The 57,671-nt window shown below is 46.1% G+C and carries 51 protein-coding genes and 1 tRNA gene (2 of these 52 only partly in view); 21 read left to right on the top strand and 31 right to left on the bottom strand.

Going from position 1 to position 57,671, the window contains the following annotated elements:
* Nucleotides 1–2 carry a 2-nt sliver of a Co2+/Mg2+ efflux protein ApaG gene (gene apaG, locus EMM73_RS12165; protein WP_127686707.1) on the bottom strand. Its footprint begins 376 nt before the window's first position, so only 2 of the gene's 378 nt are visible here; the start codon is cut by the window's left edge — 2 of its three bases fall inside, at nucleotides 1–2; its stop codon lies off the left edge, out of view.
* Nucleotides 1–814, bottom strand: the 5' portion of a protein-coding gene (rsmA, locus tag EMM73_RS12160) for a 16S rRNA (adenine(1518)-N(6)/adenine(1519)-N(6))-dimethyltransferase RsmA (protein ID WP_127686706.1). Its footprint begins 2 nt before the window's first position; 814 of the gene's 816 nt are visible here — the first part of the coding sequence; its start codon is at nucleotides 812–814; its stop codon straddles the left edge of the window (only 1 of its three bases is visible, at nucleotide 1). Before rsmA ends, apaG begins: the two co-directional genes overlap by 4 nt.
* The gene (gene pdxA / locus EMM73_RS12155) at nucleotides 804–1,802 is read right to left on the bottom strand and encodes a 4-hydroxythreonine-4-phosphate dehydrogenase PdxA (protein ID WP_127686705.1); all 999 of its coding nucleotides are present in this window, start codon (nucleotides 1,800–1,802) and stop codon (nucleotides 804–806) included. The genes rsmA and pdxA overlap by 11 nt, the downstream gene beginning before the upstream one ends.
* Entirely contained in the window at nucleotides 1,799–3,091 is a 1,293-nt protein-coding gene (surA, locus tag EMM73_RS12150) for a peptidylprolyl isomerase SurA (protein WP_127686704.1), read from the bottom strand. Before surA ends, pdxA begins: the two co-directional genes overlap by 4 nt.
* A gap of 11 nt (nucleotides 3,092–3,102) precedes the next feature.
* Nucleotides 3,103–5,376 (bottom strand): LPS-assembly protein LptD, encoded by a 2,274-nt coding sequence (locus tag EMM73_RS12145; protein ID WP_127686703.1) that lies wholly within the window; start codon nucleotides 5,374–5,376, stop codon nucleotides 3,103–3,105.
* 142 nt (nucleotides 5,377–5,518) lie between these two features.
* On the opposite strand from EMM73_RS12145, the gene EMM73_RS12140 reads away from it, so the two are divergent.
* From EMM73_RS12140 to djlA, 3 genes are read left to right on the top strand one after another with little or no spacing between them, the layout of a single operon-like run.
* Nucleotides 5,519–6,508, top strand: coding sequence for an aminoglycoside phosphotransferase family protein (locus EMM73_RS12140; RefSeq protein WP_127686702.1), 990 nt, complete (start codon nucleotides 5,519–5,521; stop codon nucleotides 6,506–6,508).
* A gap of 1 nt (nucleotide 6,509) precedes the next feature.
* Nucleotides 6,510–7,193: an N-acetylmuramate alpha-1-phosphate uridylyltransferase MurU gene (gene murU, locus EMM73_RS12135; RefSeq protein WP_127686701.1), complete on the top strand. Its 684-nt coding sequence runs from the start codon at nucleotides 6,510–6,512 to the stop codon at nucleotides 7,191–7,193.
* A complete protein-coding gene (gene djlA, locus EMM73_RS12130) occupies nucleotides 7,183–7,983 on the top strand; it encodes a co-chaperone DjlA (RefSeq protein ID WP_127686700.1) in 801 nt (266 codons plus the stop codon). Before murU ends, djlA begins: the two co-directional genes overlap by 11 nt.
* Here the strand turns inward: djlA and EMM73_RS12125 are convergent.
* The 5 genes from EMM73_RS12125 to rapA form a co-directional block, all read right to left on the bottom strand.
* Nucleotides 7,980–8,324, bottom strand: coding sequence for a DMT family protein (locus EMM73_RS12125; RefSeq protein WP_127686699.1), 345 nt, complete (start codon nucleotides 8,322–8,324; stop codon nucleotides 7,980–7,982). The two genes, djlA and EMM73_RS12125, sit on opposite strands and share 4 nt — an antisense overlap.
* 85 nt (nucleotides 8,325–8,409) lie before the next feature.
* The gene (locus EMM73_RS12120; protein ID WP_127686698.1) at nucleotides 8,410–9,177 is read right to left on the bottom strand and encodes a DUF3530 family protein; all 768 of its coding nucleotides are present in this window, start codon (nucleotides 9,175–9,177) and stop codon (nucleotides 8,410–8,412) included.
* Nucleotides 9,178–9,321: 144 nt separating this feature from the next.
* A complete protein-coding gene (locus tag EMM73_RS12115; RefSeq protein ID WP_127686697.1) occupies nucleotides 9,322–10,386 on the bottom strand; it encodes an OmpA family protein in 1,065 nt (354 codons plus the stop codon).
* 186 nt (nucleotides 10,387–10,572) lie between these two features.
* Entirely contained in the window at nucleotides 10,573–11,226 is a 654-nt protein-coding gene (locus EMM73_RS12110) for an RluA family pseudouridine synthase (protein WP_186435205.1), read from the bottom strand.
* 11 nt (nucleotides 11,227–11,237) lie between these two features.
* Nucleotides 11,238–14,153 carry an RNA polymerase-associated protein RapA gene (gene rapA, locus EMM73_RS12105; protein WP_222422656.1) on the bottom strand — a complete coding sequence of 972 codons (2,916 nt, stop codon included), beginning with the start codon at nucleotides 14,151–14,153 and terminating at the stop codon, nucleotides 11,238–11,240.
* Nucleotides 14,154–14,425: 272 nt separating this feature from the next.
* Here rapA and EMM73_RS12100 point away from each other — a divergent pair, with 272 nt between their 5' ends.
* The gene (locus EMM73_RS12100) at nucleotides 14,426–15,817 is read left to right on the top strand and encodes a PhoH family protein (RefSeq protein ID WP_127686696.1); all 1,392 of its coding nucleotides are present in this window, start codon (nucleotides 14,426–14,428) and stop codon (nucleotides 15,815–15,817) included.
* Between the two features lie 41 nt (nucleotides 15,818–15,858).
* Here EMM73_RS12100 and EMM73_RS12095 read toward each other — a convergent pair whose 3' ends face one another.
* Entirely contained in the window at nucleotides 15,859–16,515 is a 657-nt protein-coding gene (locus tag EMM73_RS12095; protein ID WP_127686695.1) for a choice-of-anchor H family protein, read from the bottom strand.
* An 84-nt stretch (nucleotides 16,516–16,599) separates the two neighbouring features.
* Between EMM73_RS12095 and EMM73_RS12090 the strand changes: the two genes are divergently transcribed.
* The gene (locus EMM73_RS12090; RefSeq protein WP_186435204.1) at nucleotides 16,600–17,433 is read left to right on the top strand and encodes an RluA family pseudouridine synthase; all 834 of its coding nucleotides are present in this window, start codon (nucleotides 16,600–16,602) and stop codon (nucleotides 17,431–17,433) included.
* On the opposite strand, the gene EMM73_RS12085 is transcribed toward EMM73_RS12090, so the two are convergent.
* A complete protein-coding gene (locus EMM73_RS12085; protein WP_127686694.1) occupies nucleotides 17,430–19,409 on the bottom strand; it encodes a tetratricopeptide repeat protein in 1,980 nt (659 codons plus the stop codon). The two genes, EMM73_RS12090 and EMM73_RS12085, sit on opposite strands and share 4 nt — an antisense overlap.
* An 80-nt stretch (nucleotides 19,410–19,489) precedes the next feature.
* On the opposite strand from EMM73_RS12085, the gene EMM73_RS12080 reads away from it, so the two are divergent.
* The gene (locus EMM73_RS12080) at nucleotides 19,490–20,338 is read left to right on the top strand and encodes a kinase (protein WP_261373395.1); all 849 of its coding nucleotides are present in this window, start codon (nucleotides 19,490–19,492) and stop codon (nucleotides 20,336–20,338) included.
* Here the strand turns inward: EMM73_RS12080 and EMM73_RS12075 are convergent.
* Genes EMM73_RS12075 through EMM73_RS12060 form a run of 4 tightly spaced genes read right to left on the bottom strand, consistent with a single transcriptional unit; the run spans nucleotide 20,322 to nucleotide 24,863 of the window.
* Nucleotides 20,322–21,275, bottom strand: coding sequence for a D-2-hydroxyacid dehydrogenase (locus EMM73_RS12075; RefSeq protein ID WP_127686693.1), 954 nt, complete (start codon nucleotides 21,273–21,275; stop codon nucleotides 20,322–20,324). The two genes, EMM73_RS12080 and EMM73_RS12075, sit on opposite strands and share 17 nt — an antisense overlap.
* Nucleotides 21,275–21,691, bottom strand: coding sequence for a group I truncated hemoglobin (locus EMM73_RS12070; protein ID WP_127686692.1), 417 nt, complete (start codon nucleotides 21,689–21,691; stop codon nucleotides 21,275–21,277). The genes EMM73_RS12075 and EMM73_RS12070 overlap by 1 nt, the downstream gene beginning before the upstream one ends.
* On the bottom strand, nucleotides 21,685–22,515 hold the full coding sequence (locus EMM73_RS12065) for a DUF3034 family protein (protein WP_127686691.1): 831 nt from the start codon (nucleotides 22,513–22,515) through the stop codon (nucleotides 21,685–21,687). Before EMM73_RS12065 ends, EMM73_RS12070 begins: the two co-directional genes overlap by 7 nt.
* Entirely contained in the window at nucleotides 22,512–24,863 is a 2,352-nt protein-coding gene (locus EMM73_RS12060) for a bifunctional diguanylate cyclase/phosphodiesterase (RefSeq protein ID WP_261373394.1), read from the bottom strand. The genes EMM73_RS12065 and EMM73_RS12060 overlap by 4 nt, the downstream gene beginning before the upstream one ends.
* 230 nt (nucleotides 24,864–25,093) lie before the next feature.
* Between EMM73_RS12060 and EMM73_RS12055 the strand changes: the two genes are divergently transcribed.
* Entirely contained in the window at nucleotides 25,094–27,382 is a 2,289-nt protein-coding gene (locus tag EMM73_RS12055) for a patatin-like phospholipase family protein (protein WP_127686690.1), read from the top strand.
* 230 nt (nucleotides 27,383–27,612) lie between these two features.
* Here EMM73_RS12055 and EMM73_RS12050 read toward each other — a convergent pair whose 3' ends face one another.
* Nucleotides 27,613–28,563, bottom strand: coding sequence for a helix-turn-helix domain-containing protein (locus EMM73_RS12050; protein WP_127686689.1), 951 nt, complete (start codon nucleotides 28,561–28,563; stop codon nucleotides 27,613–27,615).
* 141 nt (nucleotides 28,564–28,704) lie between these two features.
* Between EMM73_RS12050 and EMM73_RS12045 the strand changes: the two genes are divergently transcribed.
* Nucleotides 28,705–29,121 (top strand): rhodanese-like domain-containing protein, encoded by a 417-nt coding sequence (locus EMM73_RS12045; protein ID WP_127686688.1) that lies wholly within the window; start codon nucleotides 28,705–28,707, stop codon nucleotides 29,119–29,121.
* Here EMM73_RS12045 and EMM73_RS12040 read toward each other — a convergent pair.
* The gene (locus tag EMM73_RS12040) at nucleotides 29,094–29,504 is read right to left on the bottom strand and encodes a DUF3429 domain-containing protein (protein ID WP_127686687.1); all 411 of its coding nucleotides are present in this window, start codon (nucleotides 29,502–29,504) and stop codon (nucleotides 29,094–29,096) included. The two genes, EMM73_RS12045 and EMM73_RS12040, sit on opposite strands and share 28 nt — an antisense overlap.
* 298 nt (nucleotides 29,505–29,802) lie before the next feature.
* Here EMM73_RS12040 and EMM73_RS12035 point away from each other — a divergent pair, with 298 nt between their 5' ends.
* Complete coding sequence (locus EMM73_RS12035) at nucleotides 29,803–30,588, top strand: hypothetical protein (protein WP_127686686.1); 786 nt, start codon at nucleotides 29,803–29,805, stop codon at nucleotides 30,586–30,588.
* A gap of 133 nt (nucleotides 30,589–30,721) precedes the next feature.
* Nucleotides 30,722–31,732, top strand: a complete 1,011-nt coding sequence (locus EMM73_RS12030) for a Ca2+-dependent phosphoinositide-specific phospholipase C (protein WP_186435203.1) — start codon at nucleotides 30,722–30,724, stop codon at nucleotides 31,730–31,732.
* Between the two features lie 180 nt (nucleotides 31,733–31,912).
* On the opposite strand, the gene EMM73_RS12025 is transcribed toward EMM73_RS12030, so the two are convergent.
* Complete coding sequence (locus tag EMM73_RS12025; protein WP_127686684.1) at nucleotides 31,913–32,743, bottom strand: ion transporter; 831 nt, start codon at nucleotides 32,741–32,743, stop codon at nucleotides 31,913–31,915.
* Between the two features lie 172 nt (nucleotides 32,744–32,915).
* On the opposite strand from EMM73_RS12025, the gene EMM73_RS12020 reads away from it, so the two are divergent.
* Nucleotides 32,916–33,368: a hypothetical protein gene (locus EMM73_RS12020; RefSeq protein ID WP_127686683.1), complete on the top strand. Its 453-nt coding sequence runs from the start codon at nucleotides 32,916–32,918 to the stop codon at nucleotides 33,366–33,368.
* Between the two features lie 27 nt (nucleotides 33,369–33,395).
* Here the strand turns inward: EMM73_RS12020 and EMM73_RS12015 are convergent, their stop codons facing one another.
* From EMM73_RS12015 to EMM73_RS12000, 4 genes are read right to left on the bottom strand one after another with little or no spacing between them, the layout of a single operon-like run.
* On the bottom strand, nucleotides 33,396–34,013 hold the full coding sequence (locus tag EMM73_RS12015; protein ID WP_127686682.1) for a TetR/AcrR family transcriptional regulator: 618 nt from the start codon (nucleotides 34,011–34,013) through the stop codon (nucleotides 33,396–33,398).
* 42 nt (nucleotides 34,014–34,055) lie between these two features.
* Nucleotides 34,056–35,471 carry an efflux transporter outer membrane subunit gene (locus EMM73_RS12010; protein ID WP_127686681.1) on the bottom strand — a complete coding sequence of 472 codons (1,416 nt, stop codon included), beginning with the start codon at nucleotides 35,469–35,471 and terminating at the stop codon, nucleotides 34,056–34,058.
* Nucleotides 35,468–38,599, bottom strand: a complete 3,132-nt coding sequence (locus EMM73_RS12005) for an efflux RND transporter permease subunit (RefSeq protein WP_127686680.1) — start codon at nucleotides 38,597–38,599, stop codon at nucleotides 35,468–35,470. The genes EMM73_RS12010 and EMM73_RS12005 overlap by 4 nt, the downstream gene beginning before the upstream one ends.
* A gap of 18 nt (nucleotides 38,600–38,617) precedes the next feature.
* Complete coding sequence (locus EMM73_RS12000) at nucleotides 38,618–39,781, bottom strand: efflux RND transporter periplasmic adaptor subunit (RefSeq protein ID WP_127686679.1); 1,164 nt, start codon at nucleotides 39,779–39,781, stop codon at nucleotides 38,618–38,620.
* A gap of 199 nt (nucleotides 39,782–39,980) precedes the next feature.
* On the opposite strand from EMM73_RS12000, the gene hemN reads away from it, so the two are divergent.
* The 5 genes from hemN to EMM73_RS11975 all read left to right on the top strand — a co-directional run bounded on the left by hemN (nucleotide 39,981) and on the right by EMM73_RS11975 (nucleotide 45,128).
* Complete coding sequence (gene hemN / locus EMM73_RS11995) at nucleotides 39,981–41,357, top strand: oxygen-independent coproporphyrinogen III oxidase (protein ID WP_127686678.1); 1,377 nt, start codon at nucleotides 39,981–39,983, stop codon at nucleotides 41,355–41,357.
* A gap of 70 nt (nucleotides 41,358–41,427) precedes the next feature.
* Nucleotides 41,428–42,756 carry a prephenate-dependent tRNA uridine(34) hydroxylase TrhP gene (gene trhP / locus EMM73_RS11990; protein WP_127686677.1) on the top strand — a complete coding sequence of 443 codons (1,329 nt, stop codon included), beginning with the start codon at nucleotides 41,428–41,430 and terminating at the stop codon, nucleotides 42,754–42,756.
* A complete protein-coding gene (locus EMM73_RS11985) occupies nucleotides 42,741–42,956 on the top strand; it encodes a YfhL family 4Fe-4S dicluster ferredoxin (RefSeq protein WP_127686676.1) in 216 nt (71 codons plus the stop codon). Before trhP ends, EMM73_RS11985 begins: the two co-directional genes overlap by 16 nt.
* Before the next feature lie 116 nt (nucleotides 42,957–43,072).
* The gene (locus tag EMM73_RS11980; protein WP_127686675.1) at nucleotides 43,073–43,513 is read left to right on the top strand and encodes a nucleoside deaminase; all 441 of its coding nucleotides are present in this window, start codon (nucleotides 43,073–43,075) and stop codon (nucleotides 43,511–43,513) included.
* Between the two features lies 1 nt (nucleotide 43,514).
* A complete protein-coding gene (locus EMM73_RS11975; RefSeq protein WP_127686674.1) occupies nucleotides 43,515–45,128 on the top strand; it encodes a sensor domain-containing diguanylate cyclase in 1,614 nt (537 codons plus the stop codon).
* On the opposite strand, the gene EMM73_RS11970 is transcribed toward EMM73_RS11975, so the two are convergent.
* Genes EMM73_RS11970 through EMM73_RS11945 form a run of 6 tightly spaced genes read right to left on the bottom strand, consistent with a single transcriptional unit; the run spans nucleotide 45,123 to nucleotide 49,358 of the window.
* Nucleotides 45,123–46,178, bottom strand: a complete 1,056-nt coding sequence (locus tag EMM73_RS11970) for a CobW family GTP-binding protein (protein ID WP_127686673.1) — start codon at nucleotides 46,176–46,178, stop codon at nucleotides 45,123–45,125. The genes EMM73_RS11975 and EMM73_RS11970 overlap by 6 nt on opposite strands.
* Nucleotides 46,175–46,603 carry a Fur family transcriptional regulator gene (locus EMM73_RS11965; RefSeq protein ID WP_127686672.1) on the bottom strand — a complete coding sequence of 143 codons (429 nt, stop codon included), beginning with the start codon at nucleotides 46,601–46,603 and terminating at the stop codon, nucleotides 46,175–46,177. Before EMM73_RS11965 ends, EMM73_RS11970 begins: the two co-directional genes overlap by 4 nt.
* Before the next feature lie 3 nt (nucleotides 46,604–46,606).
* Nucleotides 46,607–47,173 (bottom strand): ZrgA family zinc uptake protein, encoded by a 567-nt coding sequence (locus EMM73_RS11960; protein WP_127686671.1) that lies wholly within the window; start codon nucleotides 47,171–47,173, stop codon nucleotides 46,607–46,609.
* 18 nt (nucleotides 47,174–47,191) lie between these two features.
* Nucleotides 47,192–47,776, bottom strand: coding sequence for a DUF1826 domain-containing protein (locus EMM73_RS11955; RefSeq protein ID WP_127686670.1), 585 nt, complete (start codon nucleotides 47,774–47,776; stop codon nucleotides 47,192–47,194).
* The gene (zigA, locus tag EMM73_RS11950) at nucleotides 47,776–48,984 is read right to left on the bottom strand and encodes a zinc metallochaperone GTPase ZigA (protein WP_127686669.1); all 1,209 of its coding nucleotides are present in this window, start codon (nucleotides 48,982–48,984) and stop codon (nucleotides 47,776–47,778) included. The genes EMM73_RS11955 and zigA overlap by 1 nt, the downstream gene beginning before the upstream one ends.
* Entirely contained in the window at nucleotides 48,981–49,358 is a 378-nt protein-coding gene (locus EMM73_RS11945) for a MerC domain-containing protein (RefSeq protein WP_127686668.1), read from the bottom strand. Before EMM73_RS11945 ends, zigA begins: the two co-directional genes overlap by 4 nt.
* Before the next feature lie 117 nt (nucleotides 49,359–49,475).
* Between EMM73_RS11945 and EMM73_RS11940 the strand changes: the two genes are divergently transcribed.
* Together EMM73_RS11940 and EMM73_RS11935 are read left to right on the top strand one after the other, a co-directional pair.
* Nucleotides 49,476–51,890, top strand: a complete 2,415-nt coding sequence (locus EMM73_RS11940; protein ID WP_127686667.1) for a TonB-dependent receptor — start codon at nucleotides 49,476–49,478, stop codon at nucleotides 51,888–51,890.
* Between the two features lie 61 nt (nucleotides 51,891–51,951).
* Complete coding sequence (locus EMM73_RS11935) at nucleotides 51,952–53,271, top strand: 5-methyltetrahydrofolate--homocysteine methyltransferase (RefSeq protein WP_127686666.1); 1,320 nt, start codon at nucleotides 51,952–51,954, stop codon at nucleotides 53,269–53,271.
* 148 nt (nucleotides 53,272–53,419) lie between these two features.
* Here EMM73_RS11935 and EMM73_RS11930 read toward each other — a convergent pair whose 3' ends face one another.
* Complete coding sequence (locus EMM73_RS11930; protein ID WP_127686665.1) at nucleotides 53,420–54,487, bottom strand: hypothetical protein; 1,068 nt, start codon at nucleotides 54,485–54,487, stop codon at nucleotides 53,420–53,422.
* 412 nt (nucleotides 54,488–54,899) lie between these two features.
* Nucleotides 54,900–54,979 (bottom strand) — tRNA-Met (locus EMM73_RS11925).
* Between the two features lie 192 nt (nucleotides 54,980–55,171).
* Between EMM73_RS11925 and EMM73_RS11920 the strand changes: the two genes are divergently transcribed.
* The 3 genes from EMM73_RS11920 (at nucleotide 55,172) to EMM73_RS11910 (ending at nucleotide 57,591) form a co-directional block, all read left to right on the top strand.
* A complete protein-coding gene (locus EMM73_RS11920; RefSeq protein ID WP_127686664.1) occupies nucleotides 55,172–56,530 on the top strand; it encodes a tyrosine-type recombinase/integrase in 1,359 nt (452 codons plus the stop codon).
* Nucleotides 56,530–57,318, top strand: a complete 789-nt coding sequence (locus EMM73_RS11915) for a hypothetical protein (RefSeq protein ID WP_127686663.1) — start codon at nucleotides 56,530–56,532, stop codon at nucleotides 57,316–57,318. The genes EMM73_RS11920 and EMM73_RS11915 overlap by 1 nt, the downstream gene beginning before the upstream one ends.
* A gap of 69 nt (nucleotides 57,319–57,387) precedes the next feature.
* On the top strand, nucleotides 57,388–57,591 hold the full coding sequence (locus EMM73_RS11910) for a helix-turn-helix transcriptional regulator (protein WP_127686662.1): 204 nt from the start codon (nucleotides 57,388–57,390) through the stop codon (nucleotides 57,589–57,591).
* Nucleotides 57,592–57,671: the final 80 nt, after the last annotated feature.

Genomic DNA, 57,671 nt, shown 5'->3' with positions numbered 1-57,671 from the left:
ATAATTGATGTTGCTCTTGCTGATGCAGCCAACGTGCGATACCAATAAATTGCTCAACACTCAGTTGTTCAGGGCGTAAGCTTGGGTCTATCCCCATTTCTATGATTTGTTCAGCGGTTGCGAAGTTGCTGAAGCAGTTTCGTAGCGTCTTACGGCGCTGGTTAAATGCTTCCAGACAAACTCTGTTTAATACAGCGACAGGTACATCCTGGCGTTCTGAAATTGGTTTAGGGATAAGGCGTACCACAGCTGAATGAACTTTAGGTGCTGGCTTGAATGCACCTGGGCCTACTTCAACTACCGGCATTGCATGACAAAAGAACTGCGTCATCACCGATAGGCGTCCATAAGTTTTGGAACCATGTCCTGCAGTCATGCGCTCTACCACTTCTTTTTGCAGCATAAAATGCATATTTTCAATATCGTCTGCATAGTCAAAAAGGTGGAATAACAGAGGCGTAGAGATGTTGTAAGGCAAGTTACCGAATACTTTCAATTTTTTACCGGGTTGCACTAACTGACGAAAATCAAATTTCATTGCATCAGCCTGATGGATAATCAGTTTCCCAGCCATCACAGGATGTTCCTGTAAACGTTGGGCAAGGTCTCTATCCAGTTCTATGACTGTCAGGTGACCGGCCTTTTCTACGACAGGCTCAGTAATAGCGCCCAAGCCTGGACCTATTTCAACCAATACATCTGTTGGTTTTGGATTAATGGCTTTTACAATACGTTCAATGACGACAGGGTCGTGTAAGAAGTTCTGACCAAAACGTTTTCGTGCTGTGTGTCCCAGGTGTACTTTATCTGTCATGTGATAACTTGGCTCTTTGCGCTAAATAAATGGCTTGTTCCAGGGCATGGAATAAACTTCCGGGGTCGGCTTTTCCTGTGCCGGCTAAATCCAGCGCAGTACCATGGTCGACTGATGTTCTGATTAAAGGTAAACCAAGGCTGATATTCACCGAACGACCAAAACCTTTATGTTTCAGCACAGGTAAGCCTTGGTCATGGTACATCGCCAAGACTGCGTCGGCGTGATCCAGGTATTTAGCCTGAAACAAGGTATCAGCGGGCAAAGGACCTATCAGGTTCATGCCTTGTAAACGTAGTTCTTCCAAAGCCGGACTGATGATATCTATTTCTTCGCGTCCAAGATGCCCGTCTTCTCCGGCATGCGGATTTAAACCGCAGACATAAATAACGGGGGAGGCGATGGCAAACTTAGTTTGTAAGTCGTGATGCAATACCGAGATCACTTTGTGCAAGCGCTCTTTGGTAATAGCTTTGGCCACATAAGCCAGTGGTATATGAGTTGTTGCCAGTGCAACCCGTAAACCTTCAGTCGCCAACATCATGACTACATAAGGCGTGTTGGAAAGATGCGCAAAATATTCGGTGTGGCCACTGAAAGGAATACCGGCTTTATTAATATTGCCTTTGTGGACAGGGCCTGTAACTATCGCATCAAATTCAGCAGACATACACTGTTCACCTACATAGTGCAGAGTCTCCACCACATAACGACCGTTGGCTTCATTCAATTGACCTGCTACTACAGCTGCTTCAGTAGAAAAATCAACACAGCTAAGAGTGCCTGCTTGTTGAGGTTGTGCAGGCTGAGCAGGGTCATAAGGCAGAAGCTGAAGCGGCAGCTTCAGCATTGCCGCCCTTTGTTTTAACATTTCCGCGTTAGCACATACAACCAGCTGCACTGGCCAGCTTTGTTGTGCCAACATCACCACCAGATCAGGACCTATACCTGCAGGCTCACCTGGGGTGATTGCGATCTTTAAGGTCATTCAGTATCCGCCAGTACTTCGATAAAAGCCTGATCACGAAGTTCACGCAGAAAGTTAGCTTGTTCTTCGTTGAAGCGGCGATTAAACAACATACGATAGACTTGGTCCTGCTTTTTTTCTGCCGTCATATCAACTACGCGTTTGTCTAATAACTGCACTATATGCCAGCCATGTTCAGTGCGGAAAGGTTCACTTAGCTCCTGCAATTGCAGGCTGTTTAATGTATCGCGAAAGGCAGGTACATACATAGCCGGATCCGCCCAACCCAAATCACCACCTTTTAGCTTTGAACCCGGGTCTTCAGAGTTTGCGCTGGCAAATTCGGCGAAATCTGCTTTGCCGGCTTTAAAGTCAGCTGCAAACTGCTTTAAGGTATCACGGGCTTTTTCTTCGCTCATGATGATCGATGGTTTGATCAACACATGGCGAGATTTTACTTCATTCATCTCCGCCACATTGGCACCGCGAATATCAAAAATAGTCAGAATATGAAAACCAGCACCTGAGCGCAAAGGACCTATCATATCTGTTTTCTTTTTGCCGCGAATCGCATCAGAAAAAAGGGTAGGCATTTCATTAATGTTCATCCAGCCCATGTCACCTCCGTCAAGAGCAGTGCCATCAGACGAGGAGGCAATAGCCAACTTTTTAAAATCGCTACCTTCCCGCAATAACTTCATCACTTTGTCGGCACGATCTTTGGCTTCAGCTATTTCTTCTGAGCTACCCTGACTTGGAATAGAGATCAGAATGTGACCAATATTGTATTGCTCATTCGAAGCGCCTTGTTCTTCCATTACTTTCATCAGGCTGTCTATTTCCTGAGGGCTGATATAGATACGGCGTTGTACATTCGCCCTCAAAACTTCACCCGTAGTGATTTCTTCTCGGAAACGTTCTCTAAACTGTTGATAGTCGCCTTCTTCCGCCACTATACGTTGCCGGAATTGGTCCATCGTCAGGTTTTCGCCTCTGGCTACGTTTTCCAGTGCTTGATCCAGTTGCGGGTCAGTGATCTGCAATCCCATGCGGCTTGCCATCTGCATTTGCAAACTATTACTGATCAAACGCTCCAATGCCTGAGTGCGTAAAGCGCGGTCTGAAGGTAAAGTTTGCCCTTGGCTTTGAGCATTGCGTTTCACTTTGTTGACCATGTCGGTCACTTCAGTATCCAATACGACACCGTTGTTGACTATAGCAGCAACGCCGTCGATCTTTTGTTCTGCCGCCTGGCTCGAAAAGACCAGAAATGCGGCCACAGAGCTGGCAATCAAAAGTTGTAACTTCATAGGTTCCTACATTAATTATTTAGTAAATATGGGCGTCTATAACCAAAAATTCCGTTCGATAACATGTCGTTGACTGAGAAACCTGCACCCTCACCAAAACCTTTTAAAACAAATTGTACGGCTATACCGTTGTCAAAGGTAGGAGGTTGGGACAAATCGTCTAACGCCAATTCAAGGTTGGTATTGATTTGGCGCTTAGCAACCACTCGAATTGCCCAGCAACAAGATTCATATTGCAAACCAAGGTTAGCTTCTATCATATGATGCTTGTTGATGTCACGATAATAACTGGCAATCAGTTTCCATTGATCGTCAATTGGTGTGGTTCCCAAAAATCCTAATTGTGCAATTTCGTAATCTGAGACCTCACGACTGTATCTGTGGTTCAACTGGATTAAGCTTTTATCATCAGCTATGTAATCTAAAGTGACATTGCTTTTGACCATCCGCTCATTACTGGAATCATATTGCAGTGCGGTATTTAAGTACCAGCCCTGGCTCCAGTTCCATAAAAGCTCAGAGGCTAATACCGAATCTGCTGGTTGCTTGGCGTCAGGCAATAAATGATCTATTGGCTTTGGATCATTAAGAAACACAATCTGACCCAGGCTGAAACGAAATAGCTCTGAATCTTCTGAATCATAAAGGCGAGTTGTCCAGCCCAGCGTTACCTGATTGGTATCGGCAATTCTGTCGAGGCCTGAATATCTGTTTTCACGGAACAAGCCGTAATAATCGTCCTGTAAAGGTGCAGTGTCGTAGAGCCCAATCATGGACTGATCGCGGTAGGGAATGTACAGATACTGTATTTGAGGTTCAAGCGTTTGCAATGAACCCGAATTGTCCCAGCTTAATTCCCTTTCCATATTCAATTTTGCATTGAGCTGAACTTTAGGCACTGTTCTGCTGATTTCTTTTTGCAGCAACAGATTGTCTTGACTGGAATTTTGCTGATAACGGGTATGCAGCAGACTGGTTTCTGCGACAAGCTCTAAGGCTGGTGTGATTAAAGGCCAAATGATGCTTGGTTCAAGGTGTAAGCGATCTGCACTATCGATGAGAGCACTGTCATTGCGAAAATGAGCGTATTGGCTGTGCCAGTGAAATTCAAATCCTGCGGCTAAATCTGTCGGTGCTGCAGAGTCCAAATTAATTTGTGGTAAAGCTGCGTAGGACTGCAGATAGTTCCCTAGGATTTCAAAGCCTTGCAGTCTGATTTCTGAGTTTAGGTAATCACCAAAATAACTCAGACTTGCTTGGCGATACAGTTGCGTATCGCTTTGGTTATTGTAGCCAGACCCTATTTCAGACAAGTAGGCATCGTCGCTTACATCCGTAAAATCCACACTGGTACGCCAACGTTCAGATAACTCTCCGCTATGGCTAAAATGAGTTAAGTAGCGACTGCCAAAATCAGCAGGTTTGTCATTATCATCAGGTAAAATTTCCAGTTGAAGTCGACCATTGTGATTCTCAGTCAGATAGCGGAATTCAGTGTTCAGTTGAGCTCCTCTTTTACTCATAAAGCGTGGGCTGATAGTTGCATCATAATTTTCAGCCAGATTGAGATAATAAGGGGTCTCAAAGTCCAGCCCTAATTTCTGCGAGCTACCAATCTTTGGGAACAATAACCCACTTTTGCGTTTATCGCTGACAGGAAAGGTCATATAAGGCAAATAAAAGACGGGCACATCCTGGATTTTAATCACAGAGTGCCAGGCTTCACCCCAGCCGTCGTCAGCATTGATATTAATTTTGTTTGCATGCAAGGCCCAGCTATTATCATTCGCTGGGCAGGTGGTGAAACTGGCCTGGATTAAGTTTATTTGCTGTTTGTCTGCACTCATCTCCTGAGCAAAACCTCGCCCAGACTGACTAACCAACTGGTAATCGGCTTCACCCAATATGGCTTTATCTTCTTTGAGCAGTGCGGTGAAATGACTGCTGCTGACTTTTAAACCCGGGCTGTAGTACTGAATACCGCCGCTGGCTAGCAAGGTTTGATTTTTCTGATTTACCTCAGCGTTTGTGGCATTTAACATCGTATTGCGGTAAATCACTTCAATATTGCCATCAAAAACAGTAGTTTGGTCCTTCAACATACGGACCCGGTCAGACAATATTTGTAGCCTGTTGTCCTTTGCTGACAGCTGGCTCAACTTTGGCGGCATTTCTACAGCTCGATAACATTGCTGGATAGGTTGAGGTGTTAGCTCTTCTGCATGGGCGAGATAAGGAATACCAAGCGCCATGATAATAAGGCGGTAGATCAAAGAATGAGTCATGCAACCTACTTAGTACACTATGTGAAACAGGTGAAAAGGGCTGGAACACCAGGTTGGCTATAATAAATCAATTTTCCCGATCCTGCTAATCCGTTATAGTGCTGGCTTTAATCTGATGATGAGGGATCTTGTGGCAGATCGAATGCAGTTCATTCAATGTTTTTTGACAGCCTGTTTTCCTGGTGAAGCTATTTGCCTCGAGCCTATTACCGGAGATGCCAGCTTCAGACGTTACTTTCGTTTTTCTGTAGCACAAAACAGCTATATTTTGATGGATGCCCCGACGCCTGCCGAGGATTGCGGCCGTTTTGTGGCCACTCAACAAGCTTGTGTACAAGCAGGATTGCGCGTTCCTCAGATTATTGCACAGGACATTCAACAGGGTTTATTGATCTTGAGTGATTTGGGTGACACCTTGTTATTAACTGAATTAACTCAGGAAACAGCACCTGCTTTGTATCGTCAGGCGCTGGCGCAATTAGCTCAGATCCGCACTATAACAGCTACAACTGACGGGCCTTTACCTGTATTTGATCAGGCATTTTTGATGCGGGAAATGCAAATTTTTACTGATTGGTTTGTGCACAAGCATCTCCAGCTGACGCTCAGCGAACAAGAACAAGCCATGTTGCAGCGACATTTTCAGTTGCTTGCCAATACAGCTCTGCAGCAGCCTCAGGCTGGCATGCATCGGGATTATCATGCTCGTAATTTGATGCTACAACAAGATGGTAGTTTGGCGGTCATTGATTTTCAGGATCTGGTGACTGGCCCTGTGACTTATGATGCCGTGTCTTTGTTGAAGGATTGTTATATCAAGTGGTCAACAGAACTGGTGTTGGCATGGGGCCATGAGTTTTATTGTGATTTGCAACGGCAAGCTGAGTTGTCTGAAGAGATCAGTGCTGAACAGTTTCAGCTTTGGTTTGATTGGATGGGGTTGCAGCGGCATATTAAAGTGTGTGGTATTTTTTGCCGCTTATACCATCGAGATGGCAAATCAGGGTATATGGCTGATTTACCTCGCGTGTTCGAGTATGTGCTGGAGGTGACCCAGCATTACCCTGAGTTGCAGGAGCTGGATCTATGGCTGAAAAATAAGATCAAACCTGTACTGGAGGCTCAAGCCTGAGATGAAAGCAATGATACTGGCTGCAGGTCGTGGTGAACGGATGCGACCTTTAACCGATCTGTTACCTAAGCCTTTACTTGCCGTGGCCGGTAAACCATTGATCCACTATCACCTCGAAGCCCTGAGTAAATCTGCTGTGCGGCATATAGTGATTAACCATGCTTGGCTGGGACATTTACTGCCGCAACACTTGGGAACAGGCGAACAGTTTGGTATCAGCATCAGTTACTCCGACGAAGGTACTGAAGGTTTAGAAACTGCAGGTGGAATAAAAAAGGCCTTGGTTCTGTTAGGGGATGAGCCTTTTATTGTAGTCAATGGCGATGTGTTCAGTGATTACCCCTATCAGCGCCTGATGAATAAACTAGCCCCCGGCATTCTTGCTCATCTGGTGTTAGTACCGAATCCTTTGCAGCATCCTAAAGGTGACTTTGGTATCAGCGCAGAGGGTTTGGCACTGGCCGAAGCGACACAGTGTTTTACGTTCAGTGGCATAGCTGTTTATCGCCCTGAGTTCTTCAGTGTGGTGGCTGAAGGCAAACAAAAATTAGCACCTTATCTGCGTGATGCTATGGCACAACATCAAGTGACGGCAGAGCTGTATCAGGGGCAGTGGCATGACATTGGGACTGTACAGCGGCTGACTGAATTATCAGCGCAATTGGAGTCAACACATGTGGGGTAAAATTCTGGGGGCGCTTTTTGGTATGGCGTTGCTGAAAATTCCTGGTTTTTTTATAGGTTTATTAATAGGTCACTGGTTTGACAAATCTTACGGAGGAATATTTGCCAGACAGGGTGGGTTCAGCGCTTTTTCAAGGGACTCTGCAGAGGCTCAGGGTATTTTTCGGTATAACACTTTTGCAGTGATGGGGCATGTTGCAAAGTCAAATGGAGTTGTCACCCAATCCCATATTCAGCAAGCTACTGTTTTTATGGAGCAACTGGGTTTAACTGCAACACAAAAACAAGAAGCTCAAGCCGCTTTTCGCGATGGTAAACAGGCTGATTTTCCGCTAGTTGAGCAGTTGGCTGAGTTTAAGTCAGTATTCAGGGCAAGATCCGATCTGTTGCTGATGTTTCTTGAAATTCAAATTAGCACAGCTTATGTCGACTTAGATCTAAGCAAGGCAGAGCAGAAAATACTAGCTCAGGTAGCATCTGCATTAGGTATTAATCAGACTCAGTTTGAACATATGCTCAATAGGTATGAAGCAGAAGCTCGTTTTGCTAAAAGTAACCACAGTGGAACTGCTGAGACAGGGCATCGTCTGACGGATGCCTATAACGTATTAGGGCTCAGTTCAGCCTGCTCTGAAACTCAATTGAAAAAAGCCTACAAAAAGCTGATGGCGCAGCATCATCCGGATAAATTAATGTCACAGGGCTTACCGCCCGAGCTGATGGATGTTGCAAAGCAAAAAACTCAGGATATTCAGGCTGCTTATGAGTTAATACGTAAGCACAGAGCCTAGTCGCGGAAAAACATAAAATAAACAGCTCCAAGCAAACATAAGCCGGCGTAGAAGTAATTCCATTTAAATGGCTCCCTCATATAGAAGACAGCAAATGGAATAAAGACACTTAAAGTGATGACTTCCTGCAAGATCTTCAGCTGTGCCAGGCTTAGTACCTGATGACCTATTCTATTGGCTGGTACCATGGGCATGTACTCAAGCAAAGCTATGCCCCAGGATACGGCGATTGCTATAGACAGAGCAGAGCTTTTAAAGTGTTTAAGATGACCATACCAGGCAAAAGTCATAAAAGTATTACTGGCAGTGAGTAACAATACAGTCTGGACTACAGGTGGCATAGTCGGGAGTCTCCATTGAACGAGGGCAGAGAATAAATTGGTTTTTAGCAACGCAGAACTGAGTTTCACCTCAGTTCAACTCAATTTAATAGCCTTGATAACTCAACCAGCCATAAATTTCTTTAAATACCCGTTGTTGGGTTTCTGCCTGAGCAACAAGTCCACTGATTTCCCGCTGTCGATACAATAATTTTTGCTGTTGTATTGCTAGTTGTTTCCGCTTTTTCCATTGAGCAGCGACTTGTTGGTTACCTTGTTGTTGCATCAAATCTAGTGTGGGGACCTGCTGTTTTGCTATGGCTAAAGGCAAGCCATGCTGTTGTTCTGCCTGTGGCAAATAGGCCTCGAGCAAAATGAGTGATTGGGGTTCTTTTAACTTTTTGTCTGCATAAAGTTGACTGACGAGCGCTGCGCTGCTTCCTTGCGCTATAACAATGACCGTCGTGTTTTCTATTATGGCGCTATCCATCGCGACCTCGATACGTTGTTGTAGCTGATCTTTGTAGTTTTGCAGATCTTCTATATTGTCCTCTGCTGGTGCATCAGGAACCGCGATAGCCAGTGTGTCCCAACCGTAGTCGTTGAACTCTTTTCGTAGTAAATTCAAATTTTTAGGGCTGGCGGCATGTTGAGACCAATCAGGAATAAACAATATGGTGCCTTTTACCTTTGGCGTAAACGCGGCCCTTTTTAATACCAGAAAGCTCTTATCTCCAACCTGTAGCTCTGACACTTCATCAGCGGGTAATTGCCAGCTTAAATCTGATTTGTGCCACTCCTCTGTAGATACAGCTTCAGCAATTTGAGCATGAAGACTGAGTAATACTACCAAAGCTGAAACTTTAAATGGCATAAGAGATGGCTTTATAAGATAGGACTTAGACAAGATATCGGCGCCACTGCACAAAACTTTATAGAACAGAGTAGCTTAAAAAGCAGAATGCCAGAATGTAACTGAAAAAAAACCGCCTTGCGGCGGTTTTTTTAAGCGTAAAAATTAACGCTCTACTTTTTCTTTCACAGTTGCAGTTACTACAGCTTCGATGCGGCGGTTAGCTGCATGAGCTGCTGGAGTATTACCTGCAACTTTTGGACGTGAAACACCGTAGCCTTTGACAGTTACACGATTAGCACTGATGCCATGCTCGTTTAACAGTACTTTTGCTACCGCATCAGCACGGCGCTCTGATAATTTCAGATTGTATGCAGCACCGCCAACGTTAGAAGCGTGACCACCGATTTCAACATCAGTACCAGGGAAGCGCTTTAAGAAAGCCGCTAAATCTGCGATTTCTGAGTTATATTCTGGTTTGATTTCAGCTGAATCATTGGCAAACTGCGCTTTTAACGTGAAGTTTACTTCTTTTTCAGTGAAGATCGAACAACCAGTCGCATCTACTTTGTCAGTAGATGGAGTGCCTGGGCACAGGTCAGTTGAATCAGGAACACCGTCTTTGTCGCTATCTGCAACAACTACAACAGGCGCTACTGGCGCTGGAGCTGGGGTTGGTTCTGCAACTGCTGGTGCATCACCAAACAGCATTGACATACCAAGCTTGATATTGGCATCAGCATAGCTGTTGTTGGTCAGACCCTGGAAACGATTCATTTCAGCGAATAAAGACACGCGCTCGCCGACATAGTGACGGTAACCTGCACCTATGTTGACAGCTTGAGTATCACGGCTGCTTTCTACTTCGAAATGCTTCAGACCAGCTACAAGGTACATACCAGTATTTGCAACATTGTATAACGCGTCCATACCAAAACGGTCTGCGTCAAATTTGTTGTCAGAAGTTAGTTGTTCCAGACGATCCCTTGCGTATTCAAAACGCACAGCCCAAGTCTCATCAATGTTGTAACCCAGCTCAAAGCCATAACCTATGCCTTTATCCAGGTAATTCCATTCAAGACGTTCAGTTTTGTCAGTGTCTGGCAGGTAGTATTCAGCAAAAACTGAACCAAAAGCACGATCAGTAACAACAGGCTTTGCACTATCAGCTAAAACAGTTGAGGACAATAAAGCTGCCATAATGGCAATTGCGCTAGTACTTAGTTTCATCCATATCTCCTAAGAGTCAATTTCGGCGGCCGTTCTATTTACATAAAAAATTTTAAGCAAATTCAGCCGCTCTTTGTTACAAGTTTTTGTACGATATCCATCAATTTACTCAGATCAGTACCTAGTTTACCTTAAAAAACTGAACCTTAGGTTAACAGTGTTTTAAATCGCCTTTTTACCCTGAACCTAAAAAGGGCAATCGGCTTCAAATTTCAGTTCAGTTCCTGATGTTGGGTGTCTCAACTCCAGGGATCTGGCATGCAATTGAAGCCGGGTGACTGAACGTTGTCCTTGTTCAGTGCCATAAAACTTATCCCCAAGTATTGGATGCCCCAGCCATAACATATGCACCCTTAGCTGATGCGAGCGTCCGGTAATGGGAATAAGCTCTACTTTCGTTTGGTGTGAAGTTCGCTCCAGCACCTTAAAAAACGTTAAAGACGGCTTTCCGGATCCAAAATGGACCATTTGTTTGGGGCGGTTCGGCCAGTCGCATACTAAAGGTAGATCAACCACGCCGCTGTCGACTGATACCTGTCCCTCTAGGTTGGCTAAGTAACGCTTTTTGGTCTGGCGTAATTCAAACTGCTTATTTAAATCACGTTGGCTTTGTGCATGCATAGCCATGATGACCAAACCCGAAGTAGCCATATCCAACCTATGTACTATGCGAGCGAGCGGCCACACCAGCCTTACTCGGTATTCCAGACTGTCTTTGTGTTCTGCTGCTTTACCTGGCACAGTGAGTAAACCGCTGGGTTTATTCAAAATCAGAATATCTTCGTCCTGATAGATGATATCCAGATAAGGTTCTGTCGGCGGCTTGTATTCAAGTAACATTATATTCACTTTTAGTCATGGCTGACAACCACGACCCTCAGTGCATCAAATTTTAACCTTGCTTTACTGATGTAATCTGTTAAGTCTTGTTGTTGTTGCTGTAAATGTGCAATTTCTTCTGGCCTGACAGAGGGGTTTAACTTTCTCAAAGCCTGTAAACGCTCAATTTGTGCGTTAAGTTTCTGTTGCATCAATTGCTGAGCTTGCTGCTGTACTTCAGTTAAACGCAAAGAGGCCAGTTCCTGTGCCTTTCCTATCAACGGATGAATAAAACTTTGTAAGGCTTTCACCATCTTGGCCGCAGGTTGTCTGCCTACAGGTTTCAATTGTTTATTAAACTGCTCAAAGCCAACATTTGCAGCCAGATTCTTCCCATTTTTTTCTAAAAGCAAACGAATCGGAGTGACGGGCAAATAACGGCCAAGCTGTAACTCTTTTGGTGCGCTGGCTTCAACGATAAAGATAAACTCAACAAAATACGTGCCTGCAGGCAATGCTTTGTTGGGTAGTAAAGCAACAGAACTATTACCCATTTGCTCATTGGTGAGGATATCCAGCGTGCCCTGAACCATAGGATGATCCCAGCTTAAGAACTGAATATCTTCCTGAGCTAAAGCTGTGGCTCGGTCAAAAGTAACGCTGATACCATCATCATCTAACATGGGGTAGTGGCTGTGCAGATGTTCTGACATGGTCAAGACCATGCTGTTTTCGCCTCTGTCATCCTGATTGACACCCAACACATCCCAGGCGCGTAGCATGAACATAGGCAGTCTTGTTTCGTCATCTAAGGCTGCTATGGCGCTGGTCAGCTCGCTCGCTTTTCCGCGACCAGAACTATTCATTTCCAGTAACTTATCCCGACCTTGCTCCAGTTTTTGTTTTAACTGCTGGTTCAACTCAGCACTTTTGCTGATAAGTGCCTGAACTGCATCTTGATCCATAAGGTTGGCACAAAGAAGCTCAAATAGCTCTGTAGACACTTGTTCAAACACCGATCGGCCCGTTTGACAGGTCTGGCTGAGAGCCTGCAGGCCCTGTTGATACCATTCAAGTAATACTTGCTGTGGATGATCGGCAAAATAAGGGATATGAATTTGAATATTCTGGGTCTGACCAATACGGTCTAAGCGGCCAATGCGTTGCTCCAGTAAATCAGGATTCAGTGGTAAATCAAATAGCACCAGATGATGAGCAAATTGGAAGTTACGGCCTTCACTCCCTATTTCAGAGCAGATCAGCATTTGAGCACTGTTATCTTCCTGAGCAAAATAGGCAGCTGCCATATCCCGCTCTACAATAGTCATGCCCTCATGGAAGACGGAAGCCCGGATACCTTCACGAACCCTTACCGCCTCTTCCAGCGCAATGGCTGTGTCAGCATGGGCGCAAATCAGTAAAAATTTACTGCGTTTGTGCTGTTTTAGCAGAGTGATCAGGTGATCAACCCTTGGATCAAACTGCCACCAACTGCTGGCTTTGCCTTCAAACTCCTGAAATACCCGCTCAGGGAACAAGCTGGCTTTGGCCTTTTGTTCAAGGCTTTGTTGTTTATTAAAAGCCTGTTGTACTTTTAACGCATTTTTATATTGCTCAGGCAAGGGCAACGCGACGGCTTGTGGCTGACGTTGCGGGAAACCTGCAATGGCGCTGCGACTATTGCGGAATAAAATCCGGCCAGTACCGTGACGATCCAGTAGTTGATTCAGCAGTTCTTGCTTCGCCTGCTCCACTTCATCTGTTGCACAGGCAGAGTTTTGTAATCTGGCTAAGGCGGCTTTGATATCACTTTCTGCTAACAACTGAGTCAAAGCATCGGCTGAAGCGTCACTCAATGGTCTTTGTTCCATCACCGCAGCTGCTAAATCTGCGATTTGTTTGTAGCTTTGTTCTTCGGCAATAAAAGCCTGATAGTCATGAAAACGATTCGGATCTAACAAACGTAAGCGGGCAAAATGGCTCTGGTGCCCTAACTGATCCGGTGTTGCTGTCAGCAGAATTAAACCCGCTGTGCCTTCTGCCAGTTCTTCAATACGCTGGTATTCAGTACTGCTCGCTTCCTCACTCCATTGCAAATGGTGAGCTTCGTCTACCACCAATAAATCCCAGTCTGCGTCGACAGCTTTTTGATGATGGCTACGTTTTTTCACCAGAAATTCCAGACTGGTGAGTACCAGCTGTTCGGTTTCGAACGGATTACCACCATCCAATGAGGATTCAACGCAGCGTTCCTCATCAAAAATTGAAAACTTCAGGTTAAAACGACGTAGCATTTCGACCAGCCACTGATGTTGCAGCGATTCAGGCACAATAACCAGCACTCGTTTGGCCAAACCTGCCAGTACCTGCTGGTGAATGATTAAGCCGGCTTCAATAGTTTTACCTAAACCCACTTCGTCGGCCAATAACACCCGTGGGGCGTGACGTTTCGCTATTTCTTCTGCGATATAAAGCTGATGTGGGATAAGGCTCATACGGCCTCCCACCAAGCCTTGCAATGGACTTTGTTGCTGTTGATGTAAGTGCTGCCAGCTTTGGTAACGTAGAGGAAAGGTCTCAAAACGATCGACCTGACCAGCGAACATGCGGTCCTGAGGCTGGCTGAAACTGATAAAGTGGTCAAGGAACAACTCACGCAAAGCAACAGTTTCAGCTGTATCAGTGCGAGTGCCATGATAGATAAAACAGTCGTTTTTGCTTTCCACCTCACTGATCAACACAGAGAAGCCTTCGGCACTTTTGACGGTATCGCCCGGGTTAAACTGGACACGGGTCAGCGGCGCTTCCTGAATCGAGTACAGACGGTTTTCACCACTGGCCGGGAACAGCAACGTCAGCATCCTGCCTTCCTGCCCGATCACTGTACCTAAACCTAAATCCGACTCACTGTCGCTGATCCAACGTTGACCCAAAGCAAATTTTATCATCTTGTCCTCACTGCAGAAAATGGCGCGTCATGGTACAGCGAAAAGCCTGAGACCGCATCAGCTGAGATGACGTATTTTTTTCCATAGATTAAAAATCGTCATCTATCGGTCATACAGACAGTGCATTTTTGCTCTAAGCTTAGATCAAATGAATAAAAGCACTGAGGGTTCTGCTTCGATTGAACCAAAAAGACACCCTACAACTCAGATACAGTGGACGGATTGTTTTGCCATGAACTTTCATGGTTTTTATTGTCGCTAAGGAGCTGCTTATGGCGCGAAGAAGAGCTAAAGATAAAAAAATATACGTTCTGGACACCAACATTCTACTGCATGAACCTTTCGCCTTCTTAAACTTTCAGGAACACGACGTTGTCATACCGATGACAGTGCTCGAAGAATTAGACCACATCAAAGATAAACACAAAGACGTCAGCCGTGAAGCCCGTATCGCAATTCGTGCCTTGGAAGATGTGCTCAAAGACGCGTCGCCGGAGCAAATGCTACAAGGTGTCGCTTTACCAAGTCACGCCGAAGAAAAAAGTGCCGGCCATTTATTTATTATCAACGACCATCATATCAGTGACCAAATTCCGGGTCTGCCCGGTGGTGAAAACGATCATTTAATTATCAATACCGCCTTATTTTTACAGAGGGAAAAAGCACCAACCAAAGTCATACTGGTGACTAAAGACATCAATATGCGCCTGAAAGCGAAAGGGGCAGGGCTGAAATTAGTTGAAGATTATCGTACTGACCAATTGATTGACGACGTGCGGTTTTTATACAAAGGTTATTACAAGTTTTCCGGTGATTTTTGGTCTGTAGTGAAAGATTGTCGCACCCATAACGAAGGTCGTGATACCTATCATTTTGTGCCTCGCTCTGTATTGCCTAATGCCTATCTGAATGAATATCTGATTGACGAAGCTGAAACTTTTGCTGGGCGGGTGCTGGAAATCAATGAGCAAGAAATCAAAATTCTCGATTTAGGTTTTGAGCGTCTGATGCACAAACATGCTTGGGGTATTCACCCGAAAAACATTTATCAGGCAATGGCACTTAATGCTCTGCTCGACCCTGATATGGATTTAGTGATCCTGACGGGGCCTGCAGGTTGTGGTAAAACTCTGATTGCTTTAGCCGCAGCGCTGGAGTTGGTCATTGAAAAGGGCGTCTATGACAAAGTTATAGTCACCCGAAACACGCCAGAGATTGCTGAGTCTATAGGTTTCCTGCCCGGGACCGAAGAAGAGAAAATGGCGCCCTGGCTGGCTGCTATCACCGATTCACTGGAAGTCTTGCATAAAACTGATGAGCATCCGCATGCCAGCGTTCAATATATTATGGACAAAGCGAATATTCAGTTTAAGTCGGTGAACTTTATGCGAGGTCGCAGTATTCAAAATGCGATAGTACTTTTGGATGAATGTCAGAATTTAAGTGCGGCCCAGTTAAAAACCATCATTACCCGCTGTGGTGAAGGTACTAAGCTCATCTGTTCAGGGAACCTGTCGCAAATAGACAGTAACTACCTCACGGCAGTGACTTCAGGCTTAACTTATATTGTTGAACGTTTTAAAAACTTTGAGGGTAGCACTACAGTGAATCTTAATGGGGTAGTACGCAGCCGGCTTGCCTCTTTTGCCGAGGCAAACTTATAAGATCTGGAACAAGCCCCGCTTTGGTGCGGGGCTGCATTTCACTAATAGGGTTTAAGTTTGCGCCTGCTGAGGGCTATCCCGATAAGTCCGAATAAACTTAACCAGCCCAGACTGCCGCTCTCCTCTTTCACTACCACCACTTGTGGTTTGTCATAAGAATAATCTTCCAGCGGAAGTCTGGCTAAAGCTGGTTCGTCGAAGCCTGAAATCTCAGCCAACAGATCATTGTAGTCCGCGTCATAAAGTCGGATCACCAGATCATAATAAGCCGGAGGCAGGCTGTGTAACAGGTCGCTTTCTATCGCAAACCAATCATCAGCACTTGTACCATATAAGGTGAAAATCGAGCTGGTATGGATGATAACTTCAGGCGCTCCGGTACGTTTTAATGCAAAGTGAGCATAGACAGGAATAGATTTGTAATTAGTATCTGCGTCAAAACGCAGGTAGAGGCTATGATAAAAGCCGTTTTTGTTTAAATCGGTATCAAAGGAAATATCTATACTGTCAAACCAGACATTATTTTCCACACTTTGTATGAGGGCGCCGCCGCTACGTAATGTTGCCTTAGGTTTTGGTGTTGCCGCCAGTTCGGACTGCAGCTTAAAAGACTCTTTAGTGGATGCCACTTCGGTAGGCGCCGCCAGAGTTAAGAATGGAACCAGAGTAAATAAACCAGCCAGAAAAAAATTACGCATACACAGAGCCTCCTAAGCTTTGGTATCATTACAGGCCAATGGCCATGAATACTGGCTGAACTTGTTTTTAAGTGAAGAACTATTTTGAAACTATCGAAAAAACTCCAGATCACCACACCTACACAAGCTATTGAGGCTTTAGTTGCTGCTGCTCCGCAACTCAGTAAAGGCCGGCTGAAAGATGCAATGAATAAAGGTGCGGTGTTATGGCGCCGCGGTAAGCAAAATAAAAGGCTACGCCGTACACAGGCTGATCTGCTGCCAGGAGATAGTTTGGAGCTGAATTACGACGAACAATTGTTACAGCGCAGTTGTGATCCAGCGCTTCTTATCCATGAAGCTCGCGGCTACAGTGTTTGGTTTAAGCCAGCGGGGATGTTATCGCAAGGCAACGAATGGGGAGACCATCTGGCATTGTTACGTTTTGCTGAGCTGCACTGGCAGGGTAAGCGTCAGGTCTTTTTAGTACACAGGTTGGACCGTGAAGCCAGTGGTCTGGTTTTGATTGCTCATACGAAACAAGCCGCGGCCGCTTTTAGTTTGATGATGCAACAGCATAAAATTGAAAAAGAATACCGGATTGAAGTCAAAGGCCAGTTATCAGAACAACTGCTGGCAGAAGGTAAACTCAATTCAGTGTTGGATGACAAAGCCTGTACCACCGAATTTGAGCTCGAGTCTTATTCGGAACAGCATCACAGCAGCATTATCAGAGTAAAGCTGATCACAGGTCGTAAACACCAGATCCGCCGCCATTTTGCCTTGGCTGGCCATCCCGTAATGGGCGATCCTGCTTATGGCTCAGGTAACAAAAATGCACAAGGTTTGATGTTGCAGGCAGTGAAACTGAAGTTTACTTGCCCGTTTCGCAAGACCGCTATGTCGTTTGAATTGCCTACAAACTTGATACAGATTTAGATCTGAGCCAATTGTTGTTGCAGTTTGTCACTCAAGGATATGTCATTAGCATGAACTTCTAATAAGCCCAGACTCATGGCGTTAAATAGATCCTGGCGCAGGTTATCTGTCTGCCAGGAGCAAGGGCGGTTTTGATGGCAGTAGTAGTGAATTTGCAAAGCTCCTTGCAGCCCTTGTTGTTGTGCTAAGTACAAGCTGTACCAGTACAGTTCTCGAAGTGCATCTAAGTCCTTCTCAGACATAGGTTCAGACAGGAGCGCATGCAGCGGGAATGCTGCGCAATCAGCCTGATAATCAGAAGGTAAGCTTCGTAACAATTGATGTTGTAAGTCACGACTCTGTTGCTCTGATTCACAGTACAGCCAGAACTCCTGATCTTGTTCTACCCAAAATAACGCCTGATCCAGCAGGGATCTGAACTGAATCAGATCGGAGTTGACTTGTTGCACTCCTTTTTTCAGCATGACTGTCGTTTGGCCTGGACTGATCACCAACAGCTTACCTTGAGTTTTAAGTCCGTGATGATGCAATAACAACTCGGTAAAGCTGCGCCATTGCGGTTGCTGTATCAGCTTGTTGGAGCGATTTTTTTTCTGCTTACTGAGGAAAAAAAGCAAAGCGAGCAGAGTTATGGCTAGCAGAGCTAAACTTATGAATAACCATTGTTGTAACTGGCTTTGTTGTTCTTTGCTCATCTGTTGTTGTTTCTCTTGCTGCATCTGTAATTCAAGACTGCTTTGCAAACTGTCGAGTTGGATTTTACTATCGTCGTTTAGCTGAGCTATCTCCAGTTGATTGGCTGATTTTTCCAATAAATAAGCTTGTTGCCACTTTTGCTCTAAGGCTGCCAGTTCAGCGCTTAAGGCAAGATGTTTGTATTTCAGGTAGCCCGGTAACTCATCCGGTTGTGGCACCGCCTCATTTAACAATTGTTTAGCTGCACTGAAGTTTTGTTTTTTGATAAACACGTTGACAAGAAACAACGCAGTTTCGGATTTGATGGATTGTGCTGAGACCTGACTGGCTAATTGATGGGCTTTGAGTAGTAATTGTTCTGACTGGTCAAGGTTGTTTCGTTCTAGCTCCAACTCTGACAAGCTGACATAAACAGAAATCAGCATATGGAGATCCTGATTGTCCAAGGCTAGTTTCAGAGCCTTATTATAAGTAGTTTGTGCTTTATCTGTTTGATTGAGAACCAACTGGCTGTCGCCAATATTGATGAGGGCGTTTATCTGACTGCTTAGACTATCTAATTGCTGATAAAGTCTCGCGCTTTCTTCAAAATGCTGCAGTGCCCTTTCATGTTGCCCAAGCTTTTGATAGGCCATGCCCAAGCGCATATGAATAGATGCAATGGCCTGTTGGTCGGCTAATTCGCTGGCAAGGGGCAGTGCGGATTTGAAATGTTGATAGGCTTTAGTTAAATGATTGTTTTGCAAATGCAAACGGCCCAACATAATAATTGCATCCAACTGACGCTGTTTATCCGCCGTTTGGGTGGCTAAAGCGAGACTTTCAGTGGCTGCTTTCATTGCAAGCTCAGTCTTACCTTGTTGATTGTAGGCTTGAGAAAAACTCTCCAGAATGTCCATTCGCAATGCAAGCAGCACAGGGTTGTTGCCTGTTGGCAAAATAGCCTCTGCTAACTTTAATTTTTCAAGAGCCTGCTCTGTGTCGCGATAAAAAACACCATAGGTTAGAGCTTGCATAAGTAAAATACGAGCTGCGAGCTCGGCGTCTGGTTCTAATGTGAGAGCTTTATTGCTGAATTCAAGCGCCGCCTCTTTATTCCTCAGCGCATAGTGACTGTAAGCTACTAAGAAAAAATCGCTTGCAGTACTGGCTGGTTGTTTTTGCTGTACAGCCAATTGAGCTTGAGGGTTAGCTTTTACTTGTTCCAGTAATTCAGTCAGCTCTGACGCCTCCATACCCGTTGAGAGCAGTAGCAGAAAAAAGCAGAAAGCGATACGCATGCGGAAAAACTCCCAAAAATAGACACTGCAGTGTAACTGAAAGAAAATCAGACAGCCAGATGAAAGCGATGAGGTGCTTAGTGACTGAAAATATTAATAATTTATGGCTGAAACAGTGGCTGTTTTTTAGTCTGAAAACTCAAATGAATAGCCAGACTTTAACAAATAAACAGCTCAGCAGATTAAGTCAGCTGCAACCGTCAACGCCTTTCATTATAGGTATCAGTGGTGCTCAGGGCAGTGGAAAAAGCAGTCTGGCAGTCGCTTTGCAACAGTTATGGTCAGGATTTGGTGTTCAGGCTGAAGTGGTGTCTTTGGATGATTATTATCTCGAACCAGCCCAAAGGCTAAAAAGGGCGGGGCTCTGGCATCCACTTTTTGCCGAACGTGGAGTGCCCGGTACTCATGATACCGAGCTTTTGTTATCGCAGCTGCAGGGCTTTAAAGCTGCAGAACCTCAGCACTGGCGTCGTTATGACAAAGGCCAGGATAAAGTGGCTACAGCAACTTCAGTTACCCAAGCCACTCTACTGATTTTGGAAGGTTGGTGTGTTGGGTTGAAACCTCAGCCAGATGCTGAACTCCTGCACAGCATCAACGCCTTGGAACAACAACAGGATCCTGATGCTGTATGGCGGCATCGGGTTAATCAACAACTCAGTGGCGATTATCAGCTTATCTGGCAAGAGTTGGACCAGCTAATTTGGCTAAATGCGCCGGATTGGCAAGCGGTTTGTCGCTGGCGGGCTTGGCAGGAGCAGCCATTGCAGCAGCAAGGTTTAGGCAAAAGTGCTTTAGAATTGGAGTTCTTTATGCTGTATTTTCAGCGTTTAACCCAGGAAGCATGGCGCCAACTGCCTCTGAGTGCAGATTTTATTCTGGAGCTGGATGAGCAGCATAATTTCATCCGCCTTAGACCTGACGAATAGGTTGCTGGCGCATAAATGCCTGCAGATTTTCTGCTAGCTGTCCAACCAATCGTTGCATAGCCTGACGACTGGCCCAGGCCACATGGGGCGTCACTAAGAGATTAGGAATAGACGGGCTCAGTAACGGATGCTCGGCTGGTGGTGGCTCTGTGCTTAACACATCTAAAGCTGCACCAGCCAGACGACCTGTTGTTAAAGCCTCAGCCAGTGCCTTTTCGTCTATCAGTCCACCACGGGCTGTGTTGATTAACAAGGCCGTGGCTTTCATCCAACTCAAGGTTTTAGCGTTGATAAGTCTCTCCGTTGCGGCAGTGAGTGGACAATGCAAAGACAACAGATCGGCCTGCCGTACAGCACTTTCAAATGCTGTTCTGCCAGGCCGTAGTTCTGTCGCATCAGGACGTTCAGCTATCAGCAACTTCATGCCAAAAGCTTCAGCAATACGGCCAGTTGCCTGCCCTAAATCACCATAACCAACCAATGTCATGGTTTTATCAGCCAGTTCTTCTATCGGGTGCAAGTGCAGGCAAAACTGTGCGCTCTGACTCCAGTGTGCTTGCTGCACAGCCTGGTGATAAGAATGAATATGGTTGGTCAGTTGCAGCACTAACGCGAAGACATGCTGAGGAACTGCAGTACCGGCATAACCCTGAGCGTTACAGACCACTATACCTGCTGTTTTGGCTGCGACTAGATCGACTATATTAACCCCGGTAGCAGCAACAAGAATACAGCGTAGCTTTGGCAAAGCCGCAATAGCATCAGCATCTAAAGGCACTTTATTGCTAATCAGCACCTGAGCGTCTTTAGCATGTGTCAATAACTGCTCAGTGCTGGTTTGAGCATAGAGAGTTAAAGCCACATCGGGCAACTGCAATGGTGTCAGGTCGGTGTCAGCCATAGTGGCAGCATCAAGAAATACGACTTTGGTTTTCATCAGCGATACACTACGTCTTTATACATGGGGGCTAACAGGGCTAAGAATTCATTCTGAGCCTCTATAGCTACTTTTTGTTGCTGCATAGCGGCAATTAAATGATTCACCAGCGCATCAAAATGAGCTTGAGTGATCTGAAAGCCGGTATGGCTTTCCTGCATAGAGACACCGCTGTATTTACAAGGTCCTCCAGAGAGTTCGCAAAACTGTTCTATCAACAAACGACGAAATCTTGGGATGTCTGTGTCCGAAAAATGATGCACTATGCTTGGGTCCTGTTCAATACCAGACAAAAGGCTATCAACAATATTTTCAACGCCGGTTTCTGCACCTAAACGTTGATACAAGCTGCTCTCTGGCTTTTGTTGGCAGGCTGTTAACGCCAAGGTTGCTATTAGCAACAGGTACTTCACCATGTGCCCTCCACGGATAGATAAAAGCCGGTTTGTTCTGTAAGACCCGCTATATCACCTAAGTCGACATAACCCAAAACCACAGATGCATTTTTATTGATAAACCAGGCGGCAAACAAATCACGCCAGTGTTGCTCATCAGCAAAACTCAGTTGATTGGGTTTTTGTTTAAATTCGGTGCCAATAGCCAGATTGTAATTCAGTAACAACACGGCTGAAGTTTCTAGCATCCATTGATGCTCACTGCCTTGACCACCAAAACCTAATAAACCAGTTTGATGTGCATCAGTAGAACGAACAGTGGCATTGAGTAATAGATTACGTCCTGCAATGGCATCAAAAAATACTTTAGTTGCAGCTACATAGAACTCATAACCTGAATCATCGCCAGCCCCTACTGCAGATGGTAACGCAAAGTCACGGTTTTTCTTCAACTGCACTCCAAGACTGATTTGTGGTATTGTTGTATACAATAGCTCACCAGCAATTTTATATTTTAGACCCAAAATGTCCTGGCGCAGTGCACCGCCTATGGTATCAAGACTAAAGTCTTGCCGGGCAAATGACAGTTCCCACTGGTTATTGAAGCTGGCACCCAGACCATAGCTGTTCAATGTAAAACTCTTCACTCCCACCCGGGCGGCAAAAGTATTGACAGACCATTCATCACTGCTGCTGTAACCGTTGATAGTTGCCCATGGCACTATGCCGCCACCTGAATTGCCTTCGATGCTGGTCGCGCCTCCTGTGGCTATCACTTTAGAGCTCTCAGCCATCAGATTGCCGCAGGCTAATACTAAGCACAGCGCACTTATCATTATTTTCATTGGCTTATCTCTTGTTCGAACCATTGCGGGCTCTGCTTGGAAAACTGTTGAAGCCATTCGCTAAAATGTTCAGCTGTTAAAGGTTTTGAGAAGAAATAGCCCTGCACCTTATCACAGTGATAGCGCTGTAGAAGTGCTAGCCCTGCGTAGTTTTCTAAGCCTTCAGCTGTCACTTTTAAACCTAAACTATGAGCCAGTTGAGTGGTCGCACTGACAATTAAAGCATCATCCTGATTGTGCTCAATATCTTTGATAAAGGCTCTGTCAATTTTCACTTCGTGCACTGGTAGTTGTTTTAAGTACGCTAAAGATGATTGGCCTGTACCAAAATCGTCAATAGCCAGCTCTATGCCCATGGCGCGGAGTTCAGTGAGTATCTGAATCACTTGTTTTGGGTCTTGCATCACAGCCCCCTCAGTGACCTCCAGTGCTAAAACCGATGCCGGCAATTGATAACGCTTTAGTAGCGTTGCAATATGTGTTGGTAGTTGCGGATTGGTTAAGTCGTGGGCCGACAGATTGACCGCTACAGTGATAGCCCTGCCTTGCTGGTACCAAAGCGCTAACTGAGAGACCACAGTAGTGAGTATCCATTCTGTGACTAAGGCGATGTTACCCGAGTGTTCAGCTAACTTTATAAACTCATCCGGCGGCACAAAACCCAGCTCAGGGTGGATCCAACGGATTAAAGCTTCAGCGGAACTACACTTTTTCTCACGCAAATCGACTTTGGGTTGATACATCACAAACAACTGATTTTGCTGCAAGGCTCCGGGTAAATCACGTAGTATGGTCAGCTCACGCTGGTGGCTTTCATCCTGGCCTTGCTGATAAAAGGCAAGCAGCCCAGGTTGTTGTTTCGCGTGGCTCAGCGCAATATCCAAGCGTCGAATCGCATCGTTGGCATGTACGCTACCTGGTTCGATGTTGTAGGCCCCAATGGAGGTTTTTAAGCTCAAAGGCGAATCTGCTAACAGATAACCTGAATGTAATTGTTGCTGTAATTGTTCTAGTTGCATGGCAGACAAATACTGGCTGTAGAGTAACAAAAACTCGTCCCCGCCTAAACGGGCAGCTAACAGTGGTTTAGGGCTAAGTTGGTGTAAACGTTGTGCCATCTGTTGCAATAAAGAGTCACCGTTAGCAAACCCCAAAGCGTCGTTAATATGACGGAAATTTTTGATGTTCAGCAGTAATAAAGCCACATGCTCAGTGCTTAGTAGCTCTGCCATTTTACGTTCGGCAGCGCCACGGTTTTTCAATCCCGTCAGTGAGTCATGTTCAGCCTGAAACAAAAGTTCTGCTTCCCGACTGCGGATATCCAGCTGCATTTTTTGTAAGGTATTGCCTAATACTCCGATTTCACCTTTAGCGAGTGGTAACTCAGTAGTGTTCAGACCCTGACCTATCTGACTGGCAAAGTCAGATAACAAACGTAAAGGTTGACTGATACTACGAGCAATAAAAAAAGCCAGTAACAGTGCAAGTGTTAAGCTGACACCAAAAATAAACAGTAATTGATGGCGGGTCTGCTGGTAACTTTCTAGCCAGCGAGCACTGGGATAATGCAGCACAGCCCATAGCAATTGCTGCTGGTCCAGAGTTAATGCCAGAGATAAAAACTGATCCTCGTTGCTGCTAAAGGGCAGCTGTTTTGTATCTGCCAGATTCGGCAATAAGGGCAGCAGGCTTTGTTGGATCGAAGGGTGCAAGGTTGAGTGTAAGGTTTGGTTACCTCTGTCACTGTTGGTTGTAAAGCTGATATCTAAACCCGTGATTCCTTTAATCTGCTCTGCCAGCTCCCTGTTTAAGCTAAAGCCCATACCGACCCATGCTATGGTTTGAGGGGCTTTGACCGCGACCAGAACCAGTTGATAAGAATTACCTGCAAGTACAAGAATGTCGTTTACTGTGCTGGACTGATTGACTTTGTTTTGCAAAAACACGTGTTTCAGATCAGTGCTGTCCAGGTCTGTGCTGGTGCTTGTTAGTAAGTCACCCTCAGGAGATAAAAGCAAAACCAGGTCGGCATTGACTCTACTGCCATGATTTTCCAATACGGACAAAACAGTTTCTTGCTCTGCCGTTGCTACAGCGCGACGAAAGCCAAAGTCACTGGCCAGGATGCTGACTGAATTGGTGAGCTGGTCGGCTCTGTTCTCCAAGGCTTGCAGAAATACGTTAGCTGCCACTTTTAAAACTTGTTGGGCTTGTTGCTCGCTATCTTTTTTCATCGCATTTAACGTGGCTAAGCCACTGGCTAGGGCCAGAATAGTGAGCAGGCTAACCAGCGAAACGACCAGGCGACTACGTAATGAATCGAACATTTGACCTCGTTGTGGCAGCATATAATGAATGCTGTCATAGTAGATAACGTTAAGGGAAGTAGCAGAACCAGAATGTCGGTATCTTCAAACTGCTCCTGAAAATTAAAGGCCCTATTAAATGTGATGAAACCTTAGCAACAACTCAGAAAGGACTCAACTCCAAAGCGTCAAAACCAAGAAAAAACCTGATTATTCAACTTTGTATATTATGACTATCTTTGATATCGACTATAAAAACACAGGAGCTGTACATGGGGCTTAAGTGGGTGCTTTGGGGGGCAATACTTTTGTTCAGTGAGTTTGGTTTTGCACTTGAGACGCACATTGAAACAGAAATTGTGCAGCAAGAGCCTTGTGCCAGAATAAAAAACCGGCCTTGTATTGCCTTAGTGCTGGGGGGCGGTGGCGCCAGAGGTGGGGCGCATCTTGGTGTGATCCGACAATTAGAGCAGCAAGGCATACCTGTGGATTTAATTGTAGGTACCAGTATTGGTGCCTTTATTGGTGGCCTTTACGCCACAGGTCATAGCCCCGATGAGATCCAGTCTATTCTCGATCATCTGCAGTGGAGTACAGGCTTTCGCGATAAAGTTCATCGCGATGAAATGCCAGTGCGGCGTAAACAGCAGCAAGACCACTACCCCATCAGACTGGGGTTGGGGCTAGATAGCTCAGGCATTAAAATCCCTAAAGGAGTCTTGTTAGGCCAGGCCATGGCAGAGCTGATTTTGGAAGCTTACGGTGCTCAGTTAAATCATAGTCATTTTGACCAGTTGCCTATTCCATTTCGTGCTGTAGCTGCAGACTTAACCAATAGAGAAACTGTAGTGATGAGCCAAGGCAGTCTATTGCAGGCGGTGCAGGCGTCTATGTCTATTCCCGGTGTAGTAAGGCCAATGGAGCTGAATGGCCGCTTGCTGGTTGATGGCGGTGTCGCCAACAATTTACCTGTTAGTATTGCAAAAGACTTAGGTGCAGACAGAGTCATTGCAGTTGCTATTGATGCTCCATTGCTAAACAAAGAACAGCTTGATTCCGCTTTTGCTGTGACTGATCAGTTAACCAATTTTTTAGTGCGTCAGGTGGTTGATCAACAAGTTGCTCTGCTAGGGCCAGAGGATGTGCTGTTAAATCCGGACGTAGCAAAAATTGGCACTTTGGATTTTGATCAGTTACCTGCTTCCATTGAGGCTGGCCGTTTCAGCGCTGAGCAGCAAGCTGACATATTGAGCAGTTTTTCTTATCCTGAGTATTACCCGGCCTGGCTGGCAGCGCACAGAGCAAAACAAGCGACCAGTATTCAGGTAGACAGGATTGAATTGGATAACCAAAGCTTATTATCCGACCAGGTGGTATTACAGAGATTGGCTTTAAAAGAAGGGCAAAGATACAACAGTAAAAAGCTCAAAGAAGGCCTGCGCCAGGTCTATGGAGTCGATACGCTGGAGCGGGTATCTTTACAATTAGAACAACATAAGCAAGGCGAAGATACCAGCCTGAAAGTTCGGGCCGTAGAAAAAAGCTGGGGTCCAGGCTACCTGAATTTCCGTTTTACTATGGAAGATGACTTTCGCAATAAAAGATATTACCAATTGGCGGCTTCCTATACTTACACCAATATTTCTGACCTTGGCGCTGAGTGGCACAATGAGCTGGCACTGGGGACAGATAAATTGCTTAGTTCTGAATTGTATTGGCCCATCTTTACGCCTGCTACTTTTATCAGCGCTCAGCTTATGCGGGACGCTACTATTCTGTCTTTGGAAGATACAGAAGGCTTATCTTTGGGCGACCTGTCGAACAGAGAAACCACAGGTATAGCCAAAGCAGGTTGGAACTTGTCGGATCACGCCAGACTCAGCTCGGGGTGGATTGAAAAGAGTGGTTACTATCGTATTCCGGTATCAGGTGTGGAGGAGTTAGGCTTTAGCAGACTAGGCTATCAGCGTGAAGGGCCTATGCTGGATTTTGTCTGGGACAGGTTAGATAACCCTGCTTTTCCTACCCGTGGTTTCCGTGTCAATGCGAATTGGCAATGGTTAAATGATACAGCTATGGGGCAAACGTACCGCAGTCGTCGTCATGCGTTTGAAGTTCTCGCCGCCCGTAGCTTTTTTGAACGTCACATCGTGCGGGCCCGCTGGCGTCTCGAGGATTACACCCCTGGAGATCCTAATTTAGCGTTGGAGCAGTTTTCATTAGGAGGTTTATTAAACCTCTCTGGTTATCCAAAAAATTATTTGTTTGGCAGTGAAGTAAAGTTCGGTAGCCTGGTTTATTTGTTCAAAATGAGTGAAAACAGATTCAGCATCATTAATTCACCTTTTTATCTGGGAGCTTCACTGGAAAAAGGTCTGGTGCATGGCAATATGATCCAGCTCGAACGTTTAGCCAATGAAACTGACTGGATTTGGGCCAGCAGTGTGTTTGCTGGTTGGGATAGTCCCTTTGGCCCTGTCTATCTGGGTTATGGCCGTGCTGAAGATGAAAATAATGGCAGGGCTTATCGTTACTATTTCTCTGTAGGGCATAGTTTCTAGAGTCTGAGTGACAGCGCCAACCCTTAGTCGGTCTGCTGCTTGTGATTCAATCTGTATGTGGACAGACGTATTATGACGTCAGGGTGCCAGACCATGCGGCCAAAGTGTTTTTTTAGAGGACTCAGCCACAGGAGCTAAAAATCGAAACCAAAAGCATCTGTGTATGCTTGTTATGGCTGGCATTGTCATCGTCATTGAGCTCAACAAAATCTGGCTTGATTGTATAAAGTTTAAAAGGTAATGCTATTGGAACTGAATTGCCGCTGATACTGACCCGGGCTGATCCCCAGTTGCTTTTTGAACTGTTGACGTAAATTTAACGATGAACCAAAGCCTGTTAGAACACTAATCTGCTCGAGCGAATGCAGACCTTGTTCCAGGTAATGTTGCACCAGTTGTAATCGCTGTTGCACTAACCACTGCAACGGGCTGAGGCCTGTGCTGGCTTTAAAATGCCGATCAAAGCTGCGCCTGGACAGACCCGCCTTATCTGCTAGCTGTTCAATGGCCAGAGGCTGATCCAGATGTAATAACGCCCAGTCCATCGTAGAGCTAAGTAAATTGGTTTTTTTCTGCAGAGGTTGAGTGATAAATTGGGCTTGACCGCCCTGACGGTGCGCTGAAATCACAGCTCTTTTGGCCACCTGATTGGCAATTTCAAACCCGAAGTCCCGGCGTATAATGGCCAGACCTAAATCCAGAGCTGCTGCGCTGCCGGCCGAGCAACCAATCTGGCCATCAAAACAATAGAGCACGTTTTGCTGATAGCGGATATCCGCATAGCGGCGCTGAAATTCGTCGGCGTAACGCCAGTGTGTGGTGGCTGCTTTATCTCGCAGAATACCAAGCTCAGCCAGCAAAAATGCTCCTGAGCAGAAGGATATCAATCGGGCGCCTCTGTGATAAGCCGCCAGCAGTTGCTGCCGTAGCTGTTGGTCAGGTGCGGGGTTAGCGACAGACCAGTTGGGGATCAGAATAGTATCGTAGCAGGCTAAATCCTGTACCTGTGGCACCAGTAATTGCAGGCCTCCAGTCGCTGTGAACGGCCCGGGGTGGAAGCTGATAATGTCGGTCTGGTACCAATCTGGGTATTCGGGCCTGCTTAATGCGAACAACTCTGAAGCACAACCCAATTCAAAACTAGCGACGGACTGTCCTAATAAAATAGCGACTTTATGCACGCAGCAACTCCCCTCAGGCTTGAAGCTCAGTTTTGGCTTAATACTATTCTAATGTGTCTTTTAAGCCAATGGCAGTCAACTGCTTTAGCACAATAGAGTAGCGGTGAACTTGATACTGTCAGACGCAGAAAAGTGTTACTCATGTCATCTATGGTGTCCAGACCTGCAGTAGCAGGAGTAGGGCAGGCTATCACTCACTTTAGTTCTTTAGCGCTGTTTGAAACCGACTGCTGGGACCTGCATCATGGCATGAGCAACCAAAGGCAGGATTTTGTGCTGCTGAATATGCGGGAGCAAGCTGCTTATCAGCAAGGCCATTTGCCGCAGGCTGTGCTTATTCAGCACAGCAGGATTGATAGCGAAAGTCTCGCGCTTTATCCGGCGGACACTTTATTTGTGGTCTATTGCGCTGATCCTCATTGCAATGGCGCCGATAAAGCAGCGTTAAAATTAGCGCAGCTGAACAGGCCGGTGAAAAAAATGCTAGGCGGCGTCACAGGCTGGCTGGACGAAGGTTTTTCGCTATGGTGTCAGAGTGACCACCAGTATAAGAGATGACAGGTCACAACCACAGTGGTCAGATGGGTTCTTAATCTACCGTAGGCTGGAGAGTAGGCTAATTGATTGTGATGCCAGATTTCAAACACTCTTAATGTGGCAAAAGCAGCAGCCAGAACTAGAACTTGCTCTGGCGCTGCAAGCAAGCTGCTAAACCAGCCTGTCAATGCAAAGCTCACCACCCAGAGTGGAAAAAAACGTCCTGGCTGCTGATAGAGTGCAGGCCAGAGTACACCAGCCATAAAAGCCAGAATAATTTGGCTATAGCTTTGGAAAGCGGTAAAAGGAACTTGCAGCGCCAAAGTGTGAGGCATTAATTGCAATAAGGTTAGACCAATAAAGGGCAGCAGGCCGGCGTAACCTAAAAGTTGGATCTGGCGCATGGCAGTTTTTCCTGAGGAAGATGAAGATAGGAAATTTACGAAGCAGCGCAACAAATGGATGAAAACAGACAAAAAAAAAGAGGGAGAACCACGAAGGTTTCCCTCATCAAAAATCCAGGACAATCCAGAGAGTTAAAGCAACATGTACACAGGGTTCGCATTTAACTGCTGCTTATTATCGGGCCGTTCAGTGGCATTTTTATGACAGGTTGATAAAGCTTTCACTACACTTGCCAAGCTGCTTGCTTTGCGGTTCACTGCTATCAGAAGCAAGACAGAGCCCAATCTGGAGCCAGGAATGTTAAAAAAATATCTGCAACAAATTCGTCAGGGCAAAGCTATGCATTATGGTCGCATGCTGGAGTTGTTGCCGCCGTTGTTTTATCAGAAAAAGTCAGAGATGTTTAAAGTGCGTCAGTTAGGCTCAGGTCGTTGGCAGGTCAGTATTGTTTCTGAGGTGCTATTTCGCCAGCTTGAACAGCAAGTGTGGCAACCAGCGTCCCGTAAAGAGGCCGCCCAGACTGGAAACTCGCATCAGGTGAATACATCTTTCGGTTATCAATTGGTGTACCACGAACGCTGTCAGAACCGGCAGCCAGAAGTCGTGGTGCTGGATGGCACAAATAAATTCCAGAGTTATCAAGCCAAACCCTGTTTATTGTTGATTGAAAACGAAGAATGTTTTTTCCGTTATCCAGAAATGTTACCTGTCTGCGGACAAATGCTGGCGCTGGATTTTTCTTTGCTTAACAGCGACATTGGCTTTGCGTCCGGTAGTAAAGCCAGTTCAGCCTTGCTGACACCTTTTTATCAGCAGTACCAACAGATTTATTGTGCTTTTGATTTTGACGCTGCAGCTTTGGAGTTGTTTGATTTATTAAAACAACGCCTGGGTGAAAAGCTAAGCTTTGTCACCCCTGCAGACTTTAGTCCCTGGCAGGAGTTATTTAATAACAAACCCAAGCATCCACATCAGTTAACTAAAGCGCTGGAATTGGCTGAAAAACACCACTTTTATGGCTTGTTGGAAGCATTACAGCTAAAAGGTTGCTTTTTAGAGCAGGAAGCGCTGCTGATAAATTAGCGCTTTGTTGTCGTTTTTTGTTCATTATTCCGCTCTATAGTGTTGTTTTATTTAGAAGGCTGAAACGATGTTACTTAGATTTTGCTGCGTTGCAGCGCTCTGCTTTTGCACTATGGTACAAGCGGCGGAATCGTTGAAATTAAACCAATTACAGTGGATTGGTTCGCATAACAGCTATAAGCAGGCCCTGCCAGAGGGGGTGAGTCACTACTTGCAACAACAAGGTCAGGATACATCATCTTTGCAGTATCAGCATTTAACCTTGCCCCAACAGTTAGAACTGGGGCTACGTCATCTGGAGCTGGACGTATTGGCTGATCCCACAGGTGGAATGTACCTGCAGCCAGCCGCAGAGCAATGGTTGGGCAAGTCGTTGTTATCAGCGGATTACAGGGCTAAATTACAACAACCCGGCTTTAAAGCATTTCATATTCCGGATATGGATTTTGCTTCACATTGCCCTTTGTTTCAGGACTGTCTGCGCCAATTAGTGGAATGGTCAAATCAACATAAAAATCATCTGCCGGTGGTGATTTTGCTTAATGTTAAAGAAAGTGGTGTGACTGGGGGTATTAAACCCCGCATTCTGACTGCTGAAGATTATGCTCAGTTGGATCAGGAAATCCGTGCCATAATCCCTGAGCAGAATCTGCTGACTCCTGATTTCGTCCGAAAACCTGGTCTGACTTTACAGCACACTGTGCTGACTCAAGGCTGGCCCAGTGTTGAATCATCCCGCGGCCGTTTTATGTTCTTGTTTGATGGTCAGCCAGCGCAGTTAGAGATCTATCGTCAACAGCATCCATCTTTGGCCGGACGAGTGATGTTTGGTAACTATCCGCCTGCCAGTGCTGAAGCTGCTATGGTTTTGCAGAATCAACCAGAGCAGCAGTTTGAGGCTATAGAAAAACTGGTGAAGCAAGGCTTTATAGTAAGGACCCGCAGTGACGAGTTTCATCCAACAGACTATTCGATTTCAAGACGGGAAGCCGCACTGAAAAGTGCAGCTCAGATTATATCAACAGATTTTTATCCGCAGGCTCCGCAACAAACTCCGGATTTAAAAGCCGTACATTTTCCGGATTTGAGCTTATGGCGTTGTCATCCGCAACTCACCAGCAGTCCTTGTATGCTGTCAGAATGAACCACAAAGCCAAAGCATAGTTTCCTTGTCTTTGGCGTGTCCTGGCCTCCAGATTCAGGTTTTAAGCTTGGCTCTTTCACTGCTGAAAATGAATAGGCAAGTATGACAAGAGTCAGAGCTGGAACTCAAAAAGGCTGATGTTGTAGCTGGGCCGCCCGGTAAAATCAGGGGCCAGATCACTTATGGCTGCTTGTGTTGTTTCAGTTCAGCTCTTAAAGCCTGCAACTCCTGCTTGATATCTGCCAATTGTTGATGCATCAACTGTTGTTCTGCCTGTTCAGCTTTTTTATCCTCGGCTCGTTCTGCGGCATGTTCCTGATCGGTAAAAGTTTGCATAGTGTTGACGATAATGGCGATAAATAGGTTTAGCATGGTAAAAGTGGCTATTAAGATAAAAGGCACAAAAAAGGCCCAGGCATAAGGGAACTGTTCCATCACAGGACGGGAAATACCCATAGACCAGCTTTCTAGTGTCATCACCTGAAACAGCGTGTAGAACGAAGCGCCAAGAGAGCCAAACCACTCAGGGAAAGCGGCACTAAATAACTTAGTGGCGATAACGGCAAAGACGTAATAAATCAGCAGCAATACCATAGCAATGGAGCCTAAACCCGGTAAAGAGCCAAGCAGAGCCGAAACCACACGGCGCATTGAAGGCACGATAGACAATAAACGTAGCACCCGCAGCACCCTTAAAGCCCGCAGCACTGAGAACTGACCAGTCGCCGGCATAAGAGCTATGGCCACTACGGCAAAATCAAATAAACTCCAGGAGTCTTTAAAAAAATTGAGGCGATAGGCAAAGATCCTCAGCAGCAGCTCGAGAACAAAAACTGCGAGCAAAATTTTATCCGCCAGCAGTATGACTGAGCCAAACTCCTGCATCAGTGAAGCTGACGTTTCTAAGCCTAACAAAACAGCATTGATTAAAATCAGCACTAAAATACTGTGGTTAAACCAAGTGGTCTCGACTAACTGCAGCACTTTTTGTTGCATGTTATATGGTTTCATTTTTCCCTCATGATTAAGAAATTTTCCGCATTGTAGCTGCGTTCAAATGAACTTGGTAGCTGTCCTTCAACTGCCATTGCAGTGCTGTCAAAGCAATGACTTTAAGCGCTGGCCTGTATCTTGCTTTGGTACGCTTTGAGTCAAAGTGGGCAAGAAATAAAGGACAGAGTTTATGAAACTGGATAACAGCAATCTTTTTGAAACCCTGAGTCAATTACGCTCAAATCAGTATTCGGCTTTGTATACAGCAGTGGCAAAAAAAGAAACGCACTCCGCCACCGGAACAGTGGAAAAACCAGCAGAGGGCAGCGCAGAGGAAACTGCACAAGCTAAAACTTTGGTTTTTGACAATATGACTCGTAAGCAATTATCGGATTGGCTGACGAAAGGATTGGACAGCGGTAAAATTCCGGCTGAGCAGGAGCAGGCATTTAGGGTATTGTTGTATTCAGGTAAAACCGAGAGCTCAGATGAGCAAGCCACTACGGATAATCAGGCTATAGATTTTACTGCAAAAGCCAAAGAGGCTTTAAGTAGCGCAGTGCAGCGCAATGATAAAAGCTCTATTCTGTTTTGGGCCAATGCGATGGCGACTATGAATCAGTTTCAGGGCAAAGAAAAATAAGGCAGTAAATACTGCCTTATTCGTTCTCTAATTAAAGGGCGACAATAAAGTCCGTAGTGCAGGTCGTAAAGCCAGCAATATCGTATCTTTTTGCAGTTCAGGGTACAAAGTCCGGCGCATCGCCAAACCTGTGATCATGGCAAAAATCACATTGATACGTGCATCCAGTTCCTTGTCTGTTGCATCTTTTACTAAGCTGCGTTCGCCGGTTAATAATCTTCGGAATCTTGCTCTGGCATGGGTATCGGATTGTTGCATCAAAAAGGCTACTTTTTGATTGCGGGCTGCTTCGGCTAACATTTCCAGCTCTAATGCATTTTTCTCTTTGTCTATATGACGTTCAACACCATGGTCTGCACCGTCCAGCATATTAGTCAGCAGTTCGCCTGGATCGTCTTCAAATTGCTGAAATACAGAAAACATTTCTTCCATATCGCGCTGAATAATAGCTTCGATAATGGCTTCTTTACTGTTGAAATAATTGTAAATATGACCAGCGCTCATACCAGCAGTTTTCGAAATCTCTGCCATGCCAGCACCATGGTAGCCTTTACGACGGAAGCAGTCTGCTGCCGCGGTCAGGACCTGGTTTCTGCGCGCCTCAGCTAAGGCTGGATCTGAATGTCGTTTTTGTTTTTCTGTCATAGGGTACTCCAACACCGGGCTTCAAAGCCCGGCTATTGCTTATTATTCCACTGCACTGACATTGCTCTGCCAACCACCGCCGAGCACTTTATACAAACTAATCTGGCTGGCAAGCAAAGCTTGCTGGCCACTGATTAATTGTTGTTGTGCGCTGTACCAGGATCGCTGCGCGTCCAGTACCTGCAGATAGCTGTCAGCCCCTTGTTTAAAGCGAGCTTCGGACAAGACAAAGCTTTGCTGGTTACTGTTGGCCAAATCCTGTTGCGCCTGCAGCTGAGCGGCATAACCTTGGCGATCCGCTAAGCTGTCAGACACTTCACGAAAGGCCTGCTGGATTTTTTGCTGGTAAGTTGCCAGTGCCACTTGCTGCTGAGCTTCAGCGACCTCCAGATTGGCTTGGGTACGGCCCATATTAAAGATCGGCAGGTTGACTGAAGGCATAAAACTCCAGCTGCCCGAGCCACCTTTAAACAGATTATCCAAATCGCTTGATGCTGAGCCTGCATTGGCTGTTAAGCTGATGCTGGGGAAAAATGCGGCTTTGGCTATGCCAATATTGGCGTTAGCGGCCAACAAGTCATGTTCAGCGGCTTTTAGGTCTGGCCGTTGTTGCAGTAAATCTGAAGGTAAACCTGCCGGTAATTCAGGTAACTGCAGTAGTTTGCTTAGTGGCTGATCCGGCAGCAGATCCTCAGATACTGTAGCGCCTGTTAGCACATCCAACGCATTTTTATCTCTGGCCAACAAGCGCTGATAACGCGCCATATCTACTTGGGCTGTTGCAACCGTACTTTTCACTTGCTGCAAGGTTAAAGCGGAAGCCGCCCCTAAGTTATAGCTTTGTTCAGTCAGTTCCAGAGTTTTTTGCTGGCTATGCAGCGTATGAGTGGCCAGCTCAAGTAATTGCTGATCAGCCGCATAAGTTAACCAGGCATTGGCTAGCTCAGATACCAGGCTGATCTGGCTACTCAACTGGGCCTGCTCTGTGGAATAGAGCTGTTGCAAAGCTTGTTCTGACTGATTACGTACCTTGCCCCAGAAATCCAGCTCGTAGCTTGTGATGCCGACAGTTGCGCTGTATTGCTGACTGATTTGCGCATTGCCTGTGCCTGTTAGATCGGCAGGTAAACGCTGGCGTGTGCCTGAAGCCTTTAAATCCAGCGACGGATACAAAGCTGAGTCTTCAATCTGATACAAAGCCCGCACCCGCTGCACGTTCAGTGCAGCGATTTGCAGATCTTTGTTGTTTGAAAGGCTGAGCTCTATCAGTTGCTGTAGCTTAGGGTTGTTGAAAAACTGTTGCCAATGCAGTTCTGCTGCAGCAGTGCCTGAGCCTTGTGCAGCTAATGCATAAGCATCAGGCACAGGTAATTCAACAGCTTGCTGCTCTGGTGCCAGCTGGCAGGCAGTTAATACCAGCAGGGCCAGAGTGCTTAAACTTAAAGTTTTTAATTTCATTCGGCTTTCTCCTGAGCTGTTTGGTGTTTGCCAGGGAATACACGGCGAACCAACACAAAAAACATCGGAACAAATACCACCACCAGAATAGATGAAGCTAAGGTACCGCCTATCACTGAAATACCCAGAGCGTTCTGCGCGCCAGAACCCGCACTTGAGGCTATGGCCAAAGGCAATACACCACAAATAAAAGCCATAGAAGTCATAATAATAGGGCGCAAACGTAAACGTACTGCTTCAATAGCTGCTTCGACTAAGCCTAAGCCCTGCTCCATCCGGTGTATGGCAAATTCCACAATCAGAATGGCATTTTTCGAGGCCAAACCTATGGTGGTTAACAAACCCACCTGCAGATAAATATCGTTAGACAAGCTACTGAGTAGCGCAGCCAACGCGGCACCAAATACACCCAGTGGTACTATCATCATGACTGCTGCAGGTACAGACCAGCTTTCGTACAATGCCGCCAGACAGAGGAATACCACCAACAAGGATAAGGCATACAGCAGAGGCGCCTGACCACCACTTAAACGTTCCTCGTAGGAAATACCAGTCCATTCATAGGAGATGCCTGGTGGCAGCTGTTTAATCAGCTTTTCCATTTCATCCATAGCCTGACCTGTGCTGTAACCAGGAGCTGCAGCCCCTTGAATTTCCATGGCGGCAAAACCGTTATAACGCTCTAACCGAGGCGAACCATAAGTCCAGTGCGAGCTGGCAAAAGCGGAGAATGGGACCATCTCACCTGAATTGTTACGCACATACCATTTGGTTAAATCTTCTGGCACCATGCGGCTGTCTGCTGTACCTTGCAGATAAACTTTTTTCACCCGGCCACGGTCAATAAAATCGTTGACGTAGCTACTACCCCAGGCTGTTGACAGCGTGCTGTTGATATCGGCCTGACTGACACCTAAAGCTTCAGCTTTTGCTAAGTCGATGTCCAGTTTCAGCTCTGGCATATCTTCCTGACCATTAGGACGTACGCCAGCTAATACCGGGCTTTGGCCAGCCATACCCAACAACTGGTTACGAGCAGCCAATAACTGGTCATGACCTAAACCAGCTCTGTCTTGCAGAAAGACGTTAAAGCCATTGGCAGTACCAAGTTCTATCACCGCTGGTGGCGGGAAAGCAAAAACAAAAGCTTCTTTAATAGTCGAGAAATAACCCATGGCTTTGCCTGCGACAGCGCCTACGGATAAGTCAGGGCGTTGGCGTTCATCCCAATGTTTTAAATTGACAAAACCTAAGGCCGCGTTCTGACCTGACCCGGCGAAACTAAAGCCTGTAACGGTAAATATCGACTTCACCGCTTCGCTTTGCTCGTTAAGGAAATGGTTTTCCATTTTCTCTACTACTTTCAGGGTTTGTTCAGTGGTAGAACCTGCTGGTAACACCACCTGGTTAAACATAATGCCCTGATCTTCATCCGGTAAAAAGGCTGAAGGTAACTGGCTGAAAATGTACACCATGCCGCCAAAAATCAGCGCATAGCAAAGCAGGTAGCGTTTACTTTGCTGGATCATACGGCTGACAAAGTTTTGTGTGCCTTTGTTGGTGTTATCAAAACCACGGTTAAAACCAGAGAAAAACTTACCTAATACAGAGCCGTTGTCGTGCACATGGCTTGGTTTTAATAAAGTCGCACACAAGGCTGGCGTTAGAATTAAAGCAACCAGTACCGACAAGCCCATAGCAGAGACCAAAGTGATAGAGAACTGACGGTAAATCACACCCGTAGAGCCACCAAAAAACGCCATAGGCACGAAGACAGCAGACAACACCATAGCTATACCCACCAGTGCGCCTTTGATTTCATCCATCGATTTGCGGGTGGCCTCCAGTGCAGACAAGCCTTCTTCGGTCATCACCCGTTCGACGTTTTCGACCACGACAATGGCGTCATCGACCAGCAGACCTATCGCCAGCACCATAGCAAACATAGTCAGGGTATTAATGGAGTAACCAAAGGCCGCTAAAATGGCAAAGGTTCCCAGTAAAACCACTGGCACTGCGATAGTAGGAATTAAGGTAGCGCGGAAATTCTGCAGGAACAGATACATCACCACAAACACCAGTACCACGGCTTCAATTAAGGTATGTACTACTTTTTCAATCGACAAGGAGACAAAAGGTGTAGTGTCGTAGGGCACCACAGCTTTTAAGCCTTCCGGGAAAAAGGGTTCCAGATCGGCCAGAGCTTGTTTCACGCCAGCTGCTGTTTCCAGCGCATTGGCACCACTGGCCAGTTTGATACCTATACCTGAAGCTGGCTTGCCATTAAAACGTGCTACTACACCGTAACTTTCGCCGCCCAATTCAACGTTAGCCACATCGCCTAAACGCACCACAGAACCGTCACCGTTAGTTTTTACCAGAATGTCACGGAATTGCTCTGCGGTTTGCAGCCGGCTTTGTGCTGTGACTGTTGCATTTAATTGCTGACCTTCGATGGCAGGCATGCCGCCTAACTGACCGGCAGACACCTGAGCATTTTGCGCACTGATGGCAGCGCTGATATCGGCAGTGGTCAGTTTGTAGTTTTGTAGTTTGGCTGGGTCTAACCAGATCCGCATGGCATATTGAGAACCAAACAACTGCACTTCGCCCACGCCGTTTACACGGGAGATCACATCCTGTACGTTGGATGAAATATAGTCACCTATGTCGATGTTCGTCATGCTGCCGTCTTCGGAGACAAAACCTGCCACTAACAAAAAGTTAACCGCTGATTTGGCCACGGCGACGCCTTGTCGCTGCACTTCTTCAGGTAGCAGTGGTGTGGCCAAAGCCAGTTTATTTTGCACCTGAACCTGAGCAATATCAGGATCTGTATCAGCGGTGAAGTTTAAGGTGATGGTCATTGAACCGCTGGATTCAGAAGTCGATGACATATACATCAGACCATCTAATCCTTTCATTTTCTGTTCTATAACCTGGGTAACCGTATCTTCCAGAGTACGGGCAGATGCACCAGGATAGTTGGCTGTGATACTTATAGCAGGTGGTGCTATCGATGGATATTGAGCTATTGGCAAAGCGTTGATGGCTAAAATACCTGCCAGCATCACTACTATCGCCAACACCCAGGCAAAAATCGGCCTGTCGATAAAAAATCGTGACATCAGAATTCTCCGTTGGCTTTACTGGGATTTGGCTTGAGCAGCGGCTTCGGCAGGTACTGCCTGTACCGGCGCACCAGGACCTATTTTCTGTAGGCCTTCAATAATCAGCTGATCACCGTCATTTAAGCCACTGCTGACCAGCCAGTCTGAACCTATGGTGCGGTCGGCTTGTAAAATACGTGCTTCCACTATGCCTTCTTTGCCAACTACCATGGCCGTCGCTTCACCTTTGTTATTGCGACTGACACCACGTTGAGGGGCCAGAATAGCGTTGGCTTTTACCCCTTCAACCACTTCGGCACGCACATACATACCTGGCAGCAGTAATTTTTCAGGGTTAGGAAATTGCGCTCTTAAGGTGACAGAACCTGTGCCTGGATCTACTGTCACTTCAGAAAATTGCAAAGTGCCTTTATGTGGATAGACAGTGTCGTCTTCCATAGTTAATTCAACCACAGTCTGGGTAGCCTCGTCTGAACCTAAAGCACCTGAGGCCAGCGCTTTTTTCAGCTGCAGCATCTCGTTGCTGGATTGAGTCAGGTCGACATAAATTGGATCTAATTGAGTTACTGTCGCCAAAGCTGAACTTTGATTGGCACTGACTAAAGCGCCGGCAGTGACAGCTGATTTACTGATTTGGCCGCTGATAGGGGACAAAACTTTGCTGTAGTTCAGATTAATCTGCGCTGTTTTCAGCTGCGCCTGAGCTGTTAATACATCCGCCTGAGCTTGTTTATAGGCCGCGTCTGCTTCATCAAATTCTTGCTGACTAACCGCCTTAATTTTTAACAGTTCGGTATAACGACTGGCTTTGGCTTTGCTGCTGGCAATGCTGGCCTGAGCTCGCGCTACTGCTGCTTTAGCGCTGGAAAGCTGAGCTTCAAAAGTCGCTGGGTCTATTTGATACAAGGCCTGACCGGCTTTCACTTCACTGCCTTCGGTAAATAAACGTTGCAGCACTATGCCGTCGACCTGAGGGCGAATTTCCGCAATTTGTGACGCGGCAACACGACCTGGCAATTGTTTAGTCAGGGTTATGGCCTGACTTTTCAAAGTAACGACACCAACAGGTATGGCCTGTACAGCAGGCGCTTGAGCTTGTTGTGCTTGACCACAACCGGCCAAAGTCACAGAGCCAGCCAGGGCTGAAAGGGCAAAAAAGACAATGCGGGAAGGTTGCATATTTAGAATCTCCTTTAGAGTGAACGTTCATTCTAAAATGTTTTGTCAGATTTAGCCAGCTCAATTTGTCGCCGTTTTACAGGTTTTTACCGAGAAAAATAAATTTAAGCGCAGGAAAAACCAGCTTTGTTATTTCAGATCAAGAGACAGTCAGCTGCAGTCTTTTACACTTTGCTTAATTTTGTTGCAGGGGCAAATAATGATGGACTTAGCATCTCAGCTTTTATGGTCTTCCGAATTGGTACAGAAGTACTCGGTGAATGGACCACGTTATACCTCTTACCCTACGGCTTTATCTTTATTACCGGACTTTCCTGCCTCAGCGGTGCAAGCCGCTTTGGCGGGTTCTGCTGCTGAGTTGTGTTTGTATCTGCATATCCCATTTTGCCAGCAGCTCTGTTATTACTGCGGCTGCAATAAAATAGTGACTCGCCACAGTACAAAAGCCGATTTGTACCTGTTGGCGCTGGAGCAGGAGATGGGGCTGTATCAGCATTTATTGGCAGATAAAACTATCTCTCAGCTGCATTTAGGCGGTGGTACCCCAACTTTTTTAACCGAAGAGCAGCTATCGTTGCTAATGCAGCTGTTACGGCAGCATTTTGTGTTTAAAGCCGATGCTGAGCTATCGGTAGAAATTGATCCTCGCAGTTGTTCTTTGGATAAACTGGCGCATCTGCGTGAACTTGGATTCAGCCGGCTAAGCTTTGGTGTGCAAGACTTTGATGAACAGGTGCAAGTTGCTATTAACAGGGTGCAAAGCGAGGAGCTGGTGCGGGTTTTGGTATTGCATGCCAGAGCTTTGGGTTTTAGTTCAATCAACCTGGATTTGGTCTATGGTTTGCCTTATCAGCAAGCCACAAGTTTTGCCGAAACTCTGGATAAAGTACTGGAACTGGATCCGGATCGAGTGTCGTTGTTCAGTTATGCCCATATGCCGACTCGTTTTGCCGCGCAGCGAAAAATTCCGACGCGAAGCTTGCCTCAAGCAGAAGATAAATTGGCCTTATTGCAACTGGCAATAGAGCGTTTTAGTCAGGCTGGCTATCAGTGTATTGGCATGGATCATTTCGCCAAAGCCACAGACAAGCTGGCGATAGCACAGCAACAAGGCAAATTGCAGCGTAATTTTCAGGGCTATACCACAGCAGGACAAGATGCTTTGGTGGGGTTAGGTGTGTCGTCCATCAGTCAAGTCAATGGTGTGATTTGGCAAAATCAAAAGGATCTACAGCAATATCAGCAGCAATTGGCCTTAGGCCAATGGCCGGTAGATAAAGGATTGAGTCTAACTCGGGACGATAAAATCAGAGCCGCTTTAATCAGCCAGTTGATTTGTCACTTTGAATTGGACATCCCTGACTTTTGTCTACGTTTTGGTTTAACAGACTTTTGGGATTACTTTGCTGATGTGCTGCCTAAACTAGAGCCTTTGCGTGCCGATGCTTTGGTTAGCTATTCTGATGAGCATATTCAAGTTACAGCTCTGGGCCGTTTACTGGTGCGCATTGTCTGCGCCTGTTTTGATCGTTATCTGGCTAAAAACGATCATTTGAGTTATTCCAAAGTGGTTTGATCCAACGCAAGATCCTGAACTGAGCAGGCGCTAAGATGCGCCTTTTCTTTTCGGACTTTAGATTGCAGCGATGAATGTTCCTGAGCTCTTATCCCCAGCCGGTAGTTTAAAAGCCATGCGCATGGCTTTTGCTTATGGCGCTGATGCTGTGTATGCCGGCCAGCCGCGTTTTAGTTTGCGGGTGCGCAATAATGAATTTGATTTAGCCACTTTGGCCATTGGTATTGACGAAGCGCATCAGCTGGGTAAAAAGTTTTATCTGGTAGTCAATATTGCGCCCCATAACAGTAAGTTAGAGCGTTTTGTTGAAGATATGGCTCCGGCTGTAGCGTTAAAACCTGACGCCCTTATTGTCTCTGACCCTGGTGTTGTATTTTTACTGCGTCAGCATTTCCCACAGATCCCTTTGCATTTGTCGGTGCAGGCCAACACAGTCAATTGGGCTGCCGTGTTGTTCTGGCAGCAACAAGGCATAGAAAGGGTGATTTTATCCCGAGAGCTGGCGTTGGAGGAGATAGCACAAATCCGTGAAAAAGTACCAGAGATGGAGCTGGAGGTGTTTGTGCATGGTGCTTTGTGTATGGCTTATTCAGGTCGCTGTTTATTATCAGGTTATATCAACAAACGAGATCCTAACCAGGGTGCTTGTACTAATGCTTGTCGCTGGTCTTATCAAAGTCATCAGGCTGAAGCCGATGAGGTGGGGCAATACAGGCCTGTCGCTTCAGCCTTGCCAGCTCCTGTGTTGGTAGAAGAGCAAGGCAGACCGGGTGAGCTGATGTTGCTGGATGAAGACGAACATGGTAGTTACATCTTTAATTCCAAAGATTTGCGCGCTGTACAACATGTAGCTGCATTCACAGCTATGGGGGTGCATTCACTGAAAATAGAGGGCCGTACTAAATCACCTTATTATGTGGCTCGTACTGCACAGGTGTATCGCAAAGCCATAGATGATGCAATGGCTGGTAAAGGGTTTGACGCCACCTTGCTACAGCAACTGAATGGCATGGCCAATCGCGGCTTTACCGAAGGTTTTTTACGTCGCCATCTGAGTGCTGAATTGCAAAATTACCAGACCAGCCACAGTGAAGGTGAGCAGTTACTGGTGGGGGAATTTAGTGGAGAGTTCAATGCACAGGGACATGCCTCGCTGCAGGTAAAGAATCGTTTTACAACAGAAGATCAACTGGTGTTGATGACACCAGAAGGCATTCAGGTGGTAGACGCAGTCTTTTATGATCAACACGGCCAAGAACTGCTGGTTGCGCCTGGTTCAGGCTATCAAGTCTGGTTTCAGTTGCCTGATGGCGTCAATCCGGCTTACGGTTTTTTGTTAAAACAACAAGATGTGCAAGTTCAGTCAAGTAGCGGAGCCGTATCATGTCAGTGTGGATAGAGGCTTTGTGTATTAATTGCGATATGTGCGTGCCTGAATGCCCCAATACTGCTATTTTCCGTGGTGAGCACCACTACCAGGTGAATGCAGACTTATGTACGGAGTGTATAGGTTTTTACGACAAACCTGCCTGTATTGAAGTCTGCCCGCTGGATTGTATTCAGTACCTTCCGGCCAAATCTGGTCCTGCTGCAATTTAATTTATTCATCTGGTCTTCTTTTTGTATTTTTATCACTAAACTGTTGATACATAGCCACAAGCTTAAATGAGTCTGTGGCTGCTTTCAGATGATCGCCGATCTACAGGATAGAGTGAATGACAGACCCTTTTATGTTAGCCGCTATAGAACAAGCCAAAAAAAGTCTAGCCGAAGGAGGCATTCCAATTGGCTCAGTATTAGTGATCAATGGCGAAATTGTCGGCAGAGGACATAATCAACGAGTGCAAAAAGGCAGTTGTGTCTTACATGCTGAAATGGATTGCCTTGAAAACGCAGGTCGTTTAACAGCAAAGGACTATCAGCAGGCCGTGCTGTATTCTACTTTATCCCCTTGTGATATGTGCAGTGGCACAGTGTTGCTGTATGGCATTCCTAAAGTTGTAGTGGGTGAAAATCGAACTTTCCAGGGCCCTGAGGACTATGTGAAAAGTCGTGGCGTAGAGCTTGTGGTGCAGGATAATTCCCAGTGTGTGCAGCTGATGCAGGACTTTATCTCGGCGAACCCGGCATTATGGTACGAAGATATAGGGGAATAACGTGAAGTTATGGCAGATGCTAGTACAAGGATTGCTAACTACAGCACCAGCACTCGCAGAGGGAGCCATCTGGCAGAAAACTGATACAGGCAGTACTATTCTGGGTGCTGCTATCTTTTTCATTGTTCCCGCTGCTGTTGTTTTTCTTTTTTTTGTTTATCGTATTAACCGTAAGCTCAAAGCTATTGTGATAGCAGGCCAGCGCTCAGCCTTGATGCAACAAAATCGTAGCAGGGTCCTCGCTATGATTGTTGAACAGGCACCACTGGAACAGGTATTGGACGCTCTGGTGGAAGGAGCAGAACAAATGGACCCTTCAGCGAGTTGCACTGTGTTGTTGCTAGATGACCAAAATATTCTTCATGTCGCTTCAGCCCCTCATTTACCGGACGCATACAATGCGGCGATAGATGGCATAGCAGCCGGGTACGGCGTTGGCTCTTGCGGTACAGCTGCTTATTCGGGACAGAGGGTGATAGTCGAGGATGTGCGGGTACATCCTTATTGGCTACCTTATCAGGCTTTAGTCGATGTTGCAGGTATTCGCTCTTGCTGGTCTGAGCCGATAAAAAATCGCCAAGGTAAAGTGCTGGGTACTTTTGCTATTTATCACAAAGAGGTGACAGCTCCATCTGAGCAGGATATCCAACTGATTAGTGAGAGTGCAGCTTTAGCTGAGATTGTGATAGAACGCAGTCATGCGATAGAAGAATTAAAACGTAGTGAAGAGCGGCATCGTTTGTTGGCAGATCATGCTACTGATGTGATCTGGACTATGGATCCAAGTGGTCATTTCACCTATATCAGCCCTTCAGCAGAAAAGCTGACAGGTTTTTCTGTCTCAGCATTGATGCGGCAACAAATGCGGCAACTCGTTACCCGGGAGTCCTATGCTCAGGTAAAACTGCAGATGAAAAAGGCCGCCAGGGCTTTGCAAGCAGGACAACCTTACCCAGACTATGTCGGAGAAGTTGAGCAGGTCTGTAAAGATGGCCGCAGAGTGTGGAGTGAAGTTAAAATTTCGGGCATGTATGCTGACGGCGTTTTTGTCGGAATTTTGGGTGTGAGTCGTGATTTAACAGAAAGGCGTAAAATTGAAGAACGCATGCGTTACATGGCGCAGCACGATACCTTAACAGGCCTGCCGAACAGAACTTTATTTACAGACAGGCTGCAAAAGGCGCTGCAATATGTAATGCGAAATCAAAAATCCTTGGCTTTGATGTTATTGGATTTAAATAAATTTAAACCTGTAAATGACACCCATGGTCATGCCGTAGGTGACTTGTTATTACAGCAGGTTGCGGAACGTTTAAAGAATACAATCCGTACCTCTGATACTGTCGCCCGCATTGGTGGGGATGAGTTTATCATTCTGTTGCCGCAGCTTGAGCAAGGCTATAGTGCCTCCATGGTGGCGGATAAAATTCAACAGGCCATTGCCCAGCCCTTTGATATTCATGGTCTGGACATTAGGATCAGTTGCAGTATTGGTTTAGCTTGTTACCCAGAAGACGGTGAAACCGATCTGCTTCTTAGCAAAGTTGCTGACCAGCGGATGTATCAGCAAAAAGCGACAAGCACAGAGAACCCCGTGCTTTCCATAAGCTCATAAACCGAACAAAGGCCGCAGGCATTTTTCCAGTTGTTCTCTGGATAACTGGTCGGTAATAAACACCAGTTTACTTTGCCTGTCGTCATTGGGCCAATGTGTCAGTACAGCTGTTGGGTGCAATAGCTGCTGCACCCCATGGATCACTATTGGGCCTGGAAATCCTTCCACGTTTAAAATTGCTTTTACACGCAGTAATTGATGACCCATCTCTGGCAATAATGCATCCAGCCAGAGTTGGATAGCAAACAAAGTTACAGGGCTGGTTATCTGATAGCAGTAAGTGTTGATTGTATCCTGATGTGGGCTGATTTCATTGCCAGTTGAACTTGCCGAGGTTGTCATTTGGCTTGAGTTCAAAGGTTTAAATTGCGCAGAACCAAAATTCAACCAGTTATGCAGTGGTGTGACAGACTGCACGGGTTCTACATGATCCAACTCCAGTAAAGCAGTGAGAGCTGTGACGCCCTGATCAGATCGCTGCAGAGGGGCTGTTGGGTTGAGCTGGCGAATATGCTGCTGCACCTGGGTCAGAGTGTTCTCATCAGCTAGATCCTGTTTGGTTAGCAGGATCAAGTCGGCCACAGCAACCTGGCGTTTAGCCTCCCGGTACTGACTTAAAGTATGCAGCGCATTCACTGCATCTACTGTAGTCACAGTGCCCTGCAATCTGTATTGCTGAAAAACTTTCTCATTGGAAATCAGCGTACTGAGTATAGGACTTGGGTCTGCCAGACCTGTAGTTTCAATAATAACCCGGTCAAAACTTTTGCTGCCGTTGCGGCTAAAGCGCCAACTGATGTCAGTCAGGGTTTTCACCAGATCGCCCCGTGTCGTGCAGCAAATACAGCCATTGGACAGTTCAACAATTTGTTCTTCTGTGCTTCGAGTGACCAACAAATGATCCAGGCTGGTTTCGCCAAATTCATTGATAATCACCAGGGCCCTGTTGAAGGCTGGATCTTTTATCCACTGGTTCAGTAAGGTGGTTTTGCCGCTGCCTAAAAAGCCAGTCAGCAGATAAAGCGGAATACGCTGTGAGCTTATGGTCATTCTATATGGTCCTTTTGGCAAGATGCACATATGCCATGAAATTCAACAGGCTGCTGATTTAACTTAAAACCTGTTGCTGCTATTTTGCGTTTTTGTTGTTGCAGTGGATTTGAACTGGCTGAAAACGTCACGGTCTGACAAATTTCACAGATCAGGCACTGGCCAGGTTCAGTCAGGTCTCTTGGCAAAGCGACAAATTTATTGACCGACACCAGCTTCACCACTAATTGCTTCGCCAGTAAAAAATCCAGACAGCGGTACACCAGCATAGGGTGAATGATCCGGCCTATTTGTGGGCGCAACAGATCGATAATTTCATAAGCAGACAAAGCACGTTGTTGCTGTTGCATCAACATATACACGGCTTTGCGGTTGCCGCTGAGCTTCAGCTCTGTTGGTACTTGCTCTGCTGTGGCTGTCTGCATAGATCAGTTCAGCGATAGTTGGTGGTTAGCTTGCGTCAAAGTGGCAGCGGACTGACCATTTTCTGTGATCCAACTGCTATGGATCTGCTGCAAGTCCGGGAACAGGCTAAATAAATTCACCTTTAGCGTGACGGGCTTTGTAACCGATGAACAACTGAACTGATAACTGGCTTCTATATCGGAATGACCTGCATGCTTGTGGTCATGGTCATGGTCATGCTCATGTGAGTGTTTGTGTTCAGCCTTTGCAGGCTGCTGCAGTTCGGCCAAATTTGATTGATGGTGCTTCAGCTGACAGTCTGCCCCTGTAATGTGAAACAGCTTGTCAGGCTGAGCCAGCAGAGTTTTGGCTTTTTTAACGGCATCAAGTTCAGCCTGTGTTTTTGGCTTATGCTCAAAACCCAGAATATCTGAACCTGTGGCATAAAAGCTTAGCTGTAAATCTGTAGCCAGTTGAAATAACTCAAGCCTGGCGACCCCATGCTGATGGGCTCTGGTATCGGGCTGTTCTGCCAGACTTAAGGCACTAAGCACAGAACAATAGCAGGCAAAAATATAAGATAAGCGCATAGAAATTCTCCGGATAGATTATTCGCCTACTGGATCCAGGCTCAGTAGCAAACGGGGTTGATCGGTATGAGGGGAACGATGCCAGATGGCTCCGTCTTTATTACCAGTCCAGCCAGATCCTTTTAGTAGCGCAACCTGACCGGTGCCGATCTGCTGGTAAGGCTGTTGGCTTTGTGCTGTGGTTCCGGCATGCCACTCTGTGGCAGGGCCTGAATAAGTGACCAGTAAACGTGCTGCTACATGGTCGGTATGAAAGCGGGGGCACATGGCCTTTTCCAGTCGTTTTAGCCGAACTCCTACTGCAGAGCAATCCATCAGGCAAGTCAACATCTGACTCATTAGTTCCAGATCGGCAATAAACTCGGCTTTCCCTTCAGCGTCCGGCAAGCGCTTCTGCAGCAATCTTGTTAGCTCTTCAGGTTCAGCGACCAGTTGCAGATCAGCAAATGTGCTTAGCTCTGCAGCATAAGTCCGGATCCGCTGACTGAGTTCGCGCTGCCAAATCACCAGATTTACATCAGGCTGAAATAGCTCAGTCAGTATGTCGCTGCAACTGCTTTGCAGCTGTTTCATCTGAGGTAGAAGTTGAAAGGCCGCCAGCATCAGGCAAATTCCGCCTTAAAAGGACTGGCGAACGTTTTCCATTCGTTGATGGATAAAGCCAGTTCTTGTTCTGTCAGCAAGCATTGTTCTAATTGTTTCAGCATCTGTGCCTGATCCAACTTCTGGCCAATAAACACCAGTTCTTGCCGGCAATCGCCAAAAGGCCCGACAAAGCTGCTTTGAATACTGTGCACTGCTTCAGCGTCATCCGGCCATTCATCTTGTGGTACTGCATGCCAGAATAAACCTGCCATCCCATAACGGGCAATGCCGCCAGCCTGATGCCATTGCCAGGCATAGTCGGGTTCACTGGCCAGCCAGAAATAACCTTTGGATCTCAAAAGTTTAGCCTGAGGCCAATCCTGATGCAGGAAGTCATAAAAGCGCTGTGGATGAAAAGGAATGCGGGCCTGAAAAGCAAAACTGCTGATGCCATATTCTTCCGATTCGCTCTGATGTTCACCCCGTAACTCTTTTAACCAGCCAGGTGCTTGCTGGGCTTTTTCAAAATCAAATAAGCCTGTTCCCAGCACTTTATCGATATCAATTTTTCCCTGACTGGCCTGATGAATTTGGGCCGTACTATTCAATTTGCGTAGTATGGCTTTGAGTTCCTGCAAATCGTGCTCACTGACTAAATCTGCTTTGCTGATCACTAATAGATCACAAAACTCGACTTGTTCGATCAGAAGATCCGCCACACTGCGCTCGTCTTCTTCACCCAGACTTTCGCCTTTCTCCTGCAAGGAACTGGCTTCGCGATAATCTTTTAAAAAGTTCACTGCATCCACCACTGTCACCATGGTATCGAGCCGGGCTATATCGGATAAACTCTGGCCTTCTTCATCGGCAAAAGTAAAGGTTTCAGCTATAGGCAGGGGCTCTGAAATGCCTGTTGATTCAATGACTAAATAATCAAAACGGCCTTCACGGGCTAAGCGACCCACTTCCAGCAATAAGTCTTCGCGTAAGGTGCAGCAAATGCAGCCATTGCTCATTTCCACCAGTTTTTCTTCGGCACGGTTCAGACTGACTTCGTTTTTCACTGTGGCGGCGTCAATATTCAGCTCGCTCATATCATTGACGATGACCGCGACTCTACGACCGGCTCTGTTGTTAAGGATTTGATTCAGCAAAGTTGTTTTGCCTGCGCCTAAAAAACCGGAGAGCACAGTAACGGGTAATCTTTTATCTGCGGAGTTAATCATAGTGAATTCGCTAATGGCTGAGGGATATGGGTATTCAGCAGGCGTCTGTTCAACAGATGCGCTGCAATCAAAATAAATCCACCTAAAACCGCCAGCACAGGCTCTGCAGATTCAGGCACAAAAAGAGAGAGCAGCAACAAGCTAAAACCCAGACCGCCAATCAGTAACGGCTTCATATTGCGATGCTTCACCCAAGACAGTGGCAGGCTCCAGGCCAATATCAGACTGATGGGTGCCAGCAATAAATAATGCACCCACTCGGATTCAAACCAGGCGCCAATCAGACCTACACCACCCAGCGCTAACAACACAGGTGTAAACAAACAATGCAGGATACAAAGTCCCGATAAACACACTCCTAACAGATCTTTCATGATGTTTGCCTTATTTGATGTAACAGGGACTTGCCAACTTACGGTGATTTCGTGATATGTTATATTATCACAATTTGTGAAAGCAACTGAAACTGATTTTGTTTTTTGGGGAAGTGCATGGGTAGAAAAACTTTATTGGCCAGTCTGATCGCCGCTAGTCTGAGTGGTCAGGTATGGGCTCAGTCAGTGCAGGGTACTGTAGTGGATGAGCAAGGGCAGCCTGTAGCTGAAGCTTGGGTCACAGTAGTTGGGCAGAATAAAAAGGTGAAAACCGACGCTGCTGGCCGCTTTGAATTTCAGGCGTTGCAAGGTAATCACACTGAATTGCATATTGAAGCAAACAGTTTTGCGCACCGGAATTTTCAGTTGGAGTTACCAGCACAGGACATGCAATTTGCGTTAACCCCTACTGCGCTTGAAATTATTGATGTCAAAGCCAGTCCATTTCATGCATCCAGCACAGAATCCGCTTTGCCTGTCAGTGTACTGGCTGGTGATCGGCTGAAAATGAATCAACAGTCGACTTTAGGCGATACGCTGAAAAACGAAGTAGGGGTGCACAGTAACTTTTATGGCTCTGTGGCCAGTAGCCCAATTATTCGTGGTTTAGATGGCCCACGGGTTTTGATCACCCAAAATGGTCTGGATGCTGGTGATGCCTCACGGGTTGGGCCTGATCATAGTGTGTCGGCTGAAGCCAGCACTGCCAGTCAGATTGAAGTATTACGTGGCCCAGCCACTTTGTTTTACGGCAGCGGCGCTATTGGTGGTGTGGTCAACGTGGTGGATGACAGAATTCCCACTGAGCAAGTCACCAAAGGCGAGTGGATGCTGCAGCGCGAGTCGGTGAATAACGAAAAGCTGGCTTCAGGTTCAGCTCAGACCTTTGTTGGTCAAACCGGTTTATATGCCGACGTATTTTGGCGTGATAACGATGATTACCGTATTCCGGGTGAAGCAGAAGTGCATCACGACGACGAAGATCACGATCACGAAGAAGGCGCTTCAGGCAAAGTCGCCAACACAGCAGCAACAGCCAAAGGTTTTAGCTTAGGCAGTAGTTACCTGCTGGAAAATGGTTTTGTGGGTGTCTCTTTTGGTCAGTTAAAACGTGAGTACGGTATTCCGGGCCATAGCCATGGCGGTCATGCACACGAAGACGAAGAGCAGGCCGAAGAGTCTGTGTATGCCGATTTAAAACAAGACAGAGTACAGTTTTTAAGTGAGTTGGATCTGGATTTGCCATGGCTACAAAAGTTGAACAGCCGCATTGCTTACACAGACTATCAGCATGTGGAAGTTGAAGAAGGCTTAGTAGGCACCACTTTTAAAAACCAGAGCGAAGAAGCCCGTTTTGAATTACTGCATCCGGTGATCTCCGATTGGCGTGGTGGGGTCAGCCTGCAATACAAACACAGTGATTTTGAAGCTATAGGAGCTGAAGCTTTTACTCCACCATCCAGTACTGAAATGCTTGCAGTGGCCCTGATGGAAGAACGGCACTTTGGCCCAGTGTTAGTGCAACTGGGAGCCCGTACTGAGCAGGTGGCTATCAATGCAGCTGATGTATTGTTGCCACCATTGGCGGCGCATTCGCACGACGAGGATGCGCATGATCACGGCCCTGACCACGACCATGGTGCAGAATTTATCCGTGTGTTTGATGTAGAGCATAAGTTTAAGCCCTACAGTTTGTCTGCTGGTGCTTTCTGGGATTTTACCGAAGGTTACAACTTAGGTGTGTCAGTCTCCCGTTCAGAGCGCGCCCCTTCAGCTGCTGAGTTATTGTCATTTGGCCCTCATATTGGCACGGCCTCTTATGAAATAGGTGCGTTGTTCAGCCTCAATGACGACCCGCACGCAGAACAAGCCATAGTGCTGAATCGCCAGCCAATAGAAATGGAAGTCGCGAACAACCTGGACCTGACCTTCCGTAAAATCAGCGGCGATCTTGGTTTGGTACTCAATGCCTTCTACAACAAAGTAGATAACTACTACTACCAGCAAAACACAGGTTTATTCGCTGAAGACGGCCATAACCATGATCATGCCGAAGAAGAAGGCCATGATCACAGTGGTGAGTTGCCGGTTTACCTTTTTGTCGCTGAAGACGTGATTTTGCATGGTTTTGAATCACAACTGGTGTGGCAAATTGCCCAGCCTTATCGCTTCACTGTGCAGGCCGATTACATTCGTGCCCGACTGGACAGAGGGGGAGATTTACCCCGCACTCCACCACTGCGTTTATCCAGTGAACTAGCCTATGAAGGCGATCAAATCTCCGCTGATCTGCGCCTGACCCGTTATTTCAAACAAGACAGAATTTCAGAGCTGGAAAGTGCAACTGCAGGCTACAACCTGCTGGATGCATCAGTCAGTTATCACCTCAGTGGTGCCTTGCAAGACATAGTGCTTTACGTCAAAGGGGAAAACCTGACGGACGAAGAAGCCCGTGTTCACACTTCTTTTTTGAAAGACAAAACCCCCTTGCCAGGCCGTTCTTTGGGTTTAGGTATTCGTGGTCAATTTTAAGTTTTATCGCGGTTTAACGTTTCCTGGTGAGCCGCGATCTTTTTATTTTTATGGAGTTTTTATGTTGAAATCAAAAGTAAATGTGCTGGCGTTACTGATCAGTGCTTCATTACTGGCCGCCTGTGGTGACAGCACGACCAACATAGTAGAAAAGGATCCTATTCCTGTGGAAGATGATCACGACCACGAAACCGGTGCTGGTCGTCTGGTTATTTCAGATAAAGACAGCACCATGCTTAGGGTTTACAACCTTGAAGACGGCGACCTACTGGGCCAATTTAGCTCATTAAGCAATGCCTCAGCTTTATACGCTTCAGCCAGCCAGCGTTTTGCTATGGTAGTGCAGCGTGAAAGCGATAAAGTAGAGTTTATCGATGGCGGTTTGTATCAGGAAGATCATGGCGATCACTTGCATCCTTATGAAGAAGAACCCCGCTTAATGAGCCTGCAGCTCAGCGAAAGCCGTCCTACTCATGTCACCACTACGGATGAACAAATTGCCATCTTTTTTGACGGCAATGTGGCCACTTCCAGTGTGGCAAAAGTCGCAGTGCTGAATGATGATCAAATCAATACGGGCAGCAATGACTATCCGGTTTTAACTTACAGCACTCATATGCACGGCGCCGCTCAGGCCCGGGGTGAGATGTTAGTTTCAACTATTCGTGATGCAGCAACAGCCAGTACTTTGCCCGATCAGGTGGGTGTTTATCATGTGCATGGTGATCATTTCCATTTGGAACAGGAATTTGCCCTGCGTTGCCCTGGCTTACATGGCAGCGCACAAAACAAAGATTATGTCAGCTTTGGCTGCACTGATGGCGTGATGCTGTTAAAGCAGGACGGTGAAACTTTTACCGCCAGCAAAGTGGCTCATACCGCTGACTTCACTGGTACTATGCGTATCGGTACCTTGGAAGGTGTTGAAGATGCTCCGCATTTTATCGGCTTTGCCGGTGCTACTGTGTTTTCAGTCAATCCTGTTGCAGGCAGCCTGAATAAAGTGGATTGGCAGGGCGCTACTGGTGCCAACATCATAGGCTATGGTTTTGCTGATCATGGCGAAAAGTTTGTGCTGCTGGACTCCACTGGTGCTCTGAGTATCCTGAATTACAATGCAGCAGCTGCAACTGGTGCTGCTTTTGCATTGGCAAACAAAGTCCAGATCACCACTGCTGATTTAACCACTATGCCAACAGGCAGTCAGTTACAGCTGGCTATCTCTGCAGCGGACGACAAGGTGTATGTGGCTGATCCACTGAGCAAAACCGTCAGTACTATTGACCTGGAAGAGGCTAAAGTGATTGAGAAACAAGAGCTGGGTTTTACGCCACATAAAATGGTGTGGGTAGGAATTCCTGCAGGGCATGACGATCATTAATTGCTTCTTTTGCCACTAACTATTGAATAAGGCAGCCGTTAACGCTGCCTTTTTTACGCCGTAACATCAGAGCATCAAAGCCTCAGCTTCTTATGCTCTAGTCACAACAGATGCACCACTAGTTAAGACCGGATTAGGAAATCTTACTTCACAGGCGTGTTATAACTTTTTTACCTTCCAGAGTGGTTAAGAGATAAAGTGGATCAGTGGTAGTCGCTGGATAATAAACAACATCGTCTTCTAAAACCTTGACTGCCTTAACTAGCTCTTGCTCCACATTGTAGAATCGTATGGTTTTGCGATCTGAATCTCTTAGGGCGAATCCGTCATTCAATACAGCTTCTACATGATAAGATTGAGAAAGTTCAGCGAAAAATTTCACCTTTGTTAACTGCTCATAAGCGCCATTTACAACTTCTTTGCCCTCTGAATTCAGAATTGCAAACTCAGCCCTGACATTGTTGGTCAGCAAAAGTGTGTTTCCGTCAGGAGATTTCTCCATAACGCTAATTTCTAAATCAGCGTTGCTGTAACTCCACACATTCGTTTGAGCCTGATAAGCATTGATTTTTCCGTCAAAATTTATAATAAAACTATTGCCTGAAACTATGACTTGGTTCGCCATGCGGCGTCCATCTTCAAATGTGTTTTGAACATTGAATGACTCAGTATCGTAAGAAAGAAGTCCACCTGCACCGTCCATGTACGATATAATAATCTCTTTTCCGCTCTCAGAAAAATTCAAGGCAGCATGTCGTAGCAACGCCTTTTGGACTTGATTTTTGGATAGCACAGTCCCAGTATTCATATCAATTACAAATACTAATAAATTATCTTCATCACCCTCTACCTTCCGGTAGAAACTCACTGTATTAGAGTGAGAAGCAACTTGCGCAGAGAATGCCCTCTCAAATAAAAAAGCAGAATCCAACTTTTTGAAGAAATGAATATCTTGACTTTCATCTGTCAGCAAAGCTAAAGGCTCTGCAGAATCTAAAACACAATGCTTAACCTCGAATGGCAAATCTTTGATTACTTCACCCCTAGTCAATGAATGGAATGTGATGCGAGAAACACCTGCCGTTTTTGTGACTAGATAGAAGCCTTCTTTTCCGTAGTTTTTTGCACACAGCACTTCAGTATCACCAACTGCTGTAATCGGCTTGGCAGTAGAGAAAAAAGAAAATAATGCCAGAGTCAAAATAATGTATTTCATAAATTTATCCTTAATTTAATGATCTAAAGCTTGGGACATCCTAATCCACCCAAAAGCTGTACAGGATCTGTAAGTTATAGTTTCACCCACTGCCAGACTGCTTCCTGTTTTTTGCCATAGGGTTAATTGCAATCACTTACTTTTGACTCTTTGACTTGAAAATGGAGATGTGGGCTGATGATATTAGCTGTATTTCCCGACTTACCAACTGATGTTCCATCAATATTCAGTGTTGTAGAAAAACTCTATTTCAGAAGTATCGGCTGGTTCAAGTCGTTATAAGTTGAATTATGTTTAAGCTGTATCGCAAGAGCAAATTATAACATCCGGCTAGACTTATTAGGATGTTGGTAGCACAGAGGTAGCACAGACTTAAAGTGGATCAGAAGAAGTAACGTAAGTGCTTGATAAATGGTGGCCCCACCTGGACTTGAACCAGGGACCTGCCGATTATGAGTCGAAGGAATAACGTATTTATCCGTATTGAACTACGCTTAAAAACCTCATAAAAACAGCTATTTAGCTGTTAGCCCCCTTGCTGGCGTGTTGTTCGGAATAGGTGTATATTGATACAATTCCGATCCGTGGCCGATCCGTAGAACGATCCGCAGCACTAAAAAACAAAAAGCCCCGCTGGTGCGTCAACACGAGCAGGGCAAACCACAAGAACCATAGGGGGTTCAAATGGCTACCGCAGATTCTACCACCAAACAAAGCAGCACCAGCAACAAAGTCAGTTTTAACGCTGGCAGAGTTGCCGCCTTTAAGTGTCCAGAGGGTAAAAAAGAAGCCTTCTTATGGGACACAAAACAACCGGGTTTAGGGTTAAGGGCTTTTGCTTCAGGCAAGAAAACTTATATCTATCAAGTGTGGGTTAATGGCCGCACACAAAGGGCTGTTATAGGTGCTGAAGAAGCCTTTGATATTGAGCAAGCCAGAGCCGAAGCCAAAAAGCTTGATGTATTAGCCAGTCAGAATATAAGCCCGGCCAAAGTAAAACGGCAAAAGGCCGCTGCTGAACTGGCTGAAGAAAAAGAGATTAAACGGGGTTCCGTTACACTTGGCGCTGTATGGGCTGAATATGTGGAAGCAAACAAAGCCGATTGGGGCGAAAAGCACTATAAAGACCACTTAAAATCTGTTCAGCAAGCGGGTTTACCTTGGGCCAGAGGAAAGGGGCTGCTGACAAAACAGGGCTGCTTATTCCCTTTGGTAAATGTAAAGCTTGGTGACTTAACCGCCGATCTGATTAAGCGTTGGCTGGACAAGGAAAACAAAACCCGTCCCGGTGTAGCCGCTCAAACTTACCGCTTGTTGTTTGCCTGTTTAAGCTGGTGCAACGAACAGCCAGAATATGCCGGGCTGATTGATGTTGTAGCGCTGAAAAGCAAAGCTGTGAAAAAGACAGTAACCAAACTAAAAGCCCGTGATGATGTGTTGCAGCGTGAACAATTACCTGCTTTGTTTGCCGAACTTAGAAAGATCACTAACCCTATAATTTCAGCTTATGTACAAACCCTGCTGCTAACCGGAGCCCGGCGCAATGAATTAACGGGCCTGCAATGGTCAGATGTTGATTTTAAATGGCAAAGCATGGCTATACGCGATAAAGCCACCAGTAAAGGCAGCGTTGCAGGGGTACGGGTTATCCCGTTAACGCCTTATGTAGCAAGCCTGCTGAATCAGTTACCCCGCCGCAATCAATGGGTATTTTCCAGCCCTTCAGGTAAAGACGGCAAACTAACAGACCCCCGCAAAAGCTACGATCCGGCGATTATGGCCGCAGGTATTGAAGGTTTAACCTTGCATGGCTTACGCCGCAGCTTTGCTACCTTGTCGGAATGGGTTGAAGTACCTACAGGCGTAGTAGCTCAGATTATGGGCCACAAACCCAGCGCTACCGCAGAAAAGCATTACAAGCAAAGGCCACTTGATTTATTAAGGCTATGGCATGAGCGAATAGAAACATGGTTTTTAGAACAAGCCGGGCTTAGTGTGCCCGTTAATGCTGAGACTCGCTTAGCTGTGGTTAAGGGGGCGTAATGGCAAATAACTCAAAAATAGCAAGGAAACGACTTAAGGAAAGTGGTCAGTTGGAACATTTTAAAAAGGCCGTTTCTGAATCGAGCAAAGACCGTATTGTCTTAACCTCCGAGGATGGTGGTGTTTATCTTTTTGATAAAAGGGGGCAAAGATTTACTGATAATGTTCAACTCATCTATGCCTCAGTACCTGTGCAAAGCGATCCATTGCCATTAGCTGAGAAAGTAAAACTGACCTTAAACGGAATAATTAGTTTATTCCGTAGAAAGGGAATTAAATTAAGAGACCCCCTGTCGGGTATAAGTTATTCAGGCAAGCAGATCCGAGAAAATAATAAGTTTGAGCTTGGTAGCCATTTAGATTTATGTTCACTGTACTTAGTTCAGGCTGATATTTTACTTAACAAAGAAACCAAAGTTGAGGTACAACTTTCTGCTGCCTACGAGCTGGGTGATATTTCTAGGTGTTTGAAGGTCTCCCACGCTTATGGACAAAATCAACGTAAGATAGCAAAGGTGGAACGTAAGAGAGGGTTATCGGAGATATTTGAAAATCTCAAAGCTATGAAAAACGCAGGCTCTAAGCCAAAAGAACTTTGGCCTGAATTTATAGCAATGCTCGGTAATGAAGAACAGTATTTTGACAATGTTCAAGAGGTTGCGCCTAACCCGCAGAATTGCAAGACTTGGTCTGTAAGTTTCGTGATTATTCCAAACAAAGACGGCGCGAAACATAAAGATGAACAAATAACTTATGGGCGTTTCGTTAGACGATTGAATGAAAAATAAAACCACCTAGCCGTGGCTAACACCACTTCATTTTTAAGGTGCTAATACCAAACAACACGAGGTATTAGCATGAACACCATTACATTCACACCGCAAAATTTGACCACAGAACAGTTCGCCGAAGTCTTGCACGGCAAACCAAGCACTATCAGAACTCGCCTTTGTAAAACAGGTTCTTTCTACGGAATCAGACCGATCAAGTTACCTTCAGGGCGTTTGCTATGGCCTGCCGAAGCTGTACAGGCTTTTTTAGCTGGTGAGGGGGCGCACTAATGAAACTATTTTCACAGCAGGCGCAAAGCTCTGAAGCTCAAGCTCGAAAAGCTGTTACCAACAATGCAAAACTGATCCAC

Source organism: Rheinheimera sediminis (assembly GCF_004005375.1).
Classification (GTDB): domain Bacteria; phylum Pseudomonadota; class Gammaproteobacteria; order Enterobacterales; family Alteromonadaceae; genus Pararheinheimera.
The sequence above is the reverse complement of the archived record's forward strand: the minus strand, read 5'-3'. Positions and strand labels throughout refer to the sequence as shown.

Excerpts from the sequence above, each read along its gene's own strand:
- EMM73_RS11955 (WP_127686670.1), bottom strand. The coding sequence starts at position 47,776 with ATGCTGGCGGCCTTTCAACTTCTACCTCAGATGAAACAGCTGCAAAGC.
- EMM73_RS12140 (WP_127686702.1), top strand. The coding sequence starts at position 5,519 with ATGCAGTTCATTCAATGTTTTTTGACAGCCTGTTTTCCTGGTGAAGCT.
- hemN (WP_127686678.1), top strand. The coding sequence starts at position 39,981 with ATGATGGACTTAGCATCTCAGCTTTTATGGTCTTCCGAATTGGTACAG.
- EMM73_RS12100 (WP_127686696.1), top strand. The coding sequence starts at position 14,426 with ATGGCGCGAAGAAGAGCTAAAGATAAAAAAATATACGTTCTGGACACC.
- EMM73_RS12000 (WP_127686679.1), bottom strand. The coding sequence starts at position 39,781 with ATGCAACCTTCCCGCATTGTCTTTTTTGCCCTTTCAGCCCTGGCTGGC.
- murU (WP_127686701.1), top strand. The coding sequence starts at position 6,510 with ATGAAAGCAATGATACTGGCTGCAGGTCGTGGTGAACGGATGCGACCT.
- djlA (WP_127686700.1), top strand. The coding sequence starts at position 7,183 with ATGTGGGGTAAAATTCTGGGGGCGCTTTTTGGTATGGCGTTGCTGAAA.
- EMM73_RS11980 (WP_127686675.1), top strand. The coding sequence starts at position 43,073 with ATGACAGACCCTTTTATGTTAGCCGCTATAGAACAAGCCAAAAAAAGT.
- EMM73_RS11915 (WP_127686663.1), top strand. The coding sequence starts at position 56,530 with ATGGCAAATAACTCAAAAATAGCAAGGAAACGACTTAAGGAAAGTGGT.
- rapA (WP_222422656.1), bottom strand. The coding sequence starts at position 14,153 with ATGATAAAATTTGCTTTGGGTCAACGTTGGATCAGCGACAGTGAGTCG.
- EMM73_RS12095 (WP_127686695.1), bottom strand. The coding sequence starts at position 16,515 with ATGCGTAATTTTTTTCTGGCTGGTTTATTTACTCTGGTTCCATTCTTA.
- EMM73_RS11965 (WP_127686672.1), bottom strand. The coding sequence starts at position 46,603 with ATGCAGACAGCCACAGCAGAGCAAGTACCAACAGAGCTGAAGCTCAGC.
- EMM73_RS11910 (WP_127686662.1), top strand. The coding sequence starts at position 57,388 with ATGAACACCATTACATTCACACCGCAAAATTTGACCACAGAACAGTTC.
- EMM73_RS12120 (WP_127686698.1), bottom strand. The coding sequence starts at position 9,177 with ATGCCATTTAAAGTTTCAGCTTTGGTAGTATTACTCAGTCTTCATGCT.
- trhP (WP_127686677.1), top strand. The coding sequence starts at position 41,428 with ATGAATGTTCCTGAGCTCTTATCCCCAGCCGGTAGTTTAAAAGCCATG.
- EMM73_RS12040 (WP_127686687.1), bottom strand. The coding sequence starts at position 29,504 with ATGCGCCAGATCCAACTTTTAGGTTACGCCGGCCTGCTGCCCTTTATT.
- EMM73_RS12065 (WP_127686691.1), bottom strand. The coding sequence starts at position 22,515 with ATGAAAATAATGATAAGTGCGCTGTGCTTAGTATTAGCCTGCGGCAAT.
- EMM73_RS12015 (WP_127686682.1), bottom strand. The coding sequence starts at position 34,013 with ATGACAGAAAAACAAAAACGACATTCAGATCCAGCCTTAGCTGAGGCG.
- EMM73_RS12070 (WP_127686692.1), bottom strand. The coding sequence starts at position 21,691 with ATGGTGAAGTACCTGTTGCTAATAGCAACCTTGGCGTTAACAGCCTGC.
- EMM73_RS12020 (WP_127686683.1), top strand. The coding sequence starts at position 32,916 with ATGAAACTGGATAACAGCAATCTTTTTGAAACCCTGAGTCAATTACGC.
- EMM73_RS12045 (WP_127686688.1), top strand. The coding sequence starts at position 28,705 with ATGTCATCTATGGTGTCCAGACCTGCAGTAGCAGGAGTAGGGCAGGCT.
- EMM73_RS11960 (WP_127686671.1), bottom strand. The coding sequence starts at position 47,173 with ATGCGCTTATCTTATATTTTTGCCTGCTATTGTTCTGTGCTTAGTGCC.
- EMM73_RS12060 (WP_261373394.1), bottom strand. The coding sequence starts at position 24,863 with ATGCTGCCACAACGAGGTCAAATGTTCGATTCATTACGTAGTCGCCTG.
- EMM73_RS12075 (WP_127686693.1), bottom strand. The coding sequence starts at position 21,275 with ATGAAAACCAAAGTCGTATTTCTTGATGCTGCCACTATGGCTGACACC.
- surA (WP_127686704.1), bottom strand. The coding sequence starts at position 3,091 with ATGAAGTTACAACTTTTGATTGCCAGCTCTGTGGCCGCATTTCTGGTC.
- EMM73_RS12110 (WP_186435205.1), bottom strand. The coding sequence starts at position 11,226 with ATGTTACTTGAATACAAGCCGCCGACAGAACCTTATCTGGATATCATC.
- EMM73_RS11940 (WP_127686667.1), top strand. The coding sequence starts at position 49,476 with ATGGGTAGAAAAACTTTATTGGCCAGTCTGATCGCCGCTAGTCTGAGT.
- EMM73_RS12055 (WP_127686690.1), top strand. The coding sequence starts at position 25,094 with ATGGGGCTTAAGTGGGTGCTTTGGGGGGCAATACTTTTGTTCAGTGAG.
- EMM73_RS12125 (WP_127686699.1), bottom strand. The coding sequence starts at position 8,324 with ATGCCACCTGTAGTCCAGACTGTATTGTTACTCACTGCCAGTAATACT.
- pdxA (WP_127686705.1), bottom strand. The coding sequence starts at position 1,802 with ATGACCTTAAAGATCGCAATCACCCCAGGTGAGCCTGCAGGTATAGGT.
- EMM73_RS12085 (WP_127686694.1), bottom strand. The coding sequence starts at position 19,409 with ATGCGTATCGCTTTCTGCTTTTTTCTGCTACTGCTCTCAACGGGTATG.
- EMM73_RS12145 (WP_127686703.1), bottom strand. The coding sequence starts at position 5,376 with ATGACTCATTCTTTGATCTACCGCCTTATTATCATGGCGCTTGGTATT.
- EMM73_RS11985 (WP_127686676.1), top strand. The coding sequence starts at position 42,741 with ATGTCAGTGTGGATAGAGGCTTTGTGTATTAATTGCGATATGTGCGTG.
- EMM73_RS11970 (WP_127686673.1), bottom strand. The coding sequence starts at position 46,178 with ATGACCATAAGCTCACAGCGTATTCCGCTTTATCTGCTGACTGGCTTT.
- EMM73_RS12035 (WP_127686686.1), top strand. The coding sequence starts at position 29,803 with ATGTTAAAAAAATATCTGCAACAAATTCGTCAGGGCAAAGCTATGCAT.
- EMM73_RS12115 (WP_127686697.1), bottom strand. The coding sequence starts at position 10,386 with ATGAAACTAAGTACTAGCGCAATTGCCATTATGGCAGCTTTATTGTCC.
- EMM73_RS11930 (WP_127686665.1), bottom strand. The coding sequence starts at position 54,487 with ATGAAATACATTATTTTGACTCTGGCATTATTTTCTTTTTTCTCTACT.
- EMM73_RS12005 (WP_127686680.1), bottom strand. The coding sequence starts at position 38,599 with ATGTCACGATTTTTTATCGACAGGCCGATTTTTGCCTGGGTGTTGGCG.
- zigA (WP_127686669.1), bottom strand. The coding sequence starts at position 48,984 with ATGATTAACTCCGCAGATAAAAGATTACCCGTTACTGTGCTCTCCGGT.
- EMM73_RS12025 (WP_127686684.1), bottom strand. The coding sequence starts at position 32,743 with ATGAAACCATATAACATGCAACAAAAAGTGCTGCAGTTAGTCGAGACC.
- EMM73_RS11945 (WP_127686668.1), bottom strand. The coding sequence starts at position 49,358 with ATGAAAGATCTGTTAGGAGTGTGTTTATCGGGACTTTGTATCCTGCAT.
- EMM73_RS12010 (WP_127686681.1), bottom strand. The coding sequence starts at position 35,471 with ATGAAATTAAAAACTTTAAGTTTAAGCACTCTGGCCCTGCTGGTATTA.
- EMM73_RS11920 (WP_127686664.1), top strand. The coding sequence starts at position 55,172 with ATGGCTACCGCAGATTCTACCACCAAACAAAGCAGCACCAGCAACAAA.
- EMM73_RS11935 (WP_127686666.1), top strand. The coding sequence starts at position 51,952 with ATGTTGAAATCAAAAGTAAATGTGCTGGCGTTACTGATCAGTGCTTCA.